55 protein-coding genes and 1 tRNA gene (2 of these 56 cut by a window edge) are annotated in these 57,671 nt (G+C 45.9%); 26 read left to right on the forward strand and 30 right to left on the reverse strand.

Features of this window, described 5'->3' with window-relative positions:
- Positions 1-387, reverse strand: the 5' end (the start) of a protein-coding gene (locus H8K33_RS17590) for an exopolysaccharide phosphotransferase (protein ID WP_186892376.1). It extends 396 nt beyond the left edge of the window; 387 of the gene's 783 nt are visible here — the first part of the coding sequence; it begins with the start codon at positions 385-387; its stop codon lies off the left edge, out of view.
- A gap of 39 nt (positions 388-426) precedes the next feature.
- Complete coding sequence (locus H8K33_RS17595) at positions 427-942, reverse strand: Stealth CR1 domain-containing protein (RefSeq protein ID WP_186892377.1); 516 nt, start codon at positions 940-942, stop codon at positions 427-429.
- A 349-nt stretch (positions 943-1,291) separates the two neighbouring features.
- Here H8K33_RS17595 and H8K33_RS17600 point away from each other — a divergent pair, with 349 nt between their 5' ends.
- Positions 1,292-1,993, forward strand: coding sequence for a pirin family protein (locus H8K33_RS17600; RefSeq protein ID WP_186892378.1), 702 nt, complete (start codon positions 1,292-1,294; stop codon positions 1,991-1,993).
- 90 nt (positions 1,994-2,083) lie between these two features.
- Positions 2,084-2,494 (forward strand): DoxX family protein, encoded by a 411-nt coding sequence (locus H8K33_RS17605; protein ID WP_186892379.1) that lies wholly within the window; start codon positions 2,084-2,086, stop codon positions 2,492-2,494.
- 112 nt (positions 2,495-2,606) lie between these two features.
- Here the strand turns inward: H8K33_RS17605 and H8K33_RS17610 are convergent, their stop codons facing one another.
- Both H8K33_RS17610 and H8K33_RS20020 read right to left on the reverse strand, forming a co-directional pair.
- Positions 2,607-2,939, reverse strand: coding sequence for a YnfA family protein (locus H8K33_RS17610; RefSeq protein WP_186892380.1), 333 nt, complete (start codon positions 2,937-2,939; stop codon positions 2,607-2,609).
- A 45-nt stretch (positions 2,940-2,984) separates the two neighbouring features.
- Positions 2,985-3,584, reverse strand: a complete 600-nt coding sequence (locus H8K33_RS20020; protein WP_186892381.1) for a cold shock domain-containing protein — start codon at positions 3,582-3,584, stop codon at positions 2,985-2,987.
- Between the two features lie 228 nt (positions 3,585-3,812).
- Between H8K33_RS20020 and H8K33_RS17620 the strand changes: the two genes are divergently transcribed.
- Together H8K33_RS17620 and H8K33_RS17625 are read left to right on the forward strand one after the other, a co-directional pair.
- A complete protein-coding gene (locus H8K33_RS17620) occupies positions 3,813-4,757 on the forward strand; it encodes a LysR substrate-binding domain-containing protein (protein ID WP_186892382.1) in 945 nt (314 codons plus the stop codon).
- A gap of 156 nt (positions 4,758-4,913) precedes the next feature.
- Positions 4,914-6,173 carry a putative Na+/H+ antiporter gene (locus tag H8K33_RS17625; protein WP_186892383.1) on the forward strand — a complete coding sequence of 420 codons (1,260 nt, stop codon included), beginning with the start codon at positions 4,914-4,916 and terminating at the stop codon, positions 6,171-6,173.
- A gap of 85 nt (positions 6,174-6,258) precedes the next feature.
- On the opposite strand, the gene ctlX is transcribed toward H8K33_RS17625, so the two are convergent.
- Entirely contained in the window at positions 6,259-7,182 is a 924-nt protein-coding gene (gene ctlX / locus H8K33_RS17630; RefSeq protein WP_186892384.1) for a citrulline utilization hydrolase CtlX, read from the reverse strand.
- Between the two features lie 493 nt (positions 7,183-7,675).
- Here ctlX and H8K33_RS17635 point away from each other — a divergent pair, with 493 nt between their 5' ends.
- Positions 7,676-8,098 (forward strand): Lrp/AsnC family transcriptional regulator, encoded by a 423-nt coding sequence (locus H8K33_RS17635; protein ID WP_186892385.1) that lies wholly within the window; start codon positions 7,676-7,678, stop codon positions 8,096-8,098.
- 56 nt (positions 8,099-8,154) lie between these two features.
- On the opposite strand, the gene H8K33_RS17640 is transcribed toward H8K33_RS17635, so the two are convergent.
- A complete protein-coding gene (locus H8K33_RS17640) occupies positions 8,155-8,748 on the reverse strand; it encodes a UbiX family flavin prenyltransferase (RefSeq protein ID WP_186892386.1) in 594 nt (197 codons plus the stop codon).
- Positions 8,749-8,755: 7 nt separating this feature from the next.
- Entirely contained in the window at positions 8,756-9,067 is a 312-nt protein-coding gene (gene grxD / locus H8K33_RS17645; protein WP_186892387.1) for a Grx4 family monothiol glutaredoxin, read from the reverse strand.
- Between the two features lie 282 nt (positions 9,068-9,349).
- Between grxD and H8K33_RS17650 the strand changes: the two genes are divergently transcribed.
- Complete coding sequence (locus tag H8K33_RS17650; RefSeq protein WP_186892388.1) at positions 9,350-9,775, forward strand: DUF2141 domain-containing protein; 426 nt, start codon at positions 9,350-9,352, stop codon at positions 9,773-9,775.
- Between the two features lie 15 nt (positions 9,776-9,790).
- Positions 9,791-11,302: a carotenoid oxygenase family protein gene (locus tag H8K33_RS17655; RefSeq protein ID WP_186892389.1), complete on the forward strand. Its 1,512-nt coding sequence runs from the start codon at positions 9,791-9,793 to the stop codon at positions 11,300-11,302.
- Positions 11,303-11,402: 100 nt separating this feature from the next.
- Here H8K33_RS17655 and H8K33_RS17660 read toward each other — a convergent pair whose 3' ends face one another.
- The 4 genes from H8K33_RS17660 to H8K33_RS17675 form a co-directional block, all read right to left on the reverse strand.
- The gene (locus tag H8K33_RS17660) at positions 11,403-13,760 is read right to left on the reverse strand and encodes a Tex family protein (protein WP_186892390.1); all 2,358 of its coding nucleotides are present in this window, start codon (positions 13,758-13,760) and stop codon (positions 11,403-11,405) included.
- A 151-nt stretch (positions 13,761-13,911) separates the two neighbouring features.
- Positions 13,912-14,331: a GNAT family N-acetyltransferase gene (locus tag H8K33_RS17665; RefSeq protein ID WP_186892391.1), complete on the reverse strand. Its 420-nt coding sequence runs from the start codon at positions 14,329-14,331 to the stop codon at positions 13,912-13,914.
- Positions 14,318-15,169 (reverse strand): peptide chain release factor N(5)-glutamine methyltransferase, encoded by an 852-nt coding sequence (gene prmC, locus H8K33_RS17670; RefSeq protein ID WP_186892392.1) that lies wholly within the window; start codon positions 15,167-15,169, stop codon positions 14,318-14,320. Before prmC ends, H8K33_RS17665 begins: the two co-directional genes overlap by 14 nt.
- The gene (locus H8K33_RS17675; RefSeq protein ID WP_186892393.1) at positions 15,169-15,669 is read right to left on the reverse strand and encodes a disulfide bond formation protein B; all 501 of its coding nucleotides are present in this window, start codon (positions 15,667-15,669) and stop codon (positions 15,169-15,171) included. Before H8K33_RS17675 ends, prmC begins: the two co-directional genes overlap by 1 nt.
- A 260-nt stretch (positions 15,670-15,929) precedes the next feature.
- Here H8K33_RS17675 and H8K33_RS17680 point away from each other — a divergent pair, with 260 nt between their 5' ends.
- Both H8K33_RS17680 and H8K33_RS17685 read left to right on the forward strand, forming a co-directional pair.
- Entirely contained in the window at positions 15,930-18,008 is a 2,079-nt protein-coding gene (locus H8K33_RS17680) for a molybdopterin-containing oxidoreductase family protein (RefSeq protein WP_186892394.1), read from the forward strand.
- A gap of 351 nt (positions 18,009-18,359) precedes the next feature.
- Positions 18,360-20,057: a long-chain-fatty-acid--CoA ligase gene (locus H8K33_RS17685; protein WP_186892395.1), complete on the forward strand. Its 1,698-nt coding sequence runs from the start codon at positions 18,360-18,362 to the stop codon at positions 20,055-20,057.
- 183 nt (positions 20,058-20,240) lie between these two features.
- On the opposite strand, the gene H8K33_RS17690 is transcribed toward H8K33_RS17685, so the two are convergent.
- The 3 genes from H8K33_RS17690 to H8K33_RS17700 form a co-directional block, all read right to left on the reverse strand.
- Positions 20,241-21,032, reverse strand: a complete 792-nt coding sequence (locus H8K33_RS17690) for a substrate-binding periplasmic protein (protein WP_186892396.1) — start codon at positions 21,030-21,032, stop codon at positions 20,241-20,243.
- 192 nt (positions 21,033-21,224) lie between these two features.
- Positions 21,225-22,415 carry a hypothetical protein gene (locus H8K33_RS17695; RefSeq protein WP_186892397.1) on the reverse strand — a complete coding sequence of 397 codons (1,191 nt, stop codon included), beginning with the start codon at positions 22,413-22,415 and terminating at the stop codon, positions 21,225-21,227.
- A 349-nt stretch (positions 22,416-22,764) separates the two neighbouring features.
- The gene (locus H8K33_RS17700; RefSeq protein WP_186892398.1) at positions 22,765-23,172 is read right to left on the reverse strand and encodes an acyl-CoA thioesterase; all 408 of its coding nucleotides are present in this window, start codon (positions 23,170-23,172) and stop codon (positions 22,765-22,767) included.
- 200 nt (positions 23,173-23,372) lie between these two features.
- On the opposite strand from H8K33_RS17700, the gene H8K33_RS17705 reads away from it, so the two are divergent.
- From H8K33_RS17705 to H8K33_RS17720, 4 genes are all read left to right on the forward strand, one after another.
- Positions 23,373-25,226 carry an ABCB family ABC transporter ATP-binding protein/permease gene (locus H8K33_RS17705; RefSeq protein WP_186892399.1) on the forward strand — a complete coding sequence of 618 codons (1,854 nt, stop codon included), beginning with the start codon at positions 23,373-23,375 and terminating at the stop codon, positions 25,224-25,226.
- 102 nt (positions 25,227-25,328) lie between these two features.
- Complete coding sequence (locus H8K33_RS17710; RefSeq protein WP_186892400.1) at positions 25,329-26,288, forward strand: LysR substrate-binding domain-containing protein; 960 nt, start codon at positions 25,329-25,331, stop codon at positions 26,286-26,288.
- Positions 26,289-26,352: 64 nt separating this feature from the next.
- On the forward strand, positions 26,353-26,799 hold the full coding sequence (rnk, locus tag H8K33_RS17715) for a nucleoside diphosphate kinase regulator (protein ID WP_186892401.1): 447 nt from the start codon (positions 26,353-26,355) through the stop codon (positions 26,797-26,799).
- A gap of 533 nt (positions 26,800-27,332) precedes the next feature.
- Positions 27,333-28,559 carry a hypothetical protein gene (locus H8K33_RS17720; RefSeq protein ID WP_186892402.1) on the forward strand — a complete coding sequence of 409 codons (1,227 nt, stop codon included), beginning with the start codon at positions 27,333-27,335 and terminating at the stop codon, positions 28,557-28,559.
- Between the two features lie 38 nt (positions 28,560-28,597).
- On the opposite strand, the gene H8K33_RS17725 is transcribed toward H8K33_RS17720, so the two are convergent.
- The 3 genes from H8K33_RS17725 to H8K33_RS17735 all read right to left on the reverse strand — a co-directional run bounded on the left by H8K33_RS17725 (position 28,598) and on the right by H8K33_RS17735 (position 31,140).
- Positions 28,598-29,461, reverse strand: a complete 864-nt coding sequence (locus tag H8K33_RS17725) for a nucleotidyl transferase AbiEii/AbiGii toxin family protein (protein WP_186892403.1) — start codon at positions 29,459-29,461, stop codon at positions 28,598-28,600.
- A 1-nt stretch (position 29,462) separates the two neighbouring features.
- Positions 29,463-30,368 (reverse strand): type IV toxin-antitoxin system AbiEi family antitoxin domain-containing protein, encoded by a 906-nt coding sequence (locus tag H8K33_RS17730; protein WP_222613481.1) that lies wholly within the window; start codon positions 30,366-30,368, stop codon positions 29,463-29,465.
- 445 nt (positions 30,369-30,813) lie between these two features.
- Complete coding sequence (locus H8K33_RS17735; protein WP_186892404.1) at positions 30,814-31,140, reverse strand: hypothetical protein; 327 nt, start codon at positions 31,138-31,140, stop codon at positions 30,814-30,816.
- 439 nt (positions 31,141-31,579) lie between these two features.
- On the opposite strand from H8K33_RS17735, the gene H8K33_RS17740 reads away from it, so the two are divergent.
- Positions 31,580-32,089, forward strand: coding sequence for a tyrosine-type recombinase/integrase (locus H8K33_RS17740; protein WP_343043843.1), 510 nt, complete (start codon positions 31,580-31,582; stop codon positions 32,087-32,089).
- Positions 32,090-32,098: 9 nt separating this feature from the next.
- On the opposite strand, the gene H8K33_RS17745 is transcribed toward H8K33_RS17740, so the two are convergent.
- Both H8K33_RS17745 and H8K33_RS17750 read right to left on the reverse strand, forming a co-directional pair.
- Positions 32,099-32,839, reverse strand: coding sequence for an NYN domain-containing protein (locus H8K33_RS17745; protein ID WP_186892405.1), 741 nt, complete (start codon positions 32,837-32,839; stop codon positions 32,099-32,101).
- Between the two features lie 231 nt (positions 32,840-33,070).
- Positions 33,071-33,146 (reverse strand) — tRNA-Phe (locus H8K33_RS17750).
- 161 nt (positions 33,147-33,307) lie between these two features.
- Between H8K33_RS17750 and H8K33_RS17755 the strand changes: the two genes are divergently transcribed.
- The 6 genes from H8K33_RS17755 (at position 33,308) to H8K33_RS17780 (ending at position 38,732) form a co-directional block, all read left to right on the forward strand.
- Positions 33,308-34,507 carry an FAD-dependent monooxygenase gene (locus tag H8K33_RS17755; protein ID WP_186892406.1) on the forward strand — a complete coding sequence of 400 codons (1,200 nt, stop codon included), beginning with the start codon at positions 33,308-33,310 and terminating at the stop codon, positions 34,505-34,507.
- Between the two features lie 38 nt (positions 34,508-34,545).
- The gene (locus tag H8K33_RS17760) at positions 34,546-35,295 is read left to right on the forward strand and encodes a DsbC family protein (RefSeq protein ID WP_186892407.1); all 750 of its coding nucleotides are present in this window, start codon (positions 34,546-34,548) and stop codon (positions 35,293-35,295) included.
- A gap of 6 nt (positions 35,296-35,301) precedes the next feature.
- Positions 35,302-35,901 carry a nucleotidyltransferase family protein gene (locus H8K33_RS17765; protein WP_186892408.1) on the forward strand — a complete coding sequence of 200 codons (600 nt, stop codon included), beginning with the start codon at positions 35,302-35,304 and terminating at the stop codon, positions 35,899-35,901.
- Positions 35,902-36,066: 165 nt separating this feature from the next.
- Positions 36,067-36,522, forward strand: coding sequence for a DUF3429 domain-containing protein (locus tag H8K33_RS17770; RefSeq protein WP_186892409.1), 456 nt, complete (start codon positions 36,067-36,069; stop codon positions 36,520-36,522).
- A gap of 14 nt (positions 36,523-36,536) precedes the next feature.
- Positions 36,537-38,357, forward strand: a complete 1,821-nt coding sequence (locus tag H8K33_RS17775; RefSeq protein WP_186892410.1) for a M61 family metallopeptidase — start codon at positions 36,537-36,539, stop codon at positions 38,355-38,357.
- Between the two features lie 39 nt (positions 38,358-38,396).
- A complete protein-coding gene (locus H8K33_RS17780; protein WP_186892411.1) occupies positions 38,397-38,732 on the forward strand; it encodes a contact-dependent growth inhibition system immunity protein in 336 nt (111 codons plus the stop codon).
- Positions 38,733-38,793: 61 nt separating this feature from the next.
- Here the strand turns inward: H8K33_RS17780 and H8K33_RS17785 are convergent, their stop codons facing one another.
- From H8K33_RS17785 to H8K33_RS17795, 3 genes are read right to left on the reverse strand one after another with little or no spacing between them, the layout of a single operon-like run.
- Positions 38,794-39,948, reverse strand: a complete 1,155-nt coding sequence (locus H8K33_RS17785) for an FAD-dependent monooxygenase (RefSeq protein WP_186892412.1) — start codon at positions 39,946-39,948, stop codon at positions 38,794-38,796.
- Positions 39,949-39,959: 11 nt separating this feature from the next.
- Positions 39,960-40,706 (reverse strand): N-acetylmuramate alpha-1-phosphate uridylyltransferase MurU, encoded by a 747-nt coding sequence (gene murU, locus H8K33_RS17790; protein WP_186892413.1) that lies wholly within the window; start codon positions 40,704-40,706, stop codon positions 39,960-39,962.
- 12 nt (positions 40,707-40,718) lie between these two features.
- Positions 40,719-41,780: an aminoglycoside phosphotransferase family protein gene (locus tag H8K33_RS17795; RefSeq protein WP_186892414.1), complete on the reverse strand. Its 1,062-nt coding sequence runs from the start codon at positions 41,778-41,780 to the stop codon at positions 40,719-40,721.
- A gap of 383 nt (positions 41,781-42,163) precedes the next feature.
- Here H8K33_RS17795 and H8K33_RS17800 point away from each other — a divergent pair, with 383 nt between their 5' ends.
- The 5 genes from H8K33_RS17800 (at position 42,164) to pgi (ending at position 49,525) form a co-directional block, all read left to right on the forward strand.
- Positions 42,164-44,401 (forward strand): LPS-assembly protein LptD, encoded by a 2,238-nt coding sequence (locus tag H8K33_RS17800; protein ID WP_186892415.1) that lies wholly within the window; start codon positions 42,164-42,166, stop codon positions 44,399-44,401.
- A 107-nt stretch (positions 44,402-44,508) separates the two neighbouring features.
- Complete coding sequence (locus H8K33_RS17805; protein ID WP_186892445.1) at positions 44,509-45,939, forward strand: peptidylprolyl isomerase; 1,431 nt, start codon at positions 44,509-44,511, stop codon at positions 45,937-45,939.
- A 21-nt stretch (positions 45,940-45,960) separates the two neighbouring features.
- The gene (gene pdxA, locus H8K33_RS17810; RefSeq protein ID WP_186892416.1) at positions 45,961-47,025 is read left to right on the forward strand and encodes a 4-hydroxythreonine-4-phosphate dehydrogenase PdxA; all 1,065 of its coding nucleotides are present in this window, start codon (positions 45,961-45,963) and stop codon (positions 47,023-47,025) included.
- A gap of 55 nt (positions 47,026-47,080) precedes the next feature.
- Positions 47,081-47,854, forward strand: coding sequence for a 16S rRNA (adenine(1518)-N(6)/adenine(1519)-N(6))-dimethyltransferase RsmA (gene rsmA, locus H8K33_RS17815; protein WP_186892417.1), 774 nt, complete (start codon positions 47,081-47,083; stop codon positions 47,852-47,854).
- 24 nt (positions 47,855-47,878) lie between these two features.
- The gene (gene pgi / locus H8K33_RS17820; protein WP_186892418.1) at positions 47,879-49,525 is read left to right on the forward strand and encodes a glucose-6-phosphate isomerase; all 1,647 of its coding nucleotides are present in this window, start codon (positions 47,879-47,881) and stop codon (positions 49,523-49,525) included.
- A 52-nt stretch (positions 49,526-49,577) separates the two neighbouring features.
- Here pgi and gloA read toward each other — a convergent pair whose 3' ends face one another.
- The 8 genes from gloA to glyQ all read right to left on the reverse strand — a co-directional run bounded on the left by gloA (position 49,578) and on the right by glyQ (position 57,376).
- Complete coding sequence (gene gloA / locus H8K33_RS17825) at positions 49,578-49,982, reverse strand: lactoylglutathione lyase (RefSeq protein WP_186892419.1); 405 nt, start codon at positions 49,980-49,982, stop codon at positions 49,578-49,580.
- Between the two features lie 51 nt (positions 49,983-50,033).
- Positions 50,034-50,759 carry a transglutaminase-like domain-containing protein gene (locus tag H8K33_RS17830; RefSeq protein WP_186892420.1) on the reverse strand — a complete coding sequence of 242 codons (726 nt, stop codon included), beginning with the start codon at positions 50,757-50,759 and terminating at the stop codon, positions 50,034-50,036.
- 81 nt (positions 50,760-50,840) lie between these two features.
- Entirely contained in the window at positions 50,841-51,623 is a 783-nt protein-coding gene (locus H8K33_RS17835; protein WP_186892421.1) for an AraC family transcriptional regulator, read from the reverse strand.
- Between the two features lie 12 nt (positions 51,624-51,635).
- Positions 51,636-52,532: a M48 family metallopeptidase gene (locus tag H8K33_RS17840; RefSeq protein WP_186892422.1), complete on the reverse strand. Its 897-nt coding sequence runs from the start codon at positions 52,530-52,532 to the stop codon at positions 51,636-51,638.
- Between the two features lie 100 nt (positions 52,533-52,632).
- Positions 52,633-53,367: a lysophospholipid acyltransferase family protein gene (locus H8K33_RS17845; RefSeq protein WP_186892423.1), complete on the reverse strand. Its 735-nt coding sequence runs from the start codon at positions 53,365-53,367 to the stop codon at positions 52,633-52,635.
- A gap of 34 nt (positions 53,368-53,401) precedes the next feature.
- A complete protein-coding gene (gene gmhB, locus H8K33_RS17850) occupies positions 53,402-54,004 on the reverse strand; it encodes a D-glycero-beta-D-manno-heptose 1,7-bisphosphate 7-phosphatase (RefSeq protein ID WP_343043844.1) in 603 nt (200 codons plus the stop codon).
- Positions 54,005-54,199: 195 nt separating this feature from the next.
- Positions 54,200-56,284 carry a glycine--tRNA ligase subunit beta gene (gene glyS / locus H8K33_RS17855; protein ID WP_186892425.1) on the reverse strand — a complete coding sequence of 695 codons (2,085 nt, stop codon included), beginning with the start codon at positions 56,282-56,284 and terminating at the stop codon, positions 54,200-54,202.
- Positions 56,285-56,422: 138 nt separating this feature from the next.
- Positions 56,423-57,376, reverse strand: coding sequence for a glycine--tRNA ligase subunit alpha (gene glyQ, locus H8K33_RS17860; RefSeq protein WP_186892426.1), 954 nt, complete (start codon positions 57,374-57,376; stop codon positions 56,423-56,425).
- A gap of 278 nt (positions 57,377-57,654) precedes the next feature.
- Between glyQ and H8K33_RS17865 the strand changes: the two genes are divergently transcribed.
- On the forward strand, positions 57,655-57,671 hold the 5' end (the start) of the coding sequence (locus H8K33_RS17865) for a cytochrome c (RefSeq protein ID WP_222613482.1). 826 nt of this gene lie beyond the right edge of the window; only the first 17 of its 843 coding nucleotides appear in the window; its start codon is at positions 57,655-57,657; the stop codon falls past the right edge of the window.

The following is a 57,671-nucleotide window of genomic DNA, read 5'->3' on the forward strand; positions in this document are numbered from 1 at the left end:
GATCCTGTGCACATGTTGGTAGGACGGGTAACGTTGTTGCAACCATTGCTTCGATAAGATGGATGCGTTGACCAATGCCGTTTCATCTTTTTGCAGTGAGTTGTAATCCGGTACTTGCGTCTGTTCTTTAAATACTGCGACACCATGTTCGCCAAACCAATCATCTGCATCAACAGGCGCGCCAAAAAACACATCGTCATTAAGATAAATAAACTTTTCAGATAGGTTTGGGATGTGGTGCAAATACGATTCAATATGCCCAGAATCGAAAACTGGTAATGCCGTCGCCGGAATGATGCTGGTGTGATCAATCAGCGTGATACCGGCAGAGCAGTTTAACCATGATGGAATTTGACCGTCGGTGACTAGGGCGTGTTGACCTAACATTTGTGCATGCGAATGAGTCGAAATGGACACAGGGCTAGGCTATCGCTGAAGGAAAGCATCTTTACAAAGATGCTTCGTTGCGTCAGCGAGCAGCATGCTGCTCGAAACCCTGACTTCACCGTCAAGGCGCGCCGCAGTGCGAGCACTGTAAGCGACTTGCAACAACGCCATGTGTCCATTTCGGCCATTCCCGAAGGGTTCTTGGCAAAACGCACGATGGACAGCGTTGCATCTCTTGCTGGGGCGGCCAGCCGCAGCGGCGAGATGCGCCTTGCCATCCTGCGTTTTGCCAAGAACGCATTGCTCAAATATTATGTCAACACGCCCTGGATAAATGTGTCCATGATCTGGGAAAAATTTTTCTAAGGCACGTAAATTAAAACGCAGTTCTTGATTGTCGCGATACCGTCCTGCCACATCACCATAGCGCGCCAGTTTTTTTCTTGCGAGGTCGTTTGAATGGCTTAATGCATGCTGACGTTTGCGTCGCCACAATGGGTCCGCGCCATCCACCCACAAATACACGATATCGATAGTATCTTTACTTTGATTCACAAATGTACGGCGTTAGAGTGGTTGGAAAATTTGCTTGGGGAGTTTTCTGCTGTGCTGCTTCCTAAGAGGCGTCACTGTACCTGAAAAAATATCAAGGGGTCGGTAATTCGATACCAAGAAAGCAGTTCAACTGGTGAAGGTGACTGTTCTTGCTTGTCGTTTTGAACCAGATTGATCGATCTCATTCGGTTTTTTAGATCGCGATAGATCATTCGAATAATTTGAACGATGTCATCAAATTCATTCAGTCAATACGAGCCTTAGTGGTCGCATAATCTCATTCATGGCATAGAGCCAAACGCGGCAAATCGAGTAAAACCGCTGCGTTCAACTAATTAAGGAGAAAATCATGCTGACATTAAGAAAATCCCAAGACCGTGGTTATGCAGATCATGGTTGGTTAAAAAGTTTCCATAGTTTTTCGTTTGCGAACTATTACGATCCTGAACATGTTGGTTGGGGCAACTTGTTGGTGATCAACGAAGATCGTATCGCTGCCGGAACTGGTTTTGGTACGCATGGACATCGTGATATGGAAATCATCAGTTATGTGCTGTCAGGTGAATTAGCGCACAAAGACAGTATGGGAAATATCAAAGGCATTCCGCCGGGCGACGTGCAACGCATGAGCGCGGGTACAGGGGTAAGACATAGTGAATTTAATCATGCTGAGGGCCAGCAAACACATTTCCTACAAATTTGGATACGCCCAAATCAAATGGATGTGGCGCCGGGTTATGAACAGAAAACTATTCCCGCAACAAAAAAACGCGGTGCATTGCGTTTGGTCGCCTCGCCTACTGGTGTCGAAGATTCCGTCTCCATGAACGCAGATGCCGCTTTGTATGCGGGCTTGTTTGATGGTGCGGAACAAGCGGAAATGACTTTGAATCCTGCGCGTAAAGCTTATGTGCATTTGATTCGTGGCGAATTGACAGTGAATGGTCAGCGCTTAATTGGCGGCGATGCTTTACGTATCGAGCATGAAGATCGTTTGCACTTGAGCCAAGGCATTGATGCCGAAGTTTTGGTATTTGATTTGGCTGCTTGAATCGCATTTAACAGAGATTCATCTGCACTCTCCATTGCAAAAAAATACGCAGAACTTTCAATTTATTTTACTTTTAAAAAAGGAATTACCATGTTTACGCAATTACAAAATCCACTCGCTTTCGCTGGCCGCTTGCTACTCGCTGCACTGTTTCTACCAGCAGGTATCGCAAAAATTACCGGCTTCGCTGGCACGGTGGGCTACATTGCCTCGGTTGGTTTGCCTGCAGCGACTTTGGCAGCCGTAGCTGCCATCTTTGTCGAAGTTGTCGGTGGAATCGCTTTGGTCCTTGGTTTAGGTACGCGCCTTGCCGCATTGGCCTTAGCATTCTTCACACTAGTTGCATCGTTCATTTTTCATGCATATTGGACTGTACCAGCTGATCAAGCTTATGTCACTGAACTCTTATTTTTTAAGAATATCGCGGTTGCTGGTGGTTTAATGGTGTTGGCAGCATGGGGAGCAGGCGGCTGGAGCGTGGACGCGCGTCGTGCTGCATAAGAAATTTTTAGATTAAAGAAATCCGAATTATGTGATCTGCGATTGTGGTGAATTATTCGGATTTTTTAATGCATGTTTTACTATTCGTTTTTGATCTGCGTTGCGAACATATTTAAGAATTTCTGGGCGCAAACATAATGATCGCCATGCCAAGCAAAGCGACACCGGCGCCAACCATATCCCATATGCTGGGTTTGATACCATCCACCAGCCAAAGCCAGATCAGCGCCACCGCAATATAGACACCACCATACGCAGCGTACACACGACCTGCCGCCGCAGGATGTAAAGATAACAGCCAAGCGAACAATGACAAACAAAGCGCTGCCGGAAGCAGTAGCCATGCAGTCTTGTGTTCTTTTAGCCAAAGATAAGGAAGATAGCAGCCAAGAATTTCAGCAATCGCGGTGAGGAAAAATAATGCAATGGTTTTTAATTCAAACATGGGGTGGATATCTTACCTTGGTGATGAGTGCTTAGATTTATCGTGCTATTCATTCGTACACCACTGTTGTTCGCATGGTTCTCCGTCATTGTTTCCATCCATTTTGGTATTGGGACAATTTTTCAAGAAAAATTTCGCTTCTGCGCAAGACGTCATCTGAGAACAGTGGGTTCGCCCATCGCAGCTAAAATTTGCTGGAGATGTGTCGAGGCTTCTGCGTAGCTCTGTTACAGGTTCTCTTGCAGTTGTTGGCGCTGGTGATGTAGAAGTTTCATTCACAGCAAAATTGTCGACTTTTGTTTGATAATATTGAAAGCCGAAAACTCCGAGAACAGCAATGATCAGTAACAAGCTTAATCTTGGGAAAGACGGAGTCTTAGATTTTGGTCTTGTTTGTCTTTCTGCATAATAAGTAAATTCTTTGCTTGCGAGATTTCCTGTATCGCGTGTTACTTTAATGGCCTGAGGTTTTCCATCTTTTCCCTGACCAAGTTCGTAAGTCAGTTTTTCACCAGTACTTGGGCGTGTTCCAGCATGAGACATTGAACTGATATGCACAAATAAATCCATGCCGCCATTTGCTTGCGTAATGAAGCCAAAACCACGGTCATCATTCCAAGATTTGAGTACACCAGAAAGCCGCATTTGCATCACCCAGATAAAAAGTAATTTAATCGGATGAAAAGATACCTGATTGCGAAAAAATAGACAAACGTAAAATGCCTGTGTACTAGAGTTATGAGTCCATCATCGATTATAGTTTATGGGAATGCCTAGGGCAGAGGCTGGATTGCTGATTGAAGCGAACTGATAAACTATGCGGCAGAATGCACTCAGTGCATCATTAACCAAATTTAGTGACGAAAGATAATAATGACTTCTGCACGTGATGTATTGACTCCAGCTTCTCTCGCGATGCTGCAAGTGATCGCCGACAATGGTAGCTTTGCGGCAGCGGCACGTAGTTTGCATATGGTGCCTAGCGCTTTAACTTATCGGGTGCGACAGATTGAAGATGCTTTAGATGTCTTGTTATTTGATCGTACTTCGCGTCAGGCGAAATTAACGCAGGCTGGTGCCGAGTTATTGCGTGAAGGTCAAAATTTGCTGGCAGAAGTAGATGCGATTGCAAATCGGGTAAAACGGGTTGCTACTGGTTGGGAACCTCAATTGACGATTGCGGTTGATAGCATCATTGATCGTAGTACGGTGATGGAATTGTGTGAGAATTTTTTTAAATTGCATCCACCAACACGTCTAAAACTACGCGGAGAAACTTTGTCAGGAACACTAGAAGCGCTCACTTCTGGGCAAGCAGATCTTGCTTTGGGTGCGGTGATGGACGGGAGTGCGAAAACAGGTTTGCAACGTGAGAAATTAGGCACTGTGTATTTTGCCTTTGCAGTCGCACCGCATCATCCTTTGGCGCGAGTTGAGCATGCCTTATCTGATCAGCTCATACGCACCCATAGAGCAGTCGCGATTGCAGATAGTGTGCAGCGTGGCACTAGTGTATCGATAGGTTTATTGCATGGGCAAGACGTGTTCACGGTCGCCGATTTGCCTTCTAAATTAGACGCACAGGTGCGAGGATTGGGTGTTGGTTTTCTACCTACATGTGTTGCGCAGTCGTATATCGATAGCGGGCGTTTGGTGGAAAAACAAGTGGAAAGAGCGCAGCAGCAGGTGCAAAGCTATTACGTCTGGCGTCAAACGAAAGCCTCGCAACAAGGCCGTGCTTTGCAATGGTGGCTAGATCAATTGCAATCACCCGTGACGCGCGCAGCCTTGCTGGGACAACGTGCACGTTTGCCCTAAGCTGGGTTTGCGATGCTTGTGCAATCCCGGATTTGATGTAACATCGTTTGTGCCATTCATGGGCGGTCGGTTACAATGTTGGTGGGTGCTCACCAATACTGGTGCAGCAGGTTGTAGCGACGGTCGGGCCGCCTCGCTTTTTTAACTACACTACCCATGCCTACTATTTCTATTGAGCTGATTGCAGCTATCCTTTTCGCTGTCGCCTTAATCCACACTTTCGCAGCGAAGCAATTTGAGCGTTTATCGCATCGTTATCCGCGTCATGCTGGTTTGTTTCATTTGCTGGGTGAAGTCGAGATTGTGTTTGGCTTTTGGGCGATCATCTTGATCTTTACCATGGCCTTTGTCAGCGGTGGTGATCAGGCGCTGGCGTATGCCGAATCGCGTCAATACACAGAACCTTTATTTGTGTTTGTGGTGATGGTGGTCGCCGCTTCGCGTCCTATTTTGCAGTTGGTGCTTGCCAGCGTCAATTTGATGACAAAAGTGATTCCGATTCGTCAGCCCTTAGTTAGCGCATGGCTTGGTTTGGCAGCCGTTCCTTTGCTTGGTTCTGCAATTACAGAACCGGCCGCGATGACGATAGCCGCTTTGATGTTGGCGCCGCAAATTTTTCGTGCCGAAGTACCTGAACGCGTGAAGTATTTTGCTTTGGGTGTTTTGTTTGTGAACATTTCGATAGGCGGCACCTTAACTTCGTTTGCCGCACCGCCAGTACTGATGGTGGCTGCGACCTGGAATTGGGATTCCGCATTCATGTTTGCGACTTTCGGCTGGAAGGCGGCAATTGCGGTACTGATTAACGCTAGTATCGCCGTGTTCGTGCTACGTCGTCATTTGCCCCACCAGAGCGCTACGGTATCGGGGCCAGCACTGGCTGGCATTCCTATCAGTTTGACTATCGTGCATCTGTTGTTTTTAGCCGGGGTTGTCATTCTGGCGCATCATCCTGTGGCTTTTCTTGGTCTTTTTTTGATGTTTTTGGGGATTACGCAAGCCTATGAACGTCATCAAAATCCTCTGATCATTAAAGAAGCTTTATTAGTCGCCTTTTTCTTGGCAGGTCTGGTGGTACTAGGTGGTTTGCAACAATGGTGGTTGCAGCCATTGGTATCGACAATGTCGCCTAAAGTACTCTTCTTTGGGGCAACTGCATTGACGGCGATTACCGATAATGCCGCCTTGACTTATCTAGGGTCTTTGATTGTTGGTATATCAGAGGAGGCCAAATACAGTCTGGTCGCAGGAGCTGTTGCTGGCGGTGGTTTGACTGTGATTGCGAATGCGCCGAACCCTGCTGGCGTTGCTTTGCTCAAGCGTGGATTTGCTGATGAATCTATTGGTGCAGGTGGCCTGTTGTTGGGGGCATTATTGCCGACCTTAGTGGCGATTCTTGCGTTGATGTATCTGTAAAATCGGGACAGTAATCGCCGATTTTCGTGGCAGGAAAGTGACGACGCACAGTTTTCCTGCCCGATATCTTTTACTTGAACATTGATCAGTTTGATCTAACAGGCAAATGAACCCCTGCCATCATGCAGCGTACCGATCCGCCTGCAAGTTCTATCGTCGGTATCGATAGCGGCAATAAATCCACGTGTTGTTCTAACTGCTGTTGTTGTCTTGCGGTGAGACATTTGAATGCGCGTTCGGACAGCGCCAATATTTTCCCGTTGTTTCCTTGTACTTCTAGCGCATTCGCTGCGAAGTTTTGAATTTGATTCGTACTAAGTTGGATGATGTCTTTTCCTGATTCTGTTAGACGCTTTATTAGCAGAGTTCGTTCGGATTCCTCGCGGATATTATCTGTGCCTATCAGCACAAATTCGGTGCCGATGCTCAGCATCACATTGGTATGATAAATCGCGATATTTTCCTTTGAATAAGAGTGAAAACAGTAGGGCTGATAATCGATTTGTGCACATAGATTTTGCAGTGGCGCCAAACAAGTGCGCGCTGCTAGCGAGGCATAGGCGATTCGCTGTGCATGGTCGAATACGATAGAGCCTGTACCTTCTAAAAATTGATCTGCTTCCTGAAAATGACGCAGATCGATGACTTGGCTGACTTGAAAATCTTGATGTAAAAAATCCAAAATATCTTGCCGCACTTCACGTTGTCGGTTGTGACAGCGCATAGGATAGATAAACACTTTGCCATCGTGATGTGTAGAAAACCAGTTATTCGGAAATACCGAATCTGGAGTGTCATTGACGCCGATGTCTTCGAATAAATGTACCAGAACGCCAGCATCGCGTAGTCGTTGCACCGCGATGCTCACTTCTAGGTAAGCTAATTTCGCCAGCGCTGTTGTGTTGAGCGTACTGTGCTGTTGGAATGCATTGTCGCGCATGGTTTCTTGATTCGAATAGAAACGATGCGGCCTGATCATGATGATGGCTGTGGGTGTTTGTGCGAGCATGGACTAGACCTTTCAAGTTATTCATTCGCCTTGATGAGAAGTCCATGATTGTCGTTTTTCTGATGATCAGAGAGAAGTTGGCAAACTGTCTGTTTTATGTCGATAGTGAGACAAAGTGCAGCCAGAATATCGCAGTTTGCTTTGCTGGGGATTGTTCTTCTTCCAGCGATATCTTAGGGTCTGTTAACATTTAAATTGGAGTGCGAATGCGGAAAAACTGGCACAGGGTTAGGCTATCGCTGAAGGAAAGCATTTTTACAAAGATGCTTCGTTGCGTCAGCGAGCAGCATCTGCTCGAAATCCTGACTTCAACGTCAAGGCGCGCCGCAGCGAATTTTAACTGCGGCACTGTAAGCGACTTGCAACAACGCCATGTGCCCGTTTTACCCATTCCCACCTTTGGGTTTGAACGCATCTCCCGATTTAAATGTTAGTAGACCCTATGCTTGAATACTTGTGATAGTTTTGCTCCACTTTGAGAAGACGAATTTTTATGGATGATATAGATCAGCAATTGTTAAGCCTGTTGCGCGAAAATGCGCGTATGCCGATTTTGAGTTTGGCAAAAAAATTGCGGCTGTCGCGCACCACAATACAAAAGCGTGTCGACAAATTAGAACAGAGCGGTGTGATTTTGGGATACAGCGTAAGAGTCAAACCGGATGCCGTACAGCATCAAATACGTGCAATGATGAATATCGCGATTGAAGGTAATAGCGCAATGGCAGTTCACCTAGCTTTGCGTACCATGCCGCAAGTCCAGAGTTTGTACACTACGAACGGCAAGTGGGATGTGATTGCTGAAATTCGTGCAGATTCTTTAGAAGTGCTCAATTTGATCTTAGGGAGAATCCGCGCTGTACCCGGCATTTCCGGCTCTGAGACCAATATTCTTTTGGGCATCTTGAAGATGTAGATTGAAGCTAAGTTGTTTCAGAATTTAAATCTATGAAGCGGGGTTCGTAAGTCGAATCAATCGGATTCTTTTAAACCTGCCCACCGTGGCGCCAGTTGATGTTCGATTTGAAATAGATCCAGCACTCTGGCTAGGCTGTGATCAACCATGTCTTCGATACTTGCCGGGCGATGATAAAAATTCGGTAGTGGCGGGAACACAATCCCCCCCATTTCTGTCACTGCCGTCATATTCCGTAAATGCGCTAGATTAAAGGGTGTTTCTCTTACCATTAAGACTAATCTACGGCGCTCTTTCAAGACCACATCAGCAGCGCGGGTAATCAAGTTGTCGGCAAAACCATGTGCCACCGCAGCCAAAGTTTTCATTGAGCATGGCGCGATAATCATGCCATCTGATTGAAATGAACCACTGGCTATCGTCGCGCCGACATCGCGTACTGAATGCACAACATCTGCCATCGCTTCAATGTCTTTGCGTTTGAGGTCGAGCTCTTGATGGATGTTCAGTACACCTGCATCGGATATCAACAGGTGACTTTGTATGCTGGGGATGTCGCGTAAGTGTTGCAATAGACGGACGCCATAAATGGCGCCAGTCGCTCCGGTAATGGCAATGATGATGCGTTTCGGTGCGACTGGATTTGACATCGCTAAATCAGCCTTTGATCAAAGCTTGTAATTCGCCGCTTTCAAACATTTCATTCATGATGTCAGAGCCACCGATGAATTCGCCATTGATATACAACTGTGGAATCGTTGGCCAGTTAGCGTAGTCTTTGATGCCTTGGCGGACAACTGGGTCTTCCAACACATTAATCGTGACCAGATTTTCTGCACCACTTGCTTTTAATATTTGAATCGCACGACCAGAAAAACCGCACTGTGGGAACTGCGCTGTGCCTTTCATAAAAAGCACAACAGGATTGGTTGTGACGGTTTCTTTGATCCAGACTTGAACGTCGCTCATGATGTTTCCTTCAATGATAAAAATCGATGGTGTGCATTATAAAGGAAACTGCGTAAAGATTTTGGCGGCAGAGGAACTAGTTAATGCGGCATGGTGTGATGCTCTTTCTATAAGATCATTTGGCTTTCACAAGGTTTATCGCTAATACGAAGCTTTTTTGCCATTTCATTCGCGCCATGTAAGCACCATTCGCGCCGCCATTGCATGTGCTAGTCGCAAATTATCCCGCCAGCAAATTCCTCCACTTAGGATGCAATCCTACTTAATCAATTGGGAGGTTTTATGAACACATTAGCATCTTTAGCAAGTTTGTCAGCACTGAGCCTGAGCTTGGTTTGTGGTGCCGCACAAGCGGGGGAATTGCACGTTGAGGTTAAAGGCTTAACTGAAATTAAGGGCGATTTGATGGTCGCTGTGTTTAATCAAAAAGGGCAATGGTTGAAACAAGCCTCCGTCAATAGAAAACTTGGTGTGACGCAAGCAGTTTTGAGTGTGCAGTTTGATAATTTACCTGAGGGTGAGTACGCTGTGTCGGTATTTCATGATCTCAATAGTAATGGCAAGCTAGACAGTAATGCGGTAGGGATGCCAACCGAACCGTACGGCTTTAGCAATAATGCCGCTGGCAACTTTGGCCCACCGTCTTTTGATGCTGCAAAAATTAAATTAGATCAATCAAAAACTGCGATCAGCATTCGCGTCAACTAGGCTAGGAGCATCGTCATGAATCGTCGTCACTTCTTCCAGTCTTTAGGTGTTGCTGCTTCTAGTTTTGCTTTACCAGCTTGGGCCACACAAACTGGTTTAACGCAAGCAGGCACATCCAATAAATTTGCGCCACTATTTCAGGCTAATCCTAAACTCACTTGTTTGCGCGGTTACCGCGGTCAAGATGTTAGTTGCGATAAAGCTTGGGTGGAAGGGAAAATTCCCGCCGATTTACGCGGTGATTTTTTTCGTAATGGGCCGGGGTTATTTGAACGCGGAGGTCAGCGTTATCATCACTGGTTTGACGGCGATGGCATGGTGCACGCATGGCGATTTAGCGATCAAGGCGTGTCGCACCAGGCGCGTTTTGTACAGACAAAAAAATTCGCGGCTGAACAACAAGCAGGCGAATTTTTGGTACCTGCTTTTGGCACGGCGATAGAACCGAAAATTCCTTTGCGTTCATCCGATACCATGAACACAGCCAACACCAATGTGATCAAGATGGATGGTCGTTTGCTGGCATTGTGGGAAGGTGGTTCTGCACACGGGATGGATGCGACTAGTCTGCAAACGCAGGGCATGGTGTCGTGGTCACCTGAATTGGCTGGCATGCCATTTTCTGCCCATCCAAAAGTGGAAGCGGACGGCACCATGTGGAACTTCGGCACGATGCTGGATAAAGTCGTGATGTATCAGTTTTCACCGCAAGGAAAACTGGTGAAGCATCATGTGATGAAATGCCCACGATCAGCAATGGTGCATGATTTTGTGGTGTCGCAAAAACACTTGATCTTTATATTTTCTCCAATCGCATTGAATATGGATTTGCTGCATTCAGGGCGCAGCATGGTGAATTCTATGGAGTGGAAAGGCAATGAATCGAGCAAGGTTCTGATTGTAGAAAAAGCAGATTTTACCAAGAGTCGTATTTTGGAGATTCCCGCATTGATGTTGTTCCACTTCGGTAATGCTTGGGAAGAAAACAATGTGATTCGACTCGATTTTGTGAAAAGCGAAGATCTGCGCAATTTCAATACTTGGATGCCAAAAATCATGCGAGGTGAAGATGTCACTTCAGAGCCATCGACACCAGCGTTTTTGACGATCGATTTGAATCGAAACAAAATTAGTATGACGGAGCGTAGCGACACCTTGGAGTTCCCTAGAGTTGATCCGCGTGTCGTCGGTCAACGCAATCAATTTCTCTATTATCCAGTCGCAGTGAATAAGGCCGACAACAACACGCTCAACGGCGTGATGCGTTTAGATCTGGAAAGTGGTAAAACAGATGGCTTTGATTTCGGTGATCGATGCCGCCTGGAAGAACATGTCTTAGTGCCTAAGGCTGGTTCACGCAAAGAAGGGGAAGCTTGGTTAGTTGGTGTGGGTTTTGACATCGAAAAACAAACCAGCTTCGCTAGCGTGTTTGATGCGCAAAATCTATCTGCAGGACCAGTCGCATTAGCCCATTTACCGTATTGGGTGCCGCATTGTTTCCATGGGAATTTCTATTCTCATGCATGAGTTGATGTTCCTGCGAAAGCAGGAACATCAGTGACCATGTTTTGATATGGCAGTTGCTGCCACTTAAAACTGACATTTGCAGTAGTGGCGACCCTTGAGTCTAGCGCTTCAACTTCGCAAAAGCCGAAGCCATCGCGCTATTCACCGGAGCAGCTTGTTGGGTATGTTGTGCCTGATTACGATGTTGATTGAGACGTTTTGCATCGTCACGATCAGCACGTTGTTCCGGCTTGCTGCCTGCTTGTGGCGCAGAATCAGTGAGACGCATGGTTAAGGCGATGCGCTTACGTTTCTCATCCACTTCTAATACTTTGACCTTCACTACTTGACCTGCTTTGACGACAGTGTGCGGGTCTTTGACGAAAGTATTTGAGAGTGCGGAAATATGAACGAGACCATCTTGATGAACACCGATATCAACGAAAGCACCGAAGGCTGCGACGTTGGTGATTACTCCTTCTAAGATCATATCAGGGCGTAAATCGCGGATTTCTTCTACGCCGTCTTTGAAGGTTGCAGTGGTAAATTCTGGACGCGGATCGCGGCCTGGTTTTTCCAATTCTTTTAAAATATCCGTGATCGTTGGGATACCAAATTTGTCATCTGCATACTTGGATGGACTGATGCTTTTCAAAACACCGCTGTCACCGATAATGGTTTTCACATCCTTCTTGATATCCGCGAGAATCTTTTCTACCAAAGGATAGGATTCAGGATGAACTGCAGAAGCATCGAGTGGATTGTCGCCATTCATGATGCGTAAGAAACCAGCCGCTTGTTCGAAAGTTTTGTCGCCTAAGCGTGGTACTGAACGCAACTCCGAGCGTGAGGTAAACATTCCTTTGGCATCGCGATAATTAACGATGCTCTGCGCCACGCTGCTGGATAAACCAGACACGCGTGCCAGTAAAGGAGCCGATGCGGTGTTGACATCAACGCCAACCGCATTCACGCAGTCTTCGACCACCGCATCGAGTGAACGTGCCAATTGAGATTGACCAACATCGTGCTGATACTGTCCCACACCGATGGATTTAGGATCAATCTTGACCAGTTCCGCTAATGGATCTTGCAAGCGACGTGCAATCGATACCGCACCGCGAATGGTAACGTCTAAATCTGGCAATTCTTTTGATGCGAATTCTGATGCGGAATACACCGATGCACCAGCTTCAGAAACGACGATCTTGGTCAGTTTTAATTCAGGTTTGAGCTTGATTAAATCTTGCGCCAATTTATCCGTTTCGCGCGAGGCAGTGCCATTGCCGATAGAAATCAAAGACACATTATGCTTTGCGGCTAATTGCGCTAACACGTGCAAAGAACCATCCCAATCATTACGCGGTTGATGTGGGTAAATTGTGGCGTGTTCCATCACCTTACCAGTGGCATCGACAATCGCGACTTTAACGCCTGTGCGCAGACCTGGATCGAGACCCATAGTAGCGCGTGGTCCGGCAGGTGCGGCTAACAACAAAGCCTTGAGATTGCGGGCAAACACATTGATCGCTTCGACTTCTGCTTGTTCGCGCAGGTTGGTCATTAATTCGGTTTCCATGTGCATAAATACTTTCACACGCCATGCCCAACGTACTGTGTCGCTTAGCCATTTATCGGCCGCGCGATTTTTACTACTGACACCGAAATGCGCGGCGATGCGACTTTCGCAAGGATTCAAAGGCGCATCCCATTTGGGTTTTTCTTCTTCTGTATCGAGACGTAAAGTGACCGTCAAAAATTCTTCACGACGACCACGGAAAATCGCCAAGGCGCGGTGCGAAGGAATGGTGCCTAAGGTCTCAGAGTACGCAAAGTAATCGCTAAACTTAGCGCCTGCGTCTTCTTTGCCGGTGACTACCGCGGTTTCGACAATGCCGTGATCCAGCAAATATTCACGTATCGATTGTAATAATGTCGCGTCTTCGGCGAAGCGTTCCATCAAAATCTGACGCGCGCCATCAAGTGCGGCTTTCACATCGGCGACGCCTGGATTATCACCAGCGGCTGTGGTGAAGGCAGGTTTCAAGTAAGCTTCTGCGACGGTTTCAGGGACTAAATTAGGATCTGCCAATAAAGCATCTGCCAGTGGTTGTAAACCTGCTTCAACCGCGATCTGTGCTTTGGTGCGGCGCTTTTGTTTGTAGGGTAAATACAAATCTTCCAGTCGCGTTTTGTCTTCTGCCAAACTGATTGCGGTCAGCAATTCTGGCGTCATTTTGTTTTGTTCTTCGATCGAAGCAATGATGGCAGCACGGCGGTCTTCTAACTCGCGCAAATAACGCAAGCGTTCTTCTAGCAAACGTAGCTGAGTGTCGTCGAGCCCACCGGTGACTTCTTTACGATAGCGTGAAATAAAAGGGACGGTAGCGCCTTCATCTAAAAGAGCGACTGCGGCGGCAATTTGTACTGGTTTAGCGGCGAGTTCTACGGCAAGGCGTTGTTCAATGGAAGGCAACATAAGGGTTTCAAAAAATTCAGGGAAGTTAAATCAAGCTCGTGATCATACGCAATCTGTGCGATTGCGCCAGTCTTGACAAGGCTTAAATCGAGTGCTGTTTTATGGCTTAAGAGTAGTAAAAAACGTATTGTGCGTCAGAAAGTGGAGGTGTTTATGTTTTTGTATAGATATCTGGGACATTAATTTCCATCATAATGTCGGGATTGGCTAATTGACGGAATCCAAATTCTTGATATAAGCCGCGTGCATTGCTGCTAGCTAGCATAAAGCGGCGCAATGCTTGCAGTTGCGGATGCGCCATGATTGCTTGCATTAACTGCAGGCTAAGACCGCGTCCTCGGTGTTCAGGCAATACAAACACATCCATCAAATAGGCAAATGTCGCATAGTCGCTGACGACACGCGCAAAGGCAATTTGTTGATCGCCTTCATAGCCGCCAAAACAAAGCGAATTGTCGATGGATCGTTCGACCACATCACGCGGGATGCCAATTGCCCACGTGCTTTGGCTTGATAAAAATAGATGAATGACATCAATCTGCAGTCTGGATTTGTCGTTACTGATGTCCATCGCCCATCCATTGCCCGCCGCTCACGCGCCAAATACCCGCTAAATCTTGCCAGCTTTGTACCTGATCAAAACCGCGTTCACTTAATAAAATTTGCACATCTTGTGATTGATGATAACCATGCTCCATCAATAGCCAAGCACCTTTAACTAAATAATTTGGTGCGTCAGCGATAATTTTTCGATAGGCGCTCAAACCATCTGCGTGATCTGTCAGCGCATTGATAGGTTCAAAACGTAAATCGCCTTGGCTTAAATGTTCGTCATCTTTGACGATGTAAGGCGGATTACTAACGATGGTGTGAAAAAGTTGCGGCGGGATATCTTGATACCAATCGCTTTCGTAAAAATTTATCGCAGAACGATGGGCTAGAAGTCTATCCGCATTGATTTTGGCAATAGCTAAAGCGGCCGTGCTGATATCACAAGCGCACACGTGTAAATCATTTCGCTGCGCGGCAATGCTAATGGCGATTGCGCCAGAGCCAGTTCCCATGTCCAACAGGTTTGCGTTTGGCGGTGTGTGTTGCAAGGCAAGTTCGACTAATAGTTCCGTGTCTGGGCGCGGAATCAATACCGCAGGGCTGACTTTGAAACTGAGGCCATAAAATTCGCGCTCGCCAAGCAGATAGGCCAAGGGTTCACCATCAAGCCGTCTTTGTACCAAACTGTTTAGTTCTACTAATTGCTCTGCGCTAAGATGACGATCACTTTGTGTGATTAATTGCACTCTGCTAAATTCACCCACATGGCATAACAACATGCGGGTTTCTAAGGCCTCTAAGGGGGATTTTTGTTGACAAGCAGCGATGTTGTCGTCAACTGAAAACCACTTATCCATTACAGCTTGTTCGCAAAAATGCTGTGTTCCTTCGGTTTGTTCACAAGCAAATAAATTGCAGCGATGGCAAACATGACAAACCAAACACAAGCCCAGGCAGGAATGGATAATCCTAAGATTGGATCATAGGGTGTTTCGCATAAACCGTTAGCTTGAAACATGGTGGGAAAGAGTTTGGCAATGAAAAAGCTATTCATTGGATCGGATAGTGGATCTGCACCGCATGAGCCCATCGGTTGCGCAATTGCCCACAGTTGATAGCCAGCGATACCGCCGCCTATCAAACTAAACAATACGCTGGCAGACATCGCAGCTCGTTTCATCTTTGGCATGATCAAGGCAACTAAAGAAGCTAAGGCAATTAAGGCGAATGCATAACGTTGCAGTACGCAATAGGGACACGGCAGCATATTCAACACCAGCTGCAAATACAGCGCAAAGCCAAGCAAACCAAGGCAGGCGAAGATGATGGCGATCAAGAGTGCTTTTGTACGATTCATGACATGTTCCAAGTGGCTTTGATAATGTTCGATGATATTCAATCAAGAGGGCGTAAGCATACTAGATTTAGCTAACTTTACGCAAAGATATGAACTAGCTTTCTTGTATAGACTCTGTATCGCTTCTCTTAGTGACTATGATGGCGCAAGAAAGTTCCCATTTGGCTAGCTAGCAGAGTTTGATGAAGCAGTCTATCATCACGTTATCATCGCTGAATGCAGCGTATTTTATAAATGACCCCAGAAACAAAGGAAGTACCATGTCCACCAATGTCGTTCGTGCTGTTTGTCCTCATGATTGCCCTGATACTTGCGCTTTACTGGTGACCGTCAAAGACGGCGTGGCAACCGAGGTGAAGGGCGATCCCGATCATCCGACGACGGCTGGCGTTTTGTGCACCAAAGTGGCGCGTTACACCGAGCGTACTTATCATCCTGATCGTTTGTTATATCCGCAAAAGCGAGTCGGGAATAAAGGTGAAGGCAAGTTTGAGCGCATTAGTTGGGACGAGGCGATCAACACGATTGCAAGTCGCCTGAAAGACATTGCGGCTCGTAATCCTCTGGCGATCATGCCTTACAGTTATGCTGGGACGATGGGTTTGGTTCAAGGCGAGAGCATGGCAGCACGCGTTCTGCATAAGCTAGGGGCTTCGTTTTTAGACAGAACAATTTGTGCCTCGGCTGGTGGTGTTGGTTATAAATACACCTTGGGCGATCGGATTGGTACCGATGTCGAGCAAACACAAAATGCACGCTTGATCATTATTTGGGGCGGCAATCCTATCGCATCGAATCTGCATTTTTGGACGCGCGTACAGGAAGCTAAGCGCAATGGTGCCAAGATTATTGCGATTGATCCTTATCGTTCTCTCAGTGCGGAAAAATGTCATCAGCACATCGCGGTGCGCGCGGGTACCGATTCGGCTTTAGCCTTAGGCATGATGCACGTATTGATCAAAGAGGATTTGCTCGACCATGATTACATCACGCAATACACCTTGGGTTTTGAACAGCTACAACAACGCGTCGCTGAATGGACGCCAGAAAAAGTCGCAGAGATTTGCGGTATCACAGCCGAAGAAGTGATAGGTCTTGCGCGTGATTATGGTGAAGGCGCAAAGCGCGGTGAGCCTAGCCTGATTCGCATGAATTATGGGGTGCAGCGTACCCACGGTGGCGGTATGGCAGTGCGCAATATTTCTTGTTTGCCCGCGCTGGTGGGCGCTTGGCGTCATGCGGCTGGCGGTGTTTTATTGTCTTCCTCAGGGGGCTTTGTCAAGAATTCAGAAGCTTTGGCGCGACCTGATTTGTTTCCTGTGGGGCAGGCTAGTCGTACTTTGAATATGAGTGATGTCGGCGATACTTTAATGCATCCTGGCTCGGATGAGTTTGGTCCCAAGGTCGAAGCGGTGATTGTGTATAACTCAAATCCAGTCGCGATTGCGCCAGATTCCTCTGTGGTTGCTAAGGGTTTTGCGCGTGAGGATTTGTTCACGGTAGTGCTGGAACACTTTCAAACCGATACTGCCGATTATGCTGATATTCTGTTGCCAGCCACTACGCAGTTAGAACATCTCGATGCACATTCAGCCTATGGTCATCGCTATATGATGGCGAGTAATCCGGCGATCGCACCGATCGGTGAGTCCAAACCAAATACCGAAATTTTCCGATTATTGGCGAAGGCCTTGGGTTTCAATGAGCCATGTTTCGCTGAGAGCGATGATGAATTGGGTGCGCTCGCGTTTAACTACCAACATGAACGCACGCAGCACACCAATTGGGAGCAGTTAAAACAAACTGGCTGGTCAAAATTGCAGATGCCTGAAATCCCGTTTGCGCATGGCGGTTTTACGACGCCGTCGGGCAAGTGCGAGTTTTATAGTCAGCAAATGTTAGCGGCGGGCTTGGATCCTTTGCCGGCGTATATACCACCGTATGAATCGGTGATTAGCAATCCACAGTTAGCAGCTAAATATCCTTTGGCAATGATTTCTCCGCCTGCGCGTAACTTCTTGAATTCGACTTTTGTGAATGTAAAAAGTTTGCGCGATACCGAAGGCGAGCCGCATGTAGATTTGCACCCCGATGATGCCGCTGCTCGTCAAATTTCGGCAGGTGATATGGTCAGAATTTTTAATGACCGTGGAAGTTTCGTGGCGAAAGCAAGAGTGACTGAGAAGGCGAAAGTGGGGCTGGTAGTGGCTTTGTCGATCTGGTGGAAGAAGCTGGCGACTGATCACAAAAATGCCAATGAAGTGACGAATCAACGTTTAACTGACATGGGCGGCGGCCCGACTTTCTACGATCTTTTGGTACAAGTTGAAAAGCTTTGATGAAGCTTGGTTTTGAAAAAATTGAATAGACACACATGACTTATTTATGTTGCGCTGCAAAATTTACTAGAGAGCTTACTCAGTTTCGCGTGTTTTTGCGCGGCTAATTTGCACCAACAATGGTCATGAAGCAATGCTTGGTGTATCGTGTTGGTGCTTCATGTTTTCAAAGATTTGACTGAGATTTCAAGATTAAAGTAAATGTTTGAACCCTGATTAAACTTGAAGGACGGATTAATAAATTGCAAGCTGATAAGGCGAATTCAGTTGCAGATGTATGTAGTGAGATGGCCGGGGTTAGATTGTCAATCGACGGTTTAACGACCACATAAAAAAGATCGGAGACAACAAATGAGTACAACAAGCACAGATAAATTTTGGCTGAAACACTATCCACCAAACGTACCAGCAGAAATCGACGTTACCCAATACAAATCCTTAGTTCACTTACTGGAAGAGGCGTTTAAAACATTTGCTGATCGTAATGCTTATGTTTGTATGGACAAGTACTTGACCTATGCTCAAGTCGATGTGATGTCGAAAAAAGTCGGTGCTTGGTTACAAAGCCGAGGTTTGCAACGCGGTGCACGCGTAGCGGTGATGATGCCGAACGTGCTGCAATATCCTGTCGTGTTGGCGGCTATTTTACGTGCTGGCTATGTGGTGGTGAATGTCAATCCTTTATACACCCACCGTGAACTTGAACACCAATTAAAAGATTCCGGTGCGGAAGCAATTTTCGTTTTAGAAAATTTCGCGACCACCTTAGAGCATTCGATTGCAAACACCGATGTTAAACACGTCGTGGTTTGTGCGATGGGTGATTTGCTGGGCGGTTTGAAAGGCACGATCGTTAATTTGGTGGTGCGCCATGTAAAAAAATTGGTACCTGCGTTTTCTTTGCCAGGCTCTTTCCGCTTTAATGATATCGTCGCTCAAGGTGCTTCGATGAAGTTTCAACCAGTTGAATCCAAACTGGATGATGTCGCCTTCTTGCAATATACCGGTGGTACGACGGGTGTTTCAAAAGGCGCAGTCTTGAGTCACCGCAATGTGGTGGCAAACGTATTGCAAAATCACGCTTGGCTCAAACCGAGTATGGATGCGCATAAAGAAACGCCACAGTTGGTGTTTGTCTGCGCCTTACCGCTGTATCACATCTTCGCTTTGACTGTATGTAATATGGTTGGTACGCGTATTGGTGGTTTGAATGTACTGATCCCAAATCCGCGTGATATTCCTGGTTTTGTGAAAGAGCTCAAGAAGTACAAGATCAATATTTTCCCTGCCGTGAATACTTTGTATAACGCACTGTTGAATAATCCCGAATTCGCGAATACTGATTTCTCTGGTTATTTATGCTGTACTGGTGGCGGTATGGCAGTACAAAAAGCCGTGGCGGAACGTTGGAAAGCGGTGACGGGTTGTGCAATTGCAGAAGGTTATGGCTTATCAGAAACTTCGCCAGTAGCAACGGCAAACTACGCTGATTCTAAAGAGTTTACAGGCAGTATCGGTCTGCCAATTTCTTCCACAGAAATTGCCATTTTGGATGACGATGGTAAGCCAGTACCGCTTGGCGAAAGTGGTGAAATTGCGATTCGTGGTCCACAAGTGATGATGGGTTATTGGAATCGTCCTGACGAAACCGCGAATGCATTTACATCAGATGGATTCTTCAAATCGGGTGATATCGGCATCATGGACGAACGTGGATTTACCAGAATTGTTGACCGTAAGAAGGATATGATTTTGGTGTCAGGCTTTAATGTTTATCCTACTGAAATCGAAGGCGTGATTGCTGGTCATCCAGGTGTATTGGAATGCGCATGTGTTGGCGTGCCAGATGAAACTTCAGGTGAAGCGGTCAAACTGTATGTAGTGAAGAAAGATCCGGCATTGACGAAAGAAGCTTTAATGGCTTTCTGCAAAGAAGAGTTCACTGGTTATAAAAAGCCGAAGTACATCGAATTCCGTACTGAATTGCCGAAGACAAATGTCGGGAAAATTCTGCGTCGTGTTTTGCGGGATGAGAAAAATAGCGCTTAAGGTATAAGCTGCTTAAGGTGTAAGTTGCTTACTGAGAAAACGAAACGCCCGATCTGATGATCGGGCGTTTTTTTTGCCTAGTTCATACTCTTATGCTGAGCAAACCCATCCCCATCTTAACCCGCAGCTTGAAGTAGCAGAGATACAATGTCTATGCGGTTTACCGCTAATGTTGAGGCTTGCTTAGCGCCTATGAGGGGATGCCGGAACACTAGGTAGCGCAGGGGATAGCTGTTGTCGATATTTTTGTTCTATCTTGGCAAAGGTTTTATCGTGCTTCATTTGTTCTAATGCCTGATTCCATTGATCAACGATGCGTTTGTCGGTATTTTTGGATGCCGCGATATAGAGTTCGCTCTTAAAAAGTTCAAAAATGAGTTTGACGTCATTTGCCTGATAGCCAGAAGTAAGGGCTAAACTTTCCACGCCAAGTTTGGAATCGGTGTACACAGGAATACGCCCCATCATCAACTTTTTAAAACTTGAAATGTTCGAACTTGCTCTATCAAGATTGGTAAAACCAAGGCGGGTTAAAGTTTGATCGCGGATATCATTTCTATAAACGCCGATTAGGTTCAGTTGCTTCGCTTCTTCGATATTGTTTATACGTAAAGTCGAGTCTGCTTTTGCGTACAACCCATAGATATTTGCCATGATAGGGCCTATCCATTGATAAGCCTCCTCGCGTTCAGGCGTGCGCGCCATACTGAACAGGAGCGTGTTGGGATTATTATTGATTTTATCTAGACCGCGCGCCCAAGGAACAACTTGAATTTTGTCCTTATTGCCAACACGTTTTTGGATTTCTTGAACGATCTCTGTTGTAAAGCCCGTGAGTTTTCCATCAGCTCCGTAAAACTGAAGCGGGCGATCTTCTTCGCAATACAGTGCCAGCGTTTGCGCCATACCAGAGCTGCTCAGTAGCAAAGTACCGAGCGCAATCAAGCGCAAATGAAATTGAAACAGTTTTAGCATCTTAATAGTGACCTAACTAAAGACCCAACTAAAGACCTAACTAGAGCTTATGCAAAACTGATCATGCCACTTGCACGCGATTCTGTCCACGATGGAAATTTGTGGCAGTTAGAAAAGGCCGTGACAATACAGAACAAATTGAACCGTCTCGGCCTTTTTTCATTTTCTGGATAAATGATGAGCTTGCGTTCACTATTTTTGTAGGACAGCTTGAATCATTGCCTCGCTATAGGGTGTAGCGCTGCGAGTACTTTCATCCATTAGCTTTTTCCATAACGCTAAAACATCGGTGTTGTAGCCTTTAAATCGTTTAAAGCCGCAAGCGTAAGCGGTACGAATCGGATCTTTGGTTTCATCACATTCTTTGATGAGTTTGTTTTCAAATTCAATAGCTTCCTCTTTTGACCATATACCAGTTTTTAACAAAGTCGCCGCAGTAATGGCATCGGCGCCACCTTCATTGATCCAAGATTCTGGGAAAGATGTCCAATTGCGATTCGGAATCGCTTGCCAGATATGTGCTAACTCATGTGCGATCAAGTAGGTGAAACGATTGCGGCTTTCGGGTTTGTCGATGATCGTTTGATTGCCCGCTAGGCGATACGCAAGTTGACCCGGCAAGGCACCACCACTCATGGAATAGCCATTTAAGTGCAAGTCCCGTATCGCAAAGAAAATCATCGCTGGCTCGCTCGGAATTCGCTCGAAAGATTGAGCGTAAGAGGCTGTGACACGTTCGGTTGTGTTGGCTAACACTTCACGCATCCACGCAGGTGTGAGTGGATCAAGTATCAAGATGCCATGTGATGCGACAATCGGATCTTGCGGTCCGAAGTAGGCAAATAGACCAAGGCCTTCTTGTGCCTTTTGTGGCAAGATGACTTTTTCACCTGGTAAACCACTTGCCGTAAATTGCACTTTGAGTGGACGATCAATTCCCGCTACGCTGACTTGCCCCATCAGGTGGCCTAAAAATAAGGCGACACCGCCATCAGAAAAATGGATCATCGGTACATACTGATTGTGCGAAAAAGGGTGATATGACTTGATGGCGATTTTTGCTTGTTGAAAGCGACCTTGTTCTTTGCGCAGAATTTCGTCATCGGAATTGCTGATGATTTTTAGGGCGGTGTCATTAGGCTTCCAAGCCTCTTGGCGATATTTGACAATGGGTGGTCCGAAGTGCAGCGCATCGATCTCTTCAGAGAATTGGTAGTGCAGTTCCCAATCATCTTTCGTTAGACGCTTGATGCTGATGGTGGCGTTCACTGCTGGTGCAGCTATTTGCGATTGTGTTGGATAGCTAGCTGCGCTATTTGCTGCATTTGCACTGAAACTGATTGCGCTAATTAATAAGCCGAAGATGATGCCGAGTCGATTCATAGAATAATTATCCGTGTTGATGGTGGAAGGCGACGGTTTCTCATTTGACTTTATTCAGTCAATATTTGCGTCGATCATGAAGATAGCTTGAACCGCGCGATAGCGCTTTCTGTTTGCGATATGTTGACAATATCGAGGTGTGAATTGTCGATTGGGAGGATTTTTTGTGGCGAGTGGGGTGGTGCAGTTTTCCGCGAGAGATAGGTTAGGAGTGAGGTAGGGGAAACTAGAAATCGCGTTGATGTTGGTGAATTAGAGCATGGCTAATACATGCACCATGCATGCACCTTGCTCTAATGTCATACTGAAGTGATTAAAACCGATCCACTTCGATTTGGCGTAAGGCCTATTACAGCAAATCCAAAGGCGGAATAGGCCGTGGTTTGCGATGCTCGTCGGTCGCCACATAGGTTAAGGTTGCTTCCGTCACTTTCACAGTATCTGCTTGCAGACGATTACGTTCTGCATACACTTCGACTGATACCGTGATTGAGGTATTACCAACTTTCACGACTTCTGCATAAAAAGACAGTAAATCGCCGACGAACACCGGTTGCTTAAATAAGAACGAATTCACAGCAATCGTCGCCACTCGACCATTTGCACGACGCGCCGCAGGAACCGCGCCAGCGATATCGACTTGCGCCATAATCCAGCCGCCGAACACGTCACCGTGGATATTCGCATCTGATGGCATGGGCATCACACGTATCGTCGGCATGCAATTAGGTAATGAGGTTTTTGGGCTATCTGACATGGCTTTCTCTCTTAGATCGATTGAACGCGATACAATCGCATGAATACAACTTTAGGTCTTGAAACTGTTATTGCACAGTGTCGCCATTAAAAATGGCACTAAAGATGGCATTAAAAACAAGTTAAATTATTTATCTTATTAATAATGCTGTGCTGCAATAAAGTTCCATGATATAGCAAATCCTTTTTTGATGGTAAGCCATGCGTCGCGACTCTCGTCCTTCTTCTCCTACTAGTCCTAATGCCGTTCGCGGTGATTGGTCCACTGTAAAAACTTTGTTGCCCTATTTGTGGGCATATAAATGGCGCGTGCTATTGGCGCTGAGTTTTTTGGTGGGGGCTAAATTAGCCAATGTCGGTGTACCTCTCGTTTTAAAAGAACTCGTAGATTCGCTCACAGCCAAGCCCACCAGCCCAGTGACTTTGATGGTCTTGCCTGTGAGTGTGCTAGTTGCTTACGGTGTTTTACGTTTATCGACAACCTTGTTCACAGAATTGCGTGAATTTGTTTTCGCCAAAGTTACGCAACGTGCGGTGCGTACCATCGCCTTAAAAGTATTTCGGCACTTACACGCATTGTCTTTGCGCTTTCATCTCAATCGACAAACCGGTGGTATGACGCGCGACATCGAGCGTGGCACGCGGGCGATTTCTTCCTTGGTCTCATTTGCCTTATTTAGTATCGTGCCGACCTTGCTCGAAATTGGCTTGGTACTGACTTACTTATTTCTACAATACGATAAATGGTTCGCGATTATTACGATCGCTGCTTTGGTCATTTATATCGTCTTCACGATTGTCGTCACCGAATGGCGCACGAATTTTCGCCGCACCATGAACGATCTGGATTCCAAAGCCAGCACCAAGGCGATTGATTCGCTGCTGAATTATGAAACCGTCAAATACTTCGGCAACGAAGAATACGAAGCGCGACGCTATGATCAAGGCTTGCAAAGTTACGAAAAAGCCGCGGTCAAATCGCAAACTACCTTGTCGATGTTAAACGCTGGTCAATCATTGATTATCGCTACCGCTGTCACCTTAATTTTGTGGCGCGCAGCGCAAGGCGTGATTGATCAAACCATGACACTAGGCGATTTGGTATTGGTGAACGCCTTCATGATTCAGTTGTATATTCCCTTGAACTTCTTGGGTGTGCTGTATCGCGAGATCAAACAAAGTTTAGCGGATATGGAAAAGCTCTTTAATCTGCTGGATCAGAACAAAGAGATCGCCGATAAACCAGCCGCACCCGTATTGGAATTAGCGGGCAACGCATCGCCTGAAGTCGAATTTAAACAAGTGAATTTTAGCTACGAAGAAAAGCGTCAGATTTTATTTGATCTCGATTTTACAATCGCAGCAGGAACCACAACCGCGGTGGTGGGACATAGCGGTTCGGGCAAATCGACGCTGTCGCGTTTGCTCTTTCGTTTCTATGATATTCAATCAGGCAGTATACATATTGGCGGCCAAAACATTATGGATGTCACACAGCATTCATTGCGCCAAGCGATTGGTATCGTGCCGCAAGATACGGTGCTGTTCAATGACACCATTGGCTATAACATCGCCTACGGAAAACCCGGTGCAACGCAAGATGAAGTGATCGCCGTTGCTAAAGCCGCTTACATTCATGATTTCATCGAAAGCCTGCCAGATGGCTACGAAACTATGGTCGGTGAGCGCGGATTAAAATTATCAGGTGGCGAGAAACAACGCGTTGCAATCGCCCGCACTTTGCTCAAAAATCCGGTGGTGATGATTTTTGACGAAGCGACTTCGGCACTCGATTCGAAATCGGAACAAATGATACAAGCACAATTGAAGCAGATTGCAAAAAGCCGCACCAGTCTGGTCATCGCACATCGCCTATCAACGATCGTCGATGCGCAACAAATTTTGGTCATGGATAAGGGGCGCATCATCGAGCGAGGCACGCATCCAGAACTAATGGCCTTGGCGGGTGCCTATGCACAGATGTGGGAAAGACAGCAGCATAGTTACGATACGGCTAGCGGATCAAACGAGGTGCTTGAAGAAGTCGCATCGTGATGCTTGTTCCGTCTTGTTTTTAGTGTTGGTCGTTACATAGTTCGTGCAATAAGATCGGCACTTTGTTCATAAAAGGCATCATCATTTACAGCATATCGATTTATGGAAACCAAATGGCTAGAAGATTTCGTCTCTTTGGCGGAAACCAATAGTTTTAGTCGCTCGGCAGAATTGCGGCATGTGACGCAACCTGCATTTTCGCGGCGCATACAATCACTAGAAGCCTGGCTGGGTGCGGATTTAATTGATCGCACTTCTTACCCAACGCGCTTAACCAATGCCGGCGAGATTTTCTTTGAACAAGCCATCGCTATGCTAGGGCAGATCAATAATGCACGCGCCTTATTACGCGGCAAACGCACCTCCATACAAACCACAGTTGATTTCGCTGTTCCGCATACTTTATCCTTAACCTTTGTACCCAAATGGTTAAGCGAGCTGCACAGCAATTTTGGTGAAATCAATAGCCGCTTACTCGCCTTAAATGTGCACGATGCTGTGATGAGTTTAGTCGAAGGTGGTTGCGACCTCATGCTGTGCTATCACCACCCGCAACAACCTTTGTTATTGGATCCTGCGCAATACGACATGATCAGCATGGGCACAGAAACCCTGCGTGCTTACGCGCGCTGTGATAAATCAGGACAACCCGATTTCACGCTACCTGGCACCATCGAAGAACCACTACCATTTCTGGCCTACGCAAATAATGCCTACCTCGGACGCATGGTCGATTTGATTTTGACGCAAACCAAGCAAGCACTTCATCTCGACAAATGTTACGAGACCGACATGGCAGAAGGATTAAAAATGATGGCGCTTGAAGGTCGCGGCATCGCCTTCTTACCAGAATCGGCCGTAACGCGCGAACTAAAACAAAAGCAACTAGCACGCGCTGATGGCGGTGCAGATGCATGGGAAGTCAGCATGGAAATCCGCCTCTACCGCGAACGTCCATCCGAACAAAAGCCAGGAAAACCTGTGGTCGCTAAATTATGGGATTACCTTAGCCAAAAAAGTGCAATGGCAGGTAAGTCAAAGACCGTACGCTCGCAACGTTAGATTGTTTGCGCAGTCGATGTTAGACTAAGCTAAATCACATTTAACTGTACTGAAGGAGAAAATCATGACACCGCAAACGATCAGCAAACCAAAAATTATTCTTTCTACTTTAGATGTCGAACGCATCGAGCAATTATTAGAGGGGCTTCCGCACAATCGTCAACTAACTAATCAAATTAATAGCCAATTGCGAGATGAATTAGAAGCCGAATTGCGTCGCGCTGAAGTTGTCGACCCCATGGACATGCCAGCAACCGTGGTGACCATGAACTCCACAGTCAAATTTAAAGTGGCGTCGTCACCTGAAGAATTCGAACTGACCTTGGTATACCCAAAAGACCTCGACTCCAGCGGAAAGAAAATCTCCATCCTAGCCCCAATTGGCAGCGCCTTACTTGGCTTATCCCAAGGCGATCAGATTCAATGGCCAACACCAGACGGTGGTGTGCAGCAGGTATCGATACAGGAGATTACCTATCAGCCTGAACGAAATGGTGAGTATCACCGCTAATCATCTGTCGTGAGTAAAGGCGTGATTGACGATTGATTTCGTTTGATTTGGTATTTTTGTATTTTCGAAATAGTACGAAGTCAAATTCGTGCTATTTTTTTACCAGCCCACTTAAGAAAATAAAAGAGTGACTTAAAACTTAGCCCGAAAACAAAAAGCCGTTTAACAAATTTCTTTGTTAAACGGCTTTAATTTCTTGGTGGCCCGGGGCGAACTGGCTACCAAAACACCTAAGTCATTGATTTATATAGGTGTTAATTACAAAATCGCTACCAACAGGTGTTCCACTTGTTTGGAACACTTAAAATCATATTTTGACGCCAATTTCTTAAAAAATCCATTGCTTATTATTTGAGGTGGTCGCAAGGCTAATACCAGCATTGGTTTTAATAAATCATCGAAGACTGATTGTTATATATTGAACTTCGGAAAAGAGGGAACGTGACGCAGATTTTGTGTTCCAAATGCCGTAAGGCAATAAAATAAGTAAAGCTAGGGATTCCTTGGAGTTTTTGTAGAGCCACGATATTCTGATGAATCCTGACGTTCTAGTGATGGTTCTGATTATGTCTAGCGATGTAGAAAAAATGATTGATCGCCAAATGCTCTATGAAGAAGTGTGGAATGAGCCTGTCTCTGTTGTCGCACTTCGTTATGGTTTATCTGATGTTGGATTAGCAAAAATTTGTCGTTCTCTTGTCATACCTTTACCAAGTCGTGGGTACTGGGCAAAAATTAGTTCTGGACGTGAAATGAAGAGAGTGCCGCTTTCACCTTTGGCTGAGGGAAGGGCAATGCCGAGCCTTAAGAAATCAACTTCAGATCAGATTTCAGAGCACATCGAAGCAAAAAATGAGGTGAAGAAGATTAGACAAGAAATAACGACCAAAGTTGTGTTGTCCGATGAAATTGCTGAGTTGCATCCTTTGGTGAAGATGGCTTCTAAGCGACTGCGTCAGAGGGATGCATGGCCCACAGATACGAATTTACGCTGTGCGTCTGGTGAAGTATTGAATCTATCGGTTACACCAGTTTCGCTTGACCGTGCATTGCATATTGTTGATGCTTTACTCAAGGCATTTGAAGCAAATTCTATTACCGCGCATATCGATTCAAATAAAGAAATTACTCTATTAAGGGATGAAAATCTTAAAATAGAGATGAGCTTTTCTTTGATCGAACAAGTTAAACGTACATTGCATGAGGAAACACCTTCCGAAAAAAAGGCTTTGCAGCGATACCGCGATAGCTTTCGATTCGGACGTCAAGCAGAATATCCTCATATTCCGAAATACGACTATCAAGCCACTGGACTGTTCACAATCCAAATAGGGCATTGGCCTTCAAGAAAATGGAACGATACGCCGAAGAGCACCCTAGAAACGAGGCTTGGAGAGGTTGTGGCTGATACACTCGTGCTAGCGAAGGAAACTCATGCAAAAGCGATCGAAGATGCTCGCAGAGAGGATGAACGGCAGAGAGCCAAACAGCATTACGAATTTTTAGTAGCGAGACGTGAAGAGGAAATCTCACGTTTGAAAAATTTAGAGCTGCAAGCTGAGAATTGGAAACGGGCAGAATTTTTGCGAGAGTATGCAGCCGCTGTAGAGCAACGTTCTTTGTTGAATGGCGTGTTGGATCGAGAGGCCGTCGAATGGTTATTGTGGGCACGCGCGAAAGCGGATTCTCTTGACCCGTTGGTTCCTGTTTCAGACCCAATTTTAGATGCACCAGAGCCTCAACGACGAGGATTTTGGTGATCGAACTGATTTTCCAGGCGGAGGCTGCGCTTATTCGGCTATTCCTTCCAAGGCAGATTCTCATAGAAATGCTGAACTGCCATATAAGCGTCCTGAAAAGAGGGAAGTTGCCCTTCAATTTCATGTTCCAAATTCTTGTACCCTTCCTCTGCCATTTTTTTTACCTCTGGATTTGCGAATGAAGCTTTATTGGCTTCAATGCCGCGTTCTTTGCACGATTCGATAATCAATTGCAGAAGTCGGTTCTCCTCGCCTTTGGATAACGATTGGCTGCCAGTAATGAGCAAATTGAGATCGTATATATCTTGTCGACGGTTACGTTTGCGAATTGGTTGCTGAAGAAGCGAACGAAGTTTTTCTGCAATCAGATTGAGGAAGCTGTATGCCTTCAGTTCTTCACCGTCATTGAGGCTGAGCACTTCTACATCAAGGACCGCTTCATTATAGCTGTAGTCAATTTCGACAATGGTCGGTGCTTGACCGTTCATGAGTCTTGTGAGCTCGCGTGGCTTGCTTCTTGGCGCATATCCTATGCTAAGTGTTAGAGTCGGAAATACGACATCATCACGAGCAGGTCTGAGTTCGGATCGTTGGCAGCGGCACATTGTGTCGTAGGCGAGAGTTTCGTTTGCAGAATCAAGTTGTTGGCTCAATTCTTCTATTAATGCGTGCTCATCACCTTTGATATATTTTTCTCCTGTGGAGAAATCGGCATCTTTTGTAAACCTGCTGCTTTTGTATCTGATCGCCATCAACATGCCGCCTTTCATGACCATTGTGGATCTTAACGCGGCAGACGAACTAATAGCTGTGAGAATGGTATGAACGGCTTCTCTGAAGTATTTCTTATCAGGCTCAGCGCATGCTACCCATGCTGGAAGGTCTAGTTCTTCTATGGTCATCTCAGGTATCGTCTAAATGTGAGTCTTGTAAAAGCGATGGAACGTTAATGGACAATTTCCATCGTTCTGAATGCTGAGGCGCATATTCTTCTGCTGAATCCAGTTTTCTGGAGCCACCTCGTTGCGCAAAAATTTCCCATTTTTCGAACATCGGGGATTGCAAACCGCAGACCTCTTCTAATAAATAACCAGCACGTACCTTATCAATTGGCTTGCCATGTTGATCGATTTCATCGGCAATAAACTTCAGATAGCGACGCGCCTCTTTTTTATACACATCAAGGACATGTTGAATACCACCACATAATTCCGGTTCTCGGATCATGTCTAAAAAGACGCGACCAATTGTTGCGACCCGAAGGGAGGTATCTGAGACATGACGGAAGGCACCAAGATGCGACCGCTCTTCGAAATGGAGAGGAGTTTTTCCAATTTTTTCTAGTTTCGGTCGCTTCAAAGTAGGAAGGTTCATTGAGACATATTGCTCCAATTCTTCATTGAGATCCTTTCGCATGCGTTCTTCTGATTGTTGCTTCCAGACCTTAATAGATGGTCTAGTCATGTATAAGGTATTTGGAAATCTGTCAGTAAGTCCATGATGTTCCATTGCACTTAAATGTGACACATAAGCAAAAGGATCAATTGAACAGGCAATCTCGGCGGGAGGTGACGACGCTCGACCAAAAAGAAGAAATGAATTTGTTGCTGCCGTAGGTGACAGTAAATGCAAACTGAGTATCGTTTCTAGAATGGAGTCGTAGTCGCTTTGTGGGGATTTTGATTTTTCAAAAAAATCTAGTTTAAATAGCATTTTAGCGAGATCATAAGAGGTTAGTGCAGGGTTTCTTTGGATGGAGAGTGTTTCTACTACTGCGGCGATACGCTCGAAATTGTTTGATAGATTCACAATTTATTTTCTAATTTGTGTTAATGTGAAAACCGTTATTTGTATATAACTGCTAAAATGCGTCCTAAGGACGCATTTTAGCAGTTATATTAAACTTTTTCAAGTTAAAATTTGCGAACTATCATGCTATCCTTTATACTACGTCCTAAGGACGTAGTATAAAGGATAGCAGCTGACAAGAAGTAAGAAGAAATTGTATTGAGTAAACGCTTAGTTGGCCGACCATAGAATCGCATAAGCCATTAATTTGCACTTATAAAACGCTACAAGCTGGTACCTTACTTGTTTAGAGTCATTCTGACGGGCATTATAGGAAAACGCCAGTGCTCGCAATTTTACATTGGATAGAAATCAGTGGAATTGAAGATCAATTCGTTCATTGATTTTACTCCTAAAGCTTAAAGTCTGCACGGACAGCCTGGACACCCGACCAGCCTACTCTTATTTATCCAGCCTCTTGATACATTTCAAGAATAAAGTCTGCAATAGGCTTACCGAATCGCTCGGTCAACGACAGTTCTAAAATTCCCAACAAAAAATAGTCCGTGTAATTGATCGCCTTTTGGTCTTCTCCTGATTGAGCAAGAATCCACAGAGCGACAATTGCCAGCATAGTGCGGCTATCCAAATTTTTAGCCTTACAGCTTTTTGCAATCACATTTCTGGTGGGGCTAGCGACTAGCTTGTCCAAGTCATGATGCGAGCATGACCAAGCCTCTCCAAACTGAAACTCAACCATATATTCAAGTAGCGAGTGGCATTTTTGCGCCACGCTTTTTCCAGATTGATATAGCCTCGCATCAGCAAGCAAACTGGATACTGTTCGCTTACACACACCGTCTTCTCGGTTCAGTACCTTCCAAAGGGGGGGGGGGGGCTATCAAGACCAGATAAAAATACTCGCTGGGTTTTAGGCAGAATTTTATCTACATCATTCACGAATTTGGCAAGCGGTACTACATCGGCATTCTTATGGCGATCCTATTTACCACGGTCAGTGTTTAATCCGTTTAACGACAAAAAAGTCACCAGTCGCTCAATTACAGTTTGCTCACTGGCTTTCATCACAGCGTGAAACCAAGTTGTAACTCTAAGCCTTTTAACGCCAACCAATTTGCCATCTACTTTTGAACTCGTTTTAACCATTCCGCTTCACACATTCGTTATACCCAAATTTCCCATGAGCTATAGGGGTTAAAGGCTTTAAGGAAGTGCCACGTGATCGCTATGTTTCGGACGAAGAATATAAAGCTGTTTGGGAAGTTGTACACCCAACAGTTCAGGATGCTATGGATTTGGCTTTATGTACTGGTCAGCGCCCGGCGGATGTCCTGAAAATCCAAGTAACGGACATTGTGGACAGTAAGTTATTCATCAAGCAGGGGAAAACAGGTAAGAAGCTGAGAATTTCTATTGAGGGTGAGCTTGCCACTATTATTGATCGCATTATGGCGAAACCACGTGACAAAGTGAATATGGCGTTATTGCAAGACCCAGATGGACAGCAATTAACCTATACAGCCATGCGGTCGAGATTTGACAAGGCTAGGGAAGTGTCTGGCGTAAACTTTCAATTTCGAGATTTGCGCGCAAAGGCAGCTACTGATACCGAAGATTTGGCGCATGCGCAAAGACTACTTGGTCACAAAAATCGTTCGACAACGGAAATTTACACCAGAGATCGGAACGGTGATCTAGTAAAGCCGTTAAAGAGAAATTAAACCGGAAAATCAGCGTTGCCTTTTAACTGGTGGCTTATAACTTTCTGGTCTTGTGATAATGTTTCCGTTCGCATCGTCAATTTTCTCAGGAAACAAATTGCGCTCTATATGATGCTCTTTTATTCTCTTTGCATTTGAGCATGCATTTCGAAGTTCTAACGCATTTTGAAATCGAAGTTCTGGAATTACAGCATCTACATCCTTATCAGGGAATGTTTGTCTCACTAATTTAATCGCTGGAACTAAATCAGTGTCCGCTGTAAGTATAAGTGCCTTGTCGAACAGGTTCTTGTGCGCCTTGTCTACGAGATGAATACCAAAATTTACGTCTGTTTCCTTTTCTTCGTGAGTATCCCAAACTGAACCACATGACTTGCATTTGGCACTTTTCTTTTTGAAATGCCCCATAATTACAGTAACGCCGGAAGCTTCAAGGGCTTTAACATATTTGAGGTGGCGTTGGTATGCGTCGGGTAACCAAGTTGCGAACGCCGAGAAATAATATACGTCAGTAATTTCCTCGTTGCTTGGCGTTATAAAAGCAGACACCATTGATTTAATGTCCAGCCATTTAAAATGGTTTTTTTGATTGAGGCGCTTTTTTGTACGGGGATGATAATCAAGGTCAGTTAAAGCATGATACAAATTGAATCCATCTACGAAGCAGGCAATCCGTCGTTTAGTCAATTTAACGCCCCATAAAAAAAAGCCGGCTGCTCTGGCAACCGGCGCTGTGAAATCAAGTTTCACAGGATGACTCTCCTTCACCTCAGGGCGAAGGGGCCGCAAAGTCTAGCTTTGCGGGAATAATACTTAATCGCTCGGGCAATTAAGGCTACGAAATCGAGTTTCGCAGGATAACTATAAACAACTATAAGACGAAATCTCATTTTCTGCAATATTAAAACAAGAATTGTAGAAAACTTGGTTTAATTGTAGAAAAAGGGCGACAGTAAAAATACTGTAACCCTTTGATTTTCTTGGTGGCCCGGGGCGGAATCGAACCACCGACACAAGGATTTTCAATCCTCTGCTCTACCGACTGAGCTACCAGGCCAAGACCAAGAATTATAGACACCTATTCGGGAAAAAGCAAATAATTTCTGTTTTATCCTTGAAATTTGATCGGCCTCAGATGGAATTGCAGCGGGCGTATGAATTAATTGCGCTCACGTATAATGGCATTTTTGGGTGTCTTCTTGTCCGCAAAGGTTGGGTATGAACCAGCAATTGATTCGTTCTGAAATTTGTATCGTTGGTGATGGCGCTGTTGGTAAAGCGGCTGCTTTGGGTTTGGCGCAGGCTGGTTTGTCGGTTGTGCTATTGCGTAGCGGTTCGGTAAGTCATCCGGTCGAGATAAAATCTGATTGGGATGTGCGCGTGTTTGCTTTGAATCATATTGCACATGATTTATTGGATTCTTTAAAGGTGTGGGGCGCGCTTGATGCATCTCGGCTTGCGCCAGTGAGTGCGATGCAGGTGCATGACGCGGCTGAAACTGGTAACGGTAAGCTCGAATTTGATGCTTATGGCGCGTATATCAATGAACTTGCGTGGATTGTTGAGGATAAAAATCTGAACCAAGCTTTAGATAGCGCATTACGTTTCGCTCCGAATATTCAGTTTGTCGAAGGGCATGCAGAAAAGCTAACTGCGGGTGCTGAAGTTGCTAGTATTGAATTGACCGATGCACGTGTGATCGAAGCGCAATTGATTATTGGTGCCGATGGTGCGCAGTCTTGGGTGCGTGGACAAGCGGATATTGGTTTGGACTATCGTTCTTATGGGCAGCAGGGCGTCGTGACGAATTTTGCTTGTGAGAAGCCGCACCATGGCATAGCGCGTCAATGGTTTGTAGAGGGGCAGGGGATTGTCGCTTTGTTGCCTTTGCCTGGCAATCAAGTGTCCTTGGTATGGTCTGCGCCTGATTTGTTGGCAGCAGAACTATTACGCGAATCTTTAACTTCCTTGGCAGATCGATTGGCCGTTTATGCCGCTAAGGATTTAGGCAATTTAACGCCTTTGCAGCCTGAGGTAGTGAAAGCGTTTCCACTACGCTTGATTCGTCCACACAGTATGGTCGCTGCGCGGGTGGCTTTGATTGGGGATGCAGCACATGCGGTGCACCCACTTGCAGGTCATGGAATGAATTTGGGATTTGGCGATGTACAAGCTTTATTAAAAATTTTGAGCGAGCGAGAAGCGCATCGTGATTGTGGCGATGCACGGATTTTGGCGAGATATCGTCGCGCGCGTAGCGAGGAAGTCTCCTTGATGCAATTAACGACGGATGGCCTCGCACGTCTCTTTGGTAGTGAATTTCCTGCCGTTCGTCTGATGCGTAGTGTAGGAATGAACTTACTAAATCAATTGCCTGTCCTAAAACGAAAATTGATTTCCCACGCGATGGGAAAATAGTACATACCTAGTGAAGATGTTATTTTGAGAAAAAATATATGAAAAAGAATTTAATTAGCCTCGCTTTGCCAGCATGTATTTTGGTGAGTACAAGTGTATGGGCGCAAACACCTGCGCAAATTGAAGCCAATATTAAGAAAGCGATTTCTGCGAATGTTGGTAGCGGTGTCAAAATTGACTCGGTAATAAAGACTCCCTATGGCGGTTTGTATGAGGTGCGCATGGGTAGTGAGATTGTCTATACCGATGAAAAAGCCAAGTACATTTTTGTCGGCAGCATCATTGATGTGAAAGGTACGACCAATTTCACAAAGCTTCGCACTGATGAATTGAATCGCGTGAATTTTTCTGAATTACCTTTAGATGCCGCAGTGAAGTATGTGAAGGGCGACGGCAAGCGCGTGATTGCGATTTTTGAAGATCCTAACTGCGGCTATTGCAAAAAATTTAGAAAGACTTTGCAAGGCGTCGACAATATTACGATCTACACTTTTATGTATAACATCCTGTCAGATGACTCTGTGACCAAATCACGTGATATCTGGTGTTCTGCTGATCGCAGCAAGGCTTGGGATGAATGGATGATGAACGGTAAAGTAGCACCGACTGCTGCCGCGAGTTGCAAAACTCCGCATGAGCAAGTCTTAGCCTTGGGTAAGAAGTATCGCGTCACGGGTACACCAACCGTAATCTTCGCTGATGGCTCACGCTTACCAGGTATGGTTGACGTGAAGGCGATGGAGGAAAAGTTTGCTAGTTTGAAAGCGCCCTCGCTAGCGGCGAAGTGATGTGTCATGCGTGATGATTTTTTCTGCTGTGGTATTTTGTTAGCCGCAGGTCAGGGAAAGCGTTTCGATCCAAGTGGGCGGCAGCACAAACTATTGCAAGTGCTGCCTTCCGGTCTAAATATTGTTAGCACGAGTGCTAGCAATTTACAGCAAGTGTTCCCACAATGTTGGGCTGTGCTTGCTGATCAATCTTCAGCAATTCAAGCCTCGCTGCAAGCAATCAATTTTCCTACCTACTTTTGCGTGGACGCAGCTTTAGGAATGGCGCATTCGCTTCGCACCGGTATCGAACAATTGCCGGCTGATGCAGATGCATTCGTCATCGCTTTGGCTGACATGCCTTTTGTTTCAGCCCAAACTTTGATGGCGATTCGTGATGGTTTGGCAAAAGGTGCAGACATAGTGGTGCCAGTTTATCGTGGACAACGCGGTAATCCTGTTGGCTTCTCGCGAAAACATTTACCAGATTTCCATAGTTTACATGGCGATCGTGGTGCGCGTCAGCTCTTGCAAACACAGCCCGTCACAGAAATCGAAGTCGATGATTGTGGCATTCTGCAAGACATCGATAGACCAGAAGATTTGTCTACTTATAATGCATGTTAATTTCATTATTTAAATTTGGTATCGATCCATTTCTTAGGTTTTGTTTTCTCGACTATTGCCAAATCTTCTCTTGAGTTCTCTATCACCCATCCCAAGTGAGGCATATTTCGCCTAAAATAGCGGCTTTCTCGCATTGATCGTCCTTCACGATCCTACTCGTTTGATATGGAAACTCTTGATAAGCAGTTCGCTACACGTCTCGGCCTAGTCGGCCTAATCCCTTTTGTTTTACTTACTTTGTTGTGCTGGATTGTTCATCCCGACTGGATGCAATTTTTTGTGGAAGCGCAACTGGTTTATGGCATCGCCATTCTTGGCTTCCTTGGTGGTCTGCATTGGGGACTTGCATTAATTGGCAAAGAACGTAGTGCGCAAGATGCGAAGCGGGATTTGTTATCTGGCGTGCTTCCAGTGATTATTGCTTGGTTTGCCTTATCGCAAATTACTGTGGTTGGATTTTTGATTCAGATGGCGGCGTTTATCTATTCCTATCAATACGATAAACGCATGTATCAACGCTTTGCGATGCCGCCTTGGTTCGTTGAATTGCGTTTCCGTTTAACGGCAGTGGTGGTGACGACCCAAGTGTTCACCTTCCTCGCTGCTAATATTCGTTTGTGATCGCGGAGCCAAAGATGACTAAGCAACTCGCCGCTGTGCATTACAGCATTACCTCGCATGATTTAGCTGCGCATGTGTTTCATGTGACTTTAACGATCACGAATCCTGACCCAAATGGACAAATCGTGTCATTGCCAGTGTGGATACCTGGTAGTTACATGGTACGTGAATTTGCGCGCAATATTATTCGCATTAGTGCGCAAGCGAATGGCAAGAAAATCGCATTAAAGAAATTGAATAAAACCAGCTGGCAAGCTGCAGCTTGCGATGTCAACGCAAGTTTGCAGATTAGTTATGAAGTCTACGCTTGGGATTTATCGGTGCGAGCTGCGCATTTAGATCAATCGCACGGTTTCTTTAATGGTACTAGTGTGTTTTTGCAGGTGCATGGACAAGAGCCGCTTGCGCACGTGGTGGATATTCAAAAACCAGAAGATGCTTCCGCCAAGACTTGGCGTATCGCGACTTCCTTACCCGAATTAAAAGCCAAGCGTTTTGGCTTCGGTACTTATATCGCCAGTGATTATGATGACTTAATGGATCACCCAGTAGAGATGGGTGATTTTGCTTTGGTCAGTTTTAAGGCGCATGGTGTGCCGCATGACTTTGTGATCACAGGCAAAGTGCCCAATATCGACTTGACGCGGATCGCTAAAGATGTGCAGAAAATTTGCGAAACCGAGATCGCATTTTTTGAACCGAGAACCAAGCAAGCACCGATGGATCGTTATGTATTCATGACGATGGCAGTGGGTGAAGGCTACGGTGGTTTGGAGCATCGCGCATCGACCGCTTTGATTTGTAATCGTGCTGATTTGCCGACCAAGAATGATACTAGCGTTAGCGAAGGCTATCGTGAGTTTTTGGCCTTGTGCAGCCATGAATATTTCCATACCTGGAATGTCAAACGTATCAAACCCGCGGTGTTCGCTAACTATGATTTGAGCCAAGAAAATTACACCAGTTTGCTGTGGTTGTTTGAAGGTTTTACTAGCTATTACGACGATCTGTTCTTGCGTCGCTGCGGTTTGATTGATGAAGCAGCCTATTTGAAGTTGATCGAAAAAACCGTCAATACCGTACAGCGTGGTTCAGGGCGTAAAAAGCAAAGTGTTGCGGATTCTAGTTTTGACGCTTGGACTAAATACTACCGTCAAGACGAAAATTCGCCGAATGCGATTGTCAGTTATTACGCTAAGGGTTCTTTGGTCGCACTCGGTTTGGATTTGACTATACGTCATGAAACCGAAGGTAAGAAATCACTCGATGATGTGATGCGCGCGCTGTGGAAAAAATACGGTAAAGATTTTTACGAGAAAGCGAAGTCTGGTAAGCAACAAGGCTTGGGTGAAGATGAATTTGAAAGCCTAGTCGAACAAGTGACAGGCGTGAAGATTAAGCGCTTTATCGACAAGTACATCAAAGGTACAGAAGATGTACCGCTAGCGAAGTTGTATGTAGACTTTGCGGTGGATGTGAAAGATCAATCGACTGCGAAAAAAGCCTCTTTGAATGTGCGCTTAAGTAAGAGCGGTGCTGATTGCAAGTTGGCACATGTGTACGAAGATGGCGCTGCACATCGTGCTGGTTTATCGGCGGGTGATGTCTTGGTCGCGTTTAATGGTTTGCGTGTTACTGCTGCCGATGCTGGCAATGGTTTAGTCAATTTGCTCGCTGCTTATAGCGTTGGTGAAACGGTGCAAGTCCATGCTTTCCGACGCGATGAGTTATTGACAGTGAATGTGAAGTTGCAGGCAGATGATGTGCCGAGCTTGACGATTGCTTTGGCTGCGAATCAGAAATTGGCTGGGGCTAAAAAACGGCCGTCGATTTAAATTGTCACGTAAATTTATCCATAGCTACCACGAGAACATATGCCGCATTCAGACGAAGAATTAGAGCAATTTTTTGGTGCATACTTTCACCAAGATTGGGCGCTAGACGATTCAACATGGAAAGGCGTTGCTTTGCAGTATGCAAAGGACTCTGGAACATTATTAACAGAGCTTGTAGCGGAAAAAGTGGAAAGACTTTCGAGCTTGGTTATCTTAGATAATGAGCTAAATGAGATTCTACAAAGTTTCGGTTGTTATTATTGGCCAGGCTCGTCAGCTGGTTATCGCTCCTGGCTCAAAGAATTGTCAGCATATTTGTTTGAATTGTCTGAGAACGGGTCCTTAATGATTGACGGCGTAACGCGACAGCATTGACTACAACGTTAACAACAAAATTCTCTTTTCTTATTTGTGGATGAAGGGATTTTTTATGTACTCACCGCCAACCAAACATCATTTGTTCTGCCAATGTCTTTTTTGCAGTTGGCAGCAAATCGACCGCTCCTAAACCCAAGCCAAACAAACCCTGTATCAAGCTGCCATCCTGACTACTAGCAAATATTTTTGCCATGGTATCGGTGAGTTTGATGGTAGTTTGTCTGTCTGTCTTGCGTTGATTCAAAAACGTCTGCAATGCTTGTGAAGAGAAATCACGACTCAGGCATTGCGCCAGACAAAATGCGTCGCGTAATCCCAAATTGAGACCTTGCCCTGCCACTGGGTGCAAGGTCTGTGCGGCATTGCCTATGCGCACCGTACGTTGCCCTGCGTGGGCTTGGGCGTTCAAACCAAGCGGGTAGGAAACGCATTTGCTCACTGAAATAAATTGTCCTAGACGTTCGCCAAACCCTTGTTGCAGTGCCTGCAAAAAGATGGCGTCATCCATGGCTAGCATCGCTGGCACGCAATCTGGGCGCATACACCAGACTAAGGAATAGCCATCATCTTGCGGCAGTAGGGCGATCGGTCCTTGATCGGTAAATCGTTCGAAAGCGCGATGTGCGATTGGTCTATCTACCAGCACATGGGCTATTAGCGCGGTTTGCTGATAATCGTGATGTTGCTGTCTTTGTTCTTGATCAGTGAAGGTGCCACCCTCGGCTTGAATCACAAACTCAGCTGTATACTCGCTGCCATCTTGCAAATGTATACTGGCAGATTGATCGCGGTCATTGATAGCGATAACTTGAACTGGGCGATGTGTGAGAATTCCGGCTTGGAGAAGTGCATTTTCTAAAGGACTAACGATATCGCCATAGCGAGCCACATAGCCTAGCGCTGGCAATTGATAATCGGCTGCGGTCAAAAAACTACGTCCAAAATGACGACGGCGCGATACGTGAATTTCTGTGATTGCCGTGGTTCTCTGTGGTCGCGCATTAAGCCTACTTAGAATCTGATCGCTACCGTAAGAAAGAGCAATACTGCGCGCATCCTGGTTGGCTTGTTCGCTAGTTTTCGCGTCAAATAAAACGATGTCTGACGCCGCCATGCCATGTTGATGCAACATTAAAGCCAAGGCTTGACCAACCGGCCCTGCACCACAAATGGCGATTTTGCTGTGTTGGTTTTTCTGGCTTAAATGGGACATGCTTAGCAAAATTAATGCGGTTTATCTTGTGAACCAAAGTTGATCGGCGGCGCATTCAACGCAGCCAATTGCTCAGGCGTCCCGACGTTATGCCATTCTCCACGATAAAGCTCGCCACCGAGTTGAGCTTGATCAGCATATTTACGCAAGATGGGAGCGAGTTTAGCGTAGTCACCTGCTTGAATGCCAGCAAACATTTCGGGACGATAGACACCGATATTGCCAAAGGTGACGCGTTCTGCACCAGCATTGTCTTCGTTCGATAATCCCATCAAGCTTAAAGAAAAATCACCTTTAGGATGAAAGCTAGGATTCTTCACCATGTACAACCAAGCCACATCGCGCTCGTCCAATGGATGCGGATTGCCCCACATGTCTTCGGCTTCTAAAGTATTTAAACATTCGGCAAAGTTAAAATGCGGAATGTAGATATCACCAGAAACCACGATAAACGGTTCTTCGCCATCGGTCAGTAGTGGCAATGCTTTGGTGATACCACCGGCGGTTTCCAATGCAGTTTCTTCAGCGGAGTAAGACACCTGTGCGCCAAACTTGCTGCCATCGCCTATCGCATCGACAATCATTTGTCCCAAATGCGCGTGGTTGATGACGATCTCGGTGATGCCAGCTTTGACTAAATTCAAAATATGCCAAACGATCAGCGGGCGACCACGCACTTTTAATAGCGGTTTAGGACAAGTGTCGGTCAACGGACGCATGCGTTCGCCACGACCAGCAGCAAGGATCATTGCTTTCATGCTGCGATCCTATTAAAAAGTGTAACCGAATTGTGGTGCCGTTTCTTCCAATACATCCAATAAGCGCAACAGCGGGATCAGATCTTTATAGCGATGAGAAGTCTTGCGCACATAGTCCATCACGGTTGGCATGTCGGCTAGATAATGCTGCTTGCCATCACGATGGGCGAGGCGGGCGAAGATGCCGAGTATCTTTAAATGACGCTGCAAGCCCATGAACTCGAAATCTCGATAGAAACTATCAATATCAGGAGCGACTGGTAAGCCAGCTTTTTTCGCCTTTTCCCAGTAACGAATCGCCCAATCCAAGACCATTTCTTCATCCCATTGCACATAAGCGTCACGCAATAAAGATACCAAATCGTAAGTCAGTGGACCGTACAAGGCTCCTTGAAAATCCAAGATGCCGGGATTGCCTTTGTCCATCAACATCAAATTGCGCGAATGATAATCACGATGCACGAAGACTTGTGGCTGCGCCATGATATTCGCGAGCAAGGCGTCGAAGACTTTGTGCAAATTGGCGTTTTGTTCGTCAGTGAGCGTCACGCCCAAATGCTTATTGATATACCACTCAGGGAATATCATCAATTCACGTTTGAGAAATTCTCTATCATATTCGGGCAACACATCAGGCTGACTTTGGGTTTGCAGCAGTACCAAAGAATCGATGGCATCCATATACAGTTTGTGTGCAGTGTCGCTATTGAGCACATGCGAATACATGGTGGTGCCGAGATCGGTTAACAGCAAAAAGCCTTGTTCGGTATCTTGCGCCAACACTTCTGGCACTGTTAAGTTGATCTGTTTAAACAATTGCGCGATCTGGATGAAAGGTTTGACATCCTCTTGCGGTTGCGGTGCGTCCATCACGATGAAGCTGTACTTTGTGCCTTCGGCTTCGCCATCAATGCGGAAATAACGACGGAAGCTAGCATCAGCGGAGGCTGGGCGCATGCTGCTCAAATCTAGTTTTGGGCTAGCGATGTCGCTTAGCCAGAGATGTAAATCTTGCAGGCGCTGTGCGTCATGCTCTGGGGAGGTTGATGATGAAGTTGGCTGAGTGGCAGACATAATTGGCTCGTATGGCGAAAGTAATTGGTAAATGCTGTGGCGATCAATGGAATGGATTTATTTTAATAATCAAAAGTGCGACCTTGTTAGTCTTATCAGTTTGTACTCGTCAAATTAGTGTAACTCTATGCATGGAGGCTATTTAGGTAGGCGTTTGCGCCTATAATAGACAGCTTTTATTGGCTGTCGGATTTTGCAATCAATTTCGCGGTTTTTTACCAGCCAAATACACAATAACAAGTGTTAGCCAGCTTTTTAGAAATTGCGATGCAATCACTAGCGCTAGAGAAACATTTAACTTAATGTCATTAAATAATTATTCCATGCCTCGGAAAAGTCATTCTACAAAAGCGTTATTATCGCATTCATCTCAGTCGACAGCTATGTTTCCCGCAAGTCCGGTATTTGCGAAGACTTTAATTGCTGCGTGTTTGTTTTCGGCTTTTGCGTCTTCGCATGCGCAAGAAGCGTCGCCCCAACAAGTTGTAGTTGAAAAAAAGCCTGACGAATTAGTATTAAAAGTAGATTCCAAGCTCGATTTAAAAAATCCCTCTTCCCAGCAATCAACCACGATGGTGATTAAGGCAGAGCAAGTTAGCGGCCAACCTGATCGCGTGATCCATTTGGATCATCAAGTTGAAGTCACGCGGGGTAATCTGAATTTCAGCGCAGACAAGGCAACTTACTTGCAGGTCGAAGATCAACTAGATGCTTCGGGTAAGGTGAAATTGCAGCGTAATGGCGATTGCTACAGCGGCGATTTGATGCGTTTTATCTTGGAGACAGGCGCAGGTTATGTGCAAAACCCTAGTTATTATTTCGCAAAAAATAATGGACAAGGTCGTGCTGATAAGATTGAATTTGAGAACGAAGAAAAAGCCAAGATCACCAACGGCACTTACAGTACTTGTGAAGGTTTAGATCCTGATTGGTATTTGCGTGCCGATACCATGAGTTTGGATACTGGGTTAGACACGGGCATTGCGGGCAAATCCGTCTTGTATTTTAAAGGTGTGCCGATTATGGGTACGCCTTCTTGGCTGAACTTTAGTTTCCCCTTGTCTGGTGCGCGTCATTCTGGTTTGTTGCCGCCGACAGTTGGGCATTCAAACAAGGGTGGTGTTGAGTTTGGTATGCCGTACTACTTCAATATCGCTCCTAATCGTGATTTTACTTTGCATCCAAAACTGATCGCCAGACGTGGTTTACAGTTAGGGATGGAAGGTCGATATCTGGGTGAAACCTACGGTGGCGAAACTGCAATTGAAGTGATTCGCGATAAATTAACCGAGACCACGCGATATGCCGGTGCTTCCGTGCATCGACAGAGTTTGACGCCGGGTTTAGTGTTTTCATGGAATATGAACAAGGCTTCGGATAATGATTACCCAGCCGATTTTTCGAATTCCACAACGAAAACCGCGCAACGTTTGTTAGTACGTGATATCGGGCTCGATTACTATGGTTCGATTTGGAACGCGTCTCTGCGCTCGACCAGTTATCAAGTTTTACAAGACGTCACAGCACCGATTACTTTGCCGTACGAACGTTTGCCACAGTTGAGTTTTCGTGCTGGTCAAAGTGATGTATTTGGTTTAGATTGGTCAGTTGATGCATCAATGACGCGCTTTTGGCATCCAACTTTAACGCGTGGTCAGCGCGCCGTGATCAATCCACAACTGTCTTTGCCATTTATTCAGCCAGCGTATTTTGTAGTGCCGAAAGTGTCATTTCATGCGACCAGCTACCAGATCGATAATCCTATGGCCGGGCAGCCAGATCGTTTGCAAAGAACAGTACCGAGTTTTTCTGTCGATAGTGGCTTGATTTTTGAGCGTCGTGCCAGTTTGCTCGGCAATAAAATGACTCAGACTTTGGAGCCGCGTCTGTTTTATGTCAACACGCCTTTCCGCGATCAGAAAGATTACCCTTTATTTGATACCGCCTTAGCCGATTTTAATTTTGCGCAGATTTTCAGTGAAAATCGTTTCACCGGACACGATAGGATTGGTGATTCAAATCAAGTAACCGCAGCAGTCGTTTCACGTTTTATTGAAGATAATGGTGCCGAGCGATTTAAGTTTGCGCTTGGCCAGCGTTTTTATTTCAATACGCAAAAAGTGAGTCTCGATGGTATTTCTAGTCCAAGTCGCTCAGATTTATTACTGGCAGGCACCGGACAAATTTCTGATACCTTAAACGTCGAAGCCGCTTTGCAAGTAAGCCAGAGTGATAGACAATCAGTGCGCTCTAACTATGCAGTGCGTTGGCAACCAGCGCCGAAAAAAATACTGAATTTGCAATATCAATTCCAACGTGAAGTCTTGAAGCAATTAGAGTTGTCAGGTCAGTGGCCAGTTGCGCATCGTTGGTATGTAGTAGGTAAGAGTAACTATTCCTTGCAAAATAGTAAAATGGTGGAAGGCTTAGCGGGATTTGAATATCGTGCCGATTGCTGGGCTTTGCGATTTGTCGCACACCGTTTTGCAACGACTAATTTGTCTAACAATTCAGGTTTTTCGATTCAGTTAGAGTTAAATGGCTTAGCGCGGATAGGATTTGGTTCGAATCCGGTGGAAACTTTGAAAAAGAATATTTCCGGTTATCAGGCTACGAATTAGCGTGTATATTGCAGCTTTCGCCAGAAAATGGCGATAAAAGTCGAGGTAGATTAGCTAGCACCTCATTTTTATTATGAATTTGGATCACTATGCGACACAATTTGCACATGAATCAATTGAAACGCCCTGCAGCAATCTGTTTATCGGTATGCCTGACCGCTTTATTTGGTCTTTCCTTTTCAACTTCCGCATGGTCGCAAGCTGCGCCTGCAGCGAAACCACAATCGACTTCCCCGATCGCACCGATTGAAGATCCATTAGCGAGTGCGGCTAAAGCGCCAGTGAAAAAAGTTTCCAAGGCGCAGATCATTAACGGTATCGCTGTGGTAGTGAATGATGAAGTCATCACCAATATGGAAGTGCAGGAACGCATCAATTCGATTGAGCGCAGTTTGAAAGCACAGGGAACGCCACTGCCAGCGCGTGCGGATCTCGAAAAGCAAATTTTGGAACGTATGATCATTGATCGTTTGCAAGTGCAACTGGCAAAAGAGCAAGGTATGCGTGTTGATGACATTATGCTCGACCGCGCTTTGCAAAGAATGGCAGAGCAAAATAAAACGACTTTGCAAGAATTGCGTAATCAGATTGAGCGTGATGGTACGTCTTTCTCTGCTTTCCGCGAAGAGATTCGTGATGACATCATGATGCAGCGTGTGCGTGAACGTGAAGTGGAAAGTAAGTTGCAAGTGTCTGAATTAGAGGTGGATAACTTCATCGCGGCGCAAGAAGCAGCACCAAGTAAAAATCAAGAAATTAATTTAGGTCACATCATGGTTCGTATTCCTGAAAATGCGACACCTGAAGTGATTGCACAGCGTAATGCACGTGCGCAAGAAGCCTATAAAAAATTGCGAATTGGTGATGATTTCGCCAAATTAGCGGCAACTTATTCTGACTCTAATGAAGCGCTGAAAGGTGGCGAAGTGGGTTGGCGTGAACAGGATAAAATTCCTACCATTTTTGTCGATGCGGTGAATAAAATTAGTTTTGTCGGTGGCTTCTCTGAGATCGTTCGTAGTCCCAATGGCTTCCATATTTTTAAATTGTTAGGTAAGCGCGATGTTGCGCCTGTGGCCGCAAGCAATACGGTTCAAGAAACCAATGTACGTCATATCTTAATGCGCCCGACCCAGTTATTGACTGCTGCGCAGGTAAAGACTACTTTGGCAGAACTTAAACAAAAGATCCTGAATAAGACTGCGACGTTTGAAGAATTAGCGAAAGCAAATTCGGTTGATACATCGGCTTCAAAAGGCGGCGATTTAGGTTGGGTTAATCCTGGTGATACCTTCCCTGAGTTTGAAACCACGATGAATAAGTTGGCAATCAATGAAGTCAGTGATCCGATTGAAACGCAAATGGGTTTTCATATTTTGCAAGTCGTAGAACGCAAAGTGAGTGACGATTCTAAAGAGCGCAAACGTGTGGCCGCACGCCAATCTGTACGTGCACGTAAATCGGAAGAAGCATTGCAAGACTGGTTGCGTCAATTACGTGACCGCGCCTACGTTGAATTCCGTACCGAGCAGAAGTAATCAAAATAAATATCAAACATAATGGGATCGCGTCTACCTGTCATTGCAATTACCGTTGGTGAACCAGCCGGCATTGGTCCAGAAATATCTTTGCTGGCGGCTTGGGAATTGCGTGCGCAGGTGCGCCCTATATTGATTGGTGACGCTGCTTATCTGGCGATGCTGGCGCATGATTTGGATAGAAATATTCGCTTGATGGGCATCTCTCAGCAGGCACTTCGCAATAATGGTTTGCCGGGTTGTGGCAAAGATCAAATTACCGTTATCGACAGTCCACTCTCTGCGCATGTGGTCGCAGGCCAGCTAGATCCACGCAACGGTCGCGCAGTGTTAGCGACTTTAGACTTGGCAATCGAATGCATACAGCAAGGCTGGTGCGATGCCATGGTTACTGCGCCCTTGCAAAAAAGTACGATCAATGATGCCGGCGTCGCATTCACCGGACATACCGAATACTTGGCGCAACAAACCAATACGCCGCAAGTCGTGATGATGCTGGCATGTGAAGCATCCGCCCATTTGCCACAGCCTTTACGCGTTGCATTAGCCACCACGCATTTACCCTTGCGTGAAGTTCCTGATGCGATCAAATTTGATGACTTGTTACGCAGCTTACAGATCATTCATCGTGATTTGCAAGAAAAATTTGGCATCGCAAAACCCAAGATTTACGTCACAGGTTTGAATCCGCATGCGGGTGAAAACGGCTATCTTGGCCAAGAAGAAATCGAAGTCATCAATCCAGTCATTTTGCATGCGCGTAGTTTAGGCATGGACGTGCATGGCGCTTTTCCTGCCGATACTTTATTTCAGCAAAAATATCTGAAAGATGCCGATTGTGTGCTGGCGATGTATCACGATCAAGGTTTGTCCGTGTTAAAGCATGCGAGTTTTGGTCTGGGCGTCAACATTACCTTGGGTTTGCCATTGATACGCACCTCGGTTGATCATGGTACCGCTTTAGATTTAGCAAAATTGGGCACTGGTTTGGCCGATGCAGGTAGTATGAAAGTAGCGATGCGTATTGCCGCAGAAATGGTGGCGCGCCAACATGCTAGTTCCAATCCGGCGAATAGCCATCACTAAGTTATCCTTGCGTGTGCATAAGCTCGCTACGCTATAACGAAAAAATACAAAGAATATGAAACACATAGCCCGTAAACGTTTTGGTCAAAATTTTCTCACTGATCAACAAGTCTTAAACGACATTATTAGCGTGATTAATCCAAAATCTGGCGAGAGCATGGTGGAGATTGGTCCTGGCTTGGCGGCGATGACACGCCTTTTGCTAGAAGGTTTGGATCAATTGCATGTGGTCGAACTGGATCGTGATCTGGTCGCCAGATTAAAGAAGAGTTTTGACCAGACAAAATTGATTATTCACGAAGGTGACGCACTGCAATTTGATTTCGCATCAATCCCCGTGAATGAAGGCAAAAAGCTGCGTATTGTCGGCAATCTTCCTTACAATATTTCTAGTCCTTTGTTATTTCATCTTGCTGAGTATGCCGAGCAAGTGGAAGACCAACACTTCATGCTACAAAAGGAAGTCGTTGAGCGCATGGTGGCGGAACCAGGTGGCAAAGAATATGGTCGCCTGTCGGTGATGCTGCAATGGCGTTATCACATGGAATTGCTATTCATCGTGCCGCCGACGGCGTTTGATCCGCCACCACGCGTCGATTCTGCGATAGTACGCATGATTCCGAAAAAAGAAAAACTGTCGTGTAAATTGCAAAACTTGGAACAAGTCGTGACCAAGTCATTCTCCCAACGTCGTAAAACCATACGCAATTGTGTTGCGGGTTTATTTACCGAACAACAATTGATGGATGTTGGTATTGATCCGCAGTTGCGTGCAGAAGCCATCCCTTTAGAGCAATACGTTGCGCTTGCTAATCTTCTGCCTGCTTAAACTTCCTTGAGTTGAATAAAAAAGATGAATCTTACCAATACTCCTGAATGGCAAGCTTTATTAGTGCACAAAGCGCGCCTGCAAGATCAACATCTGCGTGATTTGTTTGCCGAAGACGAGAATAGGTTTAAGCATTTTTCCTTGGAGCTTGACGGTTTATTGGTGGATTATTCCAAGCAGAGAATTGATACCGCAGCTTTGAAAGATTTGCTGGCATTGGCTGAACATTCAGATGTTGCGGCTTGGCGTGATCGTATGTTCGCGGGAGAGAAAATTAACTTCAGTGAAAACCGTGCGGTTTTACACACCGCTTTGCGCCACACTGATTTCACGCCATTTCCCAATGCCGAAAATGATGTGATGCCCGAAGTCCATGCGGTGCGCAAACAAATGCGCGATATTGTTGAACGTGTGCGTAGTGGTTTGTGGCGTGGCTTCAAAGGTGATGCGATACAAAATATTGTGAATATCGGTATCGGTGGTTCAGATTTGGGGCCGAAGTTAGCGACACGCGCGCTCTCTGCCTTACAACATCCTGGTTTGAATTTCTATTACGTATCGAATCTCGATAGCGCGCACCTCGCACCGCTGCTAGAAAAGCTCGATCCACATACGACACTGTTCATTGTTGCATCGAAAACTTTCACTACCCAAGAAACCAGCATTAATGCACACACTGCCAGAACTTGGTTATTGGCATCCGCGATGGAAGAGTGGGCAATCGCTAAACACTTTATTGCAGTGACATCGAATCCAAGTAAGGCCCAAGAATTTGGTATTCCAGAATCGAATATTTTGCAGATTTGGGATTGGGTTGGTGGTCGTTATTCTTTGTGGTCGGCGGTCGGACTGTCGGTGGCTTTAGCGATTGGTATGCGTGGTTTTGAGCGCTTGTTAGAAGGCGCCGAAACCATGGATAAGCATTTTTGCAGCGCGCCTCTAGAAAAAAACTTACCCGTTTTGCTGGCATTGATTTCTATCTGGAATACGAATTTCCTTGGTGCCGAAACCACTGCCGTTTTGCCCTACAATGAATCGATGCGTCATTTACCTGGCTTCTTGCAACAGCTAGAAATGGAATCGAACGGCAAGACCGTAGGGCGTGATGGCGCAGCTTTAAACTGCCGCGCAAATCCTATCGTTTGGGGGGAAATTGGTGTTAATGGTCAACATGCATTTTTCCAATTATTGCATCAGGGTGGTTGGTTAATTCCTTGTGATTTTGTGGTCGCTGCCAGCAGTGACTATCCATTACCTGGACATCAAGCGCCATTGCTGGCGAACTGTTTGGCACAAAGTTCCGCCTTGGCGTTTGGAAAAACTGAGCAACAAGCACGCATAGAATTGGCGGCGACAGGCTTGAAAGATGAAGCCATTGCCAAATTATTGCCGCATAAAGTATTTGCGGGTAATCAGCCATCAACCACGATCTTGATGCCTAGCCTCGATCCCTTCCAACTTGGCATGTTATTGGCATTGTATGAGCATAAAGTATTTGTGCAAGGCGTGGTGTGGGGTCTGAATTCCTTTGATCAATGGGGCGTAGAACTGGGCAAGCAATTGGCAAATAGTTTGTTACCCGTATTAGAAGGCAATCAAACTTACGACGCGCTGCTCGATGATTCGACACGTGGTTTGATTTCTTACTTCCGGCGTTACGGCAATAACTAAAACGAATGGATGAAGAGGCACCGTCATCGGCACCTCTTCGCGTATTACATGATCACAAAGTCACAGGTGTATCGAACTCGCGTTCGATGAGTTCCACTTTGTATCCATCCGGATCTTGCACAAATGCGATCACGGTCTTGCCACCTTTAACTGGCCCAGCTTCACGCGTCACATTGCCACCACGTGCTTTCACAGCAGCACAAGCCGCCGCTGCATCCGGCACTGAAATCGCGATATGGCCGTAGGCTGTGCCCATCTCGTAAGACTCAACTCCATAGTTGTAAGTTAATTCTAATTCTGCGTGTTCAGGATTGCTGCCAAACCCTAAGAAGGCAAGTGTGTATTGATATTCCGGATTGTCGGAAGTACGCAATAATTTCATGCCTAGTACTTCGGTATAAAAATCAATTGAGCGTTGCAGATTGCCGACGCGTAGCATAGTGTGTAGAAAGCGCATGGTAGGTTCAATACTTAGATAAAAAACGCTATTGTACCGCTGCCCGTAAATTCAGTTTTCGATTTGGAAAAATGACCAATTGCCGCGACGGATATCATGTACGCGTCGATTCATGCTTTGCCTGATCCAACGCAAGAAGATATATCGCTTAATGCCTGACAGATTACTCCCATGTTTGGCGTAAAAATTGTCTGGCGCCTCAAATACTCCGAAGTCATGATTGATGCCTTCCTTTTGTATATAAGTATCTTCACCACGCCATTCCACTGCGGGATCTGACAGTACATTGGTGGCGATACCAAAACCGCAAAATGCTCCTTCGGATTCTCTAAACCGCTTTTGCACACTACTTAAATAAGCTTTGTCGAGGATAAAGCCTTCCAGATTGATCCAACGGTCTTGATGCCAGATTTCTACCCAGCTATGAATAATATTACGTGGCGCCAGCAGATAGGCAATGCCACTGATTGCGCCTTTTTGCAAACGCTTGTTGATAGTGAATCCATGAAACCGACAAGGAATACCGCATTTGCGTAGTAGTGCCATGAGCAATGTTCCCTTGGTATTGCATTGGCCGATGCCATCGGCTAAGACCTGTGAAGCCGCTAGGTCATCTGCTTCGTTGTAGCCGAAAGCAATTTCGTTCTGTACGAAATCATAGATTCGCGCTATGCGTTCTTCATTAGCAAGCTGCAACCAACCTCTGTTCGTGACGAGTTGATGGATTTCGGTGTGATTGAAATTAAGTAATGCTGTGGGACACAAGAATTGTTCCATGTTTGGCCTCGCTTGTTAAAAAATGAATCGAAGCTTAGTGTGACAAAATTCCCATGTCGTCGTCTTGAACGAAACTGCTGATTAATTTTTAGCGGAGCCATTTTTGAGCGTGAGATTCGGCAATAAACTATGTGGACTGACACCGAACATTGCCATAAAAGTCCGGGAGAAATGCGCCTGATCAGAAAACCCTGCCAGATGCGCCGCATCAATCGCGCTACTGCCGTTTAAGATCGATTTGAAGGCAAGTATTAAACGTAGCCACTTTCGGTAACTACGTAAAGGCATGCCGGTCTGCTCGTGAAACCAGTGGGAAAAACGTGAATCGGACAATGCGATTTGCTGTGCCAGTTCACTTCGTTTGGTATTTTCTGCGCCGATTTCTTGATGAATTCTTTGCAAAATGATTGCTAGCCGTGGATCAGATGTGCTCGCCATGCGATGATGCTTGAAATAGCTTAAGCAATGTTGATGCAAGTCTTGACTAGAATTGGCTTGGGTGAGGGCTGCTCTGAAAAAATCGGCAATTTTCTGCGGTAATGTTTGGACTGAAAGTGGCTTGTTCAGATGGTCGCACAATGCCTTCGCAAGTCTAGAAGTGGGATCAAAAAACAAAGACAAATGTCGTGGTGCGATTAAACGATGTTCTACGCCAGCAGGTACAAAAATCGCATCGTCTTGAAAGCGCACTCCTGCGTTAAATAAGCTAAGAGGTTGATCAAGACGTACTATGCATTGGTGCGCCCAATGTGCATGAGATTGATTGTCGCCAGTTTGCCCGATAAAGAAAGCAAATCCCACGTCGATACCAAGTTCGCCAAACCATAGTCGGGTATCAGCAAGTTTGGAGGTATGTGTGGGCATGAAACTCGCTGTTTAAAAGACCGGCAAATCTGCACTGGCATGCCGCCTGAGTTTTTGCTTAGCTTGTTCGTAGTTTGGGTAAATCGATTCAACTGTCGCCCAGAAGTCGGCACTGTGATTCATCTCGCGTAAATGTGATAGTTCATGCGCAACCACATAGTCGATAATGTCAGGAGAAAAATGAATCAATCGCCAGTTCAAGCGTATCTTTCCTTGTGAGGTACAAGAGCCCCAACGCGTGCCAGCAGAAGACAGACTCATGGAGTGATATGTCACACCCAAACGCTGTGCAAAAATAGGCATGCGTTGATTGAAGATACGCTTCGCTTCTTGTTGCAGCCAGCTTTGTACTCGGTCTTTGAGTTGTTGCTCGTGAAAATCGGGTGGCAATGAAATATGCAGAATACCTTGTTCAGTATCGTGTACAACAGCGGTGCGACCTTGATGGCTAATACGCAAACTGAGATGTGTTCCAAGATAAGGAAGACGTGCGCCATCTTCCCAGCGCATGGTCGCTTGTAAACGTCGACTAGCAAGTTCGCGCTTCTCACGTAATTTGGCAATGATCCATTGCTGTTTTTCGCGTATCGCTTGTTCGATATCTGCGAGCGTCACCCAGCGTGGTGCGGTGATGCGCAAGCCCTCATCAGCAATTAAAAAACCTATGCTGCGGCGTTTTGATCGACGTAATTCGTATTCGAGAATTTGATCCTGAACTAGGATTTGACGTTTGCGCGTTCTGGCGGCATTGTCGCTAGGGTTGTCAACGCCGCTCGGTGACGCAGGGCGATTGTCAACACGCACTTCGTTACCGCCAAACAGATCATTAAAGAAATCTAATTGTAGTGCGCGTTGCAGACCCTCTATTAGTGAAGGCTTGGCAGGTTTTGCGGGTTTTGCAGCGGGCATAAGAATCTCTCAAATCGATCAAACTGCGCGTTCTGAACAGTTAAATACTCAGCTGGTCAAAACGCACTTTAAGAGTGTAGCACGGCTTTTAAGTGTCGATTTATTTGTAGATTTCTGGAGAAATCACGCGCATTTCAGCTTCTATCCATTCTTCAACTTTTGCCATCAGTTCCGATGCATTCATCTCGCCTGGTTCGATCGGCTTACCAACGGATACTGTGATAATCCCAGGGCGTTTAATGAATGAATTCTTAGGCCAGCATTCGCCAGAATTTAAGGCGATAGGAATCACAGGTGTATTCGTTTCGATGGCGAGACGAGTACCGCCGCCTTTGTAATTACCTTTTTGGCCGACTGGAATACGCGTACCTTCAGGGAACATAATCACCCATTGGCCATCAGCCAAACGTTTACGACCAATGGTCACGACTTGCGCGAAGGCGTCCTTACCTTTGCTGCGGTCAATCGGGATCATCTTCATCAAAGAAATTGCCCAGCCAAAGAAAGGGATATAAGTGATGGATTTTTTAAAAACGAAAACTAGTGGACGTGGCGTCGACATTAATAAAAATATGGTTTCCCAAGCCGATTGATGTTTGGATAAAACGATCACCGGGCCATCTGGAAAGTTTTCATAACCACGGGTTTGATAACGAATGCCACAGATTACTTTTGCCGCCCAAATGATGAAGACGTTCCAACGTGCAGTTGCCCAATAGCGTTGGTTATACGGTAGCGGTGCAAATAAGAAACAAATTGGTGCCCAGATCACCGTAGCGATGATCATCACTACCGCAAAAATCAAAGAACGGATAAAACAAAAAGCTGAGTACATTGCATGTCCTGAATCAAAATTTCAATAATTTACTTTAATCGGATGTAAGAATCTGTGTGCTAAGTAAGGCATCCACCATCGTCGCCAGATCGGAGTGGATCTGTGTACCAGGTGGCAAGCCACCCTTGTTCATGGTGCCCTGACCTTTGCCAGTTAACACTAAATTCGGAATACAACCAAGCACAAAGCCCGATTGTAAATCACGCAAAGAGTCACCGACACAGTGCACACCTTTGAGCGACATGTTATAGCGTGCGGAAATTTCTTGCAGCATGCCAGGTTTCGGTTTGCGGCAGTCGCAATTGTCGTCCGCGCTATGTGGACAGAAAAATACGGCATCAATCATGCCACCTACTTGCTCCACTGTGGCGTGCATTTTTTGATGAATCGCATTTAAGGTCGTCATCGGAAATAACTTGCGCGCCACACCCGATTGGTTGGTCGCTACCACCACCGTGTATCCAGCCTGATTCAACCTTGCAATCGCTTGCGCTGAGCCAGGAATCACTTGCCATTCATCCGGTGATTTGATGAAAGCATCAGAGTCATGATTGATGACGCCGTCGCGGTCTAAGATGATGAGTTTGGTGGTGGGTGTCATCATAGCTTTCGTAAATTTTTCAACGCGGTTCGTAATAAGTTGGGTTTGAAACTCCCTTCTCCCGCAAGCGGGAGAAGGGGCGGGGATGAGGGTGGTTCAGGTTTGTTAATGCTAAACCCGATACTTAAGACATCCAGTTTTATGTTTAAGATTCTGAAGTATCTTTATCGCCGCTGAACCACCCTCACCCTAACCCTCTCCCGCTTGCGGGAGAGGGGATACTAAGGGCGCTTAAGCCGCCAACTTAGAAATATCCGCCACTTGATTCAGCATGCCATGCAACGACGCAAGTAAAGCCAAACGATTATTGCGCAACGCCAGATCTTCAGCATTCACCATGACATCATTGAAGAAAGCGTCAACACCTTCACGCAAAGCTGCCAATGTTTTCAATGCACCAGTAAAGTCACCAATAGCATACGCAGCATCAACGGCAGGCTTAACGTCGCTCATTGCTTTGTGCAATGCTTGTTCGGCAGCTTCTTGTAACAACGCTGGATTGATCGCGCCCGGCGTACCTTCGGCTTTTTTCAGAATATTTGTAATACGTTTATTTGCTGCTGCTAGCGACGCCGATTCAGGTAAGGCAGCAAAGCTCTGCACCGCTTGCAGGCGTTCTACGATGTTATTCAATGTATCTGGATTTTGTGCAACGACCGCCTCGACTTCATTTTGTGAGAAGCCGCGTTCGCGCAATTGACCATGCAAGCGGTCATAGAGGAAAGCTAATACTTCAGCGCTTGGGTCTTTGAAATTCGCATTGCCCGCAAATAAATTTGCCGCTGCAGCGATCAATGCTTGCAGCGAAATTGCTAAGCGTTTCTCGACCAACATACGCAAAATGCCAAGTGCATGACGACGCAATGCGAACGGATCTTTATCGCCAGTTGGTTGCAAACCTATGCCCCAAATCCCGACGAGTGTTTCAAGTTTGTCTGCTAAGGCAACGGCTGTACCAGTTGCCGTCGCTGGCAAGTGGTCACCAGCAAAACGTGGTTGATAATGTTCGGACGCAGCAGCAGCAACATCGTCGTGCTCGCCGTCGTGTTTAGCGTAGTAAGTGCCCATAATGCCTTGCAATTCTGGGAATTCACCGACCATGTCCGTCAATAAATCTGCTTTGGCTAGCAAGGCGCCGCGCTCTGCTAGTGTTACATCAGCGCCGATTAATTGCGCGATGTGACCTGCCAATGATTTTACCCGCTGCGTGCGTTCTGCCTGGCTGCCTAATTTGTTGTGGTAGACCACGTTGGCTAACAAAGGCAATCGATCTGCCAGCGTTTTTTTCTTATCTTGTTCGAAGAAGAATTTTGCGTCAGACAGGCGAGGGCGAACCACGCGCTCATTGCCTTGAATGATGTGTTCTGGCGTATCAGTTGCTAAGTTAGAGACGATCAAGAAGCGTGAGCGTAATTTGCCAGCAGCATCTGTTACCGCGAAATATTTCTGATTCGTTTGCATGGTCAAAATCAGGCATTCTTGCGGCACGGTCAAAAACTCGTCTTCGAAATGACATTCGTAGACCACTGGCCATTCAACCAAGGCGGCTACTTCATCCAACAAAGATTCTGGCATCAATACTTGATCGCCATTGGCTTTCGCTTGTAGTGCAGCACGGATTTTTTCTTTACGTTCACTGACGTTGGCGATGACTTTGCCTTGTTCAGCTAAGGCTGTACTGTATTGATCAGCGTGGGCAATGGAAACTTCACCAGTAGATAAGAAACGATGGCCGAGCGTGATGCGGCCTGCTGTTAAACCCAATGCGGTCAATGGCAAAATGTCTGCGCCATGCAAGGCGATAATACTGTGCACAGGGCGTACAAAATGGACGGTTTCACCGTCAGGGCGTTGATAACTCATGACTTTAGGAATCGGCAATTTACTAATCGATTCTTCGAGCGCTAATTGCAAACTGTCATTCAACGCGGTGCCTGGTGCTGTGTAGCTGTAGAAGAAGCTTTCGGCTTTGCCATCTACAGCGCGTTCTAAATCAGAAACTTGTAAATTGGGGAATCCTAATGCGGCGAGTTTCTTTGTCAGTGGTGGCGTCGCGTTACCGTTCTCATCCAAAGCAACTGACACTGGTAAAACTTTCTCCCGCATTTGCTTATCTGGCGACGTTGCACGTACCTTGCTGATGCTCACAGCCAGACGGCGTGGTGAGGCAAAGCTAGTAGCAACAGAATCAGCTTCCAAAAAGTCTCGTGACTTCAAGCCATTGACGATGCCAGCGGCGAAGGCTTCACCAAGTTTGGCGAGCGCCTTTGGTGGTAATTCTTCTGTAAATAATTCAACTAAGAGTGTGTTATTCATTTTTTTATCTCGATCTATTCTATCTTTGTCCGATACGATCGAACCAGCTTATGTAGGGTGCGCCGTGCGCACCAATTCATTTGTTAACAAAACAGGTTCTGCGGCATGGTGCGCATGGCGCACCCTACTTATTTGCGTTTAGTCCGCCAATACTGAAACTGGTTTATGTTTATCATCTGCAGCGCACATAGGGAAACCCAGTTGTTCGCGCGACGCATAATAAGCAGCAGCAACCGCACGCGACAGATTACGAATGCGGCCAATATAGGCTGCACGTTCGGTCACCGAAATAGCACCACGCGCATCAAGTAAATTGAAAGTATGTGCGGCTTTTAGAATCATTTCGTAAGCTGGCAGCGCTAAAGATTTTCCTTCCGCTGATGCGGTGATTTCCAATAGACGTTTCGCCTCGGATTCGTAGTTGGTGAACAGCGAAAATAAGAAATCGGTATTGGAATATTCGAAATTGAAAGTCGATTGTTCGACTTCGTTTTGATGGAACACATCGCCATACGACAAACGCACCGTCTTGCCATTTTCTTCGCGTTCAGTCCACACTAAATCGTAGACGTTTTCCACGCCTTGCAAATACATCGCTAAACGTTCGATACCGTAAGTGATTTCACCAAGAATAGGTTTGCAATCAATCCCGCCGACTTGTTGGAAATAAGTGAACTGCGTGACTTCCATGCCGTTCAGCCAAACTTCCCAACCTAAGCCCCAAGCACCCAGCGTTGGATTTTCCCAGTCATCTTCGACAAAGCGAATATCGTTTTGTTGCAGATCCAAACCCAGTGCCTTCAAAGAACCGAGATAGAGATCGAGAATATTCTCAGGGGCTGGTTTTAAGACGACTTGATATTGATAATAGTGCTGCAAGCGATTCGGATTTTCGCCATAACGACCATCTTTAGGGCGGCGTGATGGTTGCACATAAGCTGCACGCCAAGGCTCAGGACCAATCGCGCGTAAGAAAGTCCCTGTGTGCGAAGTACCAGCACCCACTTCCATATCAATCGGTTGTAACAGGGCGCAACCTTGTTTGTCCCAATAGTCTTGCAATGTCAAAATAATTTGTTGAAAAGTGAGCATAGCTCTTCTGCCTTTTTTGCTGGATTGTTACTCAACGTCATACTTAGCGGCGAGAAAATTGCCGTACGGAATTGAGGAATTTATAAACCTTTGATTTTAACCTTTTTTTACCCTCATTCGGCATCTACGCCTGAGCTTTTCGCTCTAAACCTGTGCTTTTTTGGTGTCCTGCTAAGTTCCATTAGGTCAACACGCCCTAGTATGAATCGGAAATTTTTGTTAGTTCGCCTATACTTTCGCTATTTTCTTGAGCTGATATTTTTACTGGAAGGCCACCTATGCGACGTCAAGTTTT

The organism is Affinundibacterium amnicola (genome assembly GCF_014284275.1).
Lineage (GTDB): Bacteria > Pseudomonadota > Gammaproteobacteria > Burkholderiales > Burkholderiaceae_D > Undibacterium > Undibacterium amnicola.

What these genes read in the sequence shown, in the direction of transcription:
- H8K33_RS17665 (WP_186892391.1), bottom strand. Translation starts at nt 14,331, where the DNA reads ATGGACATCAGTAACGACAAATCCAGACTGCAGATTGATGTCATTCAT.
- H8K33_RS17690 (WP_186892396.1), bottom strand. Translation starts at nt 21,032, where the DNA reads ATGCTAAAACTGTTTCAATTTCATTTGCGCTTGATTGCGCTCGGTACT.
- H8K33_RS17635 (WP_186892385.1), top strand. Translation starts at nt 7,676, where the DNA reads ATGGATGATATAGATCAGCAATTGTTAAGCCTGTTGCGCGAAAATGCG.
- rsmA (WP_186892417.1), top strand. Translation starts at nt 47,081, where the DNA reads ATGAAACACATAGCCCGTAAACGTTTTGGTCAAAATTTTCTCACTGAT.
- H8K33_RS17755 (WP_186892406.1), top strand. Translation starts at nt 33,308, where the DNA reads ATGAACCAGCAATTGATTCGTTCTGAAATTTGTATCGTTGGTGATGGC.
- H8K33_RS17765 (WP_186892408.1), top strand. Translation starts at nt 35,302, where the DNA reads ATGCGTGATGATTTTTTCTGCTGTGGTATTTTGTTAGCCGCAGGTCAG.
- ctlX (WP_186892384.1), bottom strand. Translation starts at nt 7,182, where the DNA reads ATGCTCGCACAAACACCCACAGCCATCATCATGATCAGGCCGCATCGT.
- H8K33_RS17685 (WP_186892395.1), top strand. Translation starts at nt 18,360, where the DNA reads ATGAGTACAACAAGCACAGATAAATTTTGGCTGAAACACTATCCACCA.
- H8K33_RS17600 (WP_186892378.1), top strand. Translation starts at nt 1,292, where the DNA reads ATGCTGACATTAAGAAAATCCCAAGACCGTGGTTATGCAGATCATGGT.
- prmC (WP_186892392.1), bottom strand. Translation starts at nt 15,169, where the DNA reads ATGGATAAGTGGTTTTCAGTTGACGACAACATCGCTGCTTGTCAACAA.
- H8K33_RS17625 (WP_186892383.1), top strand. Translation starts at nt 4,914, where the DNA reads ATGCCTACTATTTCTATTGAGCTGATTGCAGCTATCCTTTTCGCTGTC.
- H8K33_RS17605 (WP_186892379.1), top strand. Translation starts at nt 2,084, where the DNA reads ATGTTTACGCAATTACAAAATCCACTCGCTTTCGCTGGCCGCTTGCTA.
- H8K33_RS17650 (WP_186892388.1), top strand. Translation starts at nt 9,350, where the DNA reads ATGAACACATTAGCATCTTTAGCAAGTTTGTCAGCACTGAGCCTGAGC.
- H8K33_RS17655 (WP_186892389.1), top strand. Translation starts at nt 9,791, where the DNA reads ATGAATCGTCGTCACTTCTTCCAGTCTTTAGGTGTTGCTGCTTCTAGT.
- pgi (WP_186892418.1), top strand. Translation starts at nt 47,879, where the DNA reads ATGAATCTTACCAATACTCCTGAATGGCAAGCTTTATTAGTGCACAAA.
- gloA (WP_186892419.1), bottom strand. Translation starts at nt 49,982, where the DNA reads ATGCGCTTTCTACACACTATGCTACGCGTCGGCAATCTGCAACGCTCA.
- H8K33_RS17725 (WP_186892403.1), bottom strand. Translation starts at nt 29,461, where the DNA reads ATGACCATAGAAGAACTAGACCTTCCAGCATGGGTAGCATGCGCTGAG.
- H8K33_RS17640 (WP_186892386.1), bottom strand. Translation starts at nt 8,748, where the DNA reads ATGTCAAATCCAGTCGCACCGAAACGCATCATCATTGCCATTACCGGA.
- rnk (WP_186892401.1), top strand. Translation starts at nt 26,353, where the DNA reads ATGACACCGCAAACGATCAGCAAACCAAAAATTATTCTTTCTACTTTA.
- H8K33_RS17680 (WP_186892394.1), top strand. Translation starts at nt 15,930, where the DNA reads ATGTCCACCAATGTCGTTCGTGCTGTTTGTCCTCATGATTGCCCTGAT.
- H8K33_RS17780 (WP_186892411.1), top strand. Translation starts at nt 38,397, where the DNA reads ATGCCGCATTCAGACGAAGAATTAGAGCAATTTTTTGGTGCATACTTT.
- H8K33_RS17760 (WP_186892407.1), top strand. Translation starts at nt 34,546, where the DNA reads ATGAAAAAGAATTTAATTAGCCTCGCTTTGCCAGCATGTATTTTGGTG.
- H8K33_RS17610 (WP_186892380.1), bottom strand. Translation starts at nt 2,939, where the DNA reads ATGTTTGAATTAAAAACCATTGCATTATTTTTCCTCACCGCGATTGCT.
- H8K33_RS17620 (WP_186892382.1), top strand. Translation starts at nt 3,813, where the DNA reads ATGACTTCTGCACGTGATGTATTGACTCCAGCTTCTCTCGCGATGCTG.
- grxD (WP_186892387.1), bottom strand. Translation starts at nt 9,067, where the DNA reads ATGAGCGACGTTCAAGTCTGGATCAAAGAAACCGTCACAACCAATCCT.
- H8K33_RS17695 (WP_186892397.1), bottom strand. Translation starts at nt 22,415, where the DNA reads ATGAATCGACTCGGCATCATCTTCGGCTTATTAATTAGCGCAATCAGT.
- H8K33_RS17660 (WP_186892390.1), bottom strand. Translation starts at nt 13,760, where the DNA reads ATGTTGCCTTCCATTGAACAACGCCTTGCCGTAGAACTCGCCGCTAAA.
- H8K33_RS17770 (WP_186892409.1), top strand. Translation starts at nt 36,067, where the DNA reads ATGGAAACTCTTGATAAGCAGTTCGCTACACGTCTCGGCCTAGTCGGC.
- pdxA (WP_186892416.1), top strand. Translation starts at nt 45,961, where the DNA reads ATGGGATCGCGTCTACCTGTCATTGCAATTACCGTTGGTGAACCAGCC.
- H8K33_RS17785 (WP_186892412.1), bottom strand. Translation starts at nt 39,948, where the DNA reads ATGTCCCATTTAAGCCAGAAAAACCAACACAGCAAAATCGCCATTTGT.
- H8K33_RS17775 (WP_186892410.1), top strand. Translation starts at nt 36,537, where the DNA reads ATGACTAAGCAACTCGCCGCTGTGCATTACAGCATTACCTCGCATGAT.
- H8K33_RS17840 (WP_186892422.1), bottom strand. Translation starts at nt 52,532, where the DNA reads ATGCCCGCTGCAAAACCCGCAAAACCTGCCAAGCCTTCACTAATAGAG.
- H8K33_RS17805 (WP_186892445.1), top strand. Translation starts at nt 44,509, where the DNA reads ATGAATCAATTGAAACGCCCTGCAGCAATCTGTTTATCGGTATGCCTG.
- H8K33_RS17720 (WP_186892402.1), top strand. Translation starts at nt 27,333, where the DNA reads ATGAATCCTGACGTTCTAGTGATGGTTCTGATTATGTCTAGCGATGTA.
- H8K33_RS17705 (WP_186892399.1), top strand. Translation starts at nt 23,373, where the DNA reads ATGCGTCGCGACTCTCGTCCTTCTTCTCCTACTAGTCCTAATGCCGTT.
- H8K33_RS17800 (WP_186892415.1), top strand. Translation starts at nt 42,164, where the DNA reads ATGTTTCCCGCAAGTCCGGTATTTGCGAAGACTTTAATTGCTGCGTGT.
- murU (WP_186892413.1), bottom strand. Translation starts at nt 40,706, where the DNA reads ATGAAAGCAATGATCCTTGCTGCTGGTCGTGGCGAACGCATGCGTCCG.
- glyS (WP_186892425.1), bottom strand. Translation starts at nt 56,284, where the DNA reads ATGAATAACACACTCTTAGTTGAATTATTTACAGAAGAATTACCACCA.
- H8K33_RS17675 (WP_186892393.1), bottom strand. Translation starts at nt 15,669, where the DNA reads ATGAATCGTACAAAAGCACTCTTGATCGCCATCATCTTCGCCTGCCTT.
- H8K33_RS17710 (WP_186892400.1), top strand. Translation starts at nt 25,329, where the DNA reads ATGGAAACCAAATGGCTAGAAGATTTCGTCTCTTTGGCGGAAACCAAT.
- H8K33_RS17835 (WP_186892421.1), bottom strand. Translation starts at nt 51,623, where the DNA reads ATGCCCACACATACCTCCAAACTTGCTGATACCCGACTATGGTTTGGC.
- glyQ (WP_186892426.1), bottom strand. Translation starts at nt 57,376, where the DNA reads ATGCTCACTTTTCAACAAATTATTTTGACATTGCAAGACTATTGGGAC.
- H8K33_RS17700 (WP_186892398.1), bottom strand. Translation starts at nt 23,172, where the DNA reads ATGTCAGATAGCCCAAAAACCTCATTACCTAATTGCATGCCGACGATA.
- H8K33_RS17795 (WP_186892414.1), bottom strand. Translation starts at nt 41,780, where the DNA reads ATGTCTGCCACTCAGCCAACTTCATCATCAACCTCCCCAGAGCATGAC.
- H8K33_RS17830 (WP_186892420.1), bottom strand. Translation starts at nt 50,759, where the DNA reads ATGGAACAATTCTTGTGTCCCACAGCATTACTTAATTTCAATCACACC.
- H8K33_RS20020 (WP_186892381.1), bottom strand. Translation starts at nt 3,584, where the DNA reads ATGCGGCTTTCTGGTGTACTCAAATCTTGGAATGATGACCGTGGTTTT.
- H8K33_RS17845 (WP_186892423.1), bottom strand. Translation starts at nt 53,367, where the DNA reads ATGTACTCAGCTTTTTGTTTTATCCGTTCTTTGATTTTTGCGGTAGTG.